Here is a 57,671-nt window from a genome sequence, read left to right on the forward strand (position 1 = left end):
TTTGCTCAACTTTTGCAGGAAGCAGTATAATCGGATACCCTCACCACTGGCATGATGCAGTTGGGGTAGCTTTTCCACAGCAATATACAGATGCGACAGATGGGCAAGATAGAGATGCGACATTTTTAGGTCGCGTGCCCTGTTCAGATCGAACGAGGAAAGGAAGACTGGGCGGCTCTTCACACGTATCCGTTTAGAGAGTTGCCATGTCTTGTTTGATTACGATGTCGCAGAAAGAACTCAATAGATTGGAAGTCATTCAGAAGATTCGAGATCGTCGTCTGACGGTTATCCAGGCGACTGCATTGCTGGATCTCAGCCGCAGCCAGATCCATCGTCTTTTACAGGCTTACGACAAGCTTGGGCATTCGGGTCTGATTTCGGGACGACGCGGACGCCCGAGCAATCGTCGTTACAGCGAGGATTTCCGGAATGCGGTGCTGGATCTGGTACGGGCTTATTATCGGGATTTTGGACCGACACTGGCCTGTGAGAAGCTTGCCGAACGCCACCGGCTTTCGGTCAGCAAGGAGACGCTGCGGCAATGGATGACGGTGGCGGGTTTGTGGACGTCACGGCGCGAACGCAAGCGACAACTGCATCAGCCGCGCGGTCGGCGTGATTGCTTTGGTGAGCTGGTACAGATCGATGGTTCGCATCATTGGTGGTTTGAGGAGCGGGGTCCCAAATGCGCCCTCCTCGTTTATATTGACGATGCCACGGGCAAGCTCCTGCATTTGCGCTTCGCTGGATCAGAGAACACGTTTGATTATTTTCATGCGACGAAGGCCTACCTGCAGCAATGGGGCAAGCCGCTGGCCTTTTACAGTGACAAACATGGTGTGTTTCGCACGACCCATGGTTCGCAGAAAGATCGCACGAGCGGTCTGACCCAGTTTGGCCGGGCGCTTTATGAACTCAACATCGACATTATCTGTGCCAATACCCCGCAGGCCAAAGGCCGTGTCGAGCGGGCAAACAGAACTTTGCAGGATCGTTTGGTCAAGGAATTGCGACTGCGCGGCATTGATACGATCGAAGCAGCCAATGCTTATGCGCCGGAATATATTGCAGACTTCAATGCCCGTTTTGGCAAGGATCCGCGCAATCCCAAAGATATGCACCGACCGCTGGCCGCACATGAGAACATCGATGGTGCGATGTGCCGGAAGGAAGTGCGGACACTGTCGCAAACACTGACGCTGCGTTACGACAAGGTGCTGTTCATCCTGGAGCCGACGGAGCTTGCAAAGCGGCTGGCTCGACAAAAGGTGATTGTCTGCGACTATCCCGATGGTCGTCTGGAGATCATGCATGGTACGGACACCCTGCCCTATACAACGTTCGACAAGCTTCGTTCTGTTCACCGGTCGCCTGTTGTCGAGAACAAGCGACTGGATGACATGCTTTCGATTGTGGCCGAGATGCAGGCGGGCCGGGAATTGCAACGCAGCAAGAGCGGTCCCCGTCGCACAGGTCAGACGAACCATCTGTTTGGCGTGCCTGATGGCAGTGTCGGGAACGGGTATCAGAAGCGTGAACGCAAATCGCGCACCGCTTACATGAACGATCCTGACGTTATCGCGCGTCGGGAAAAAGCGTTGGCTCGGTTGGCTGCGACGGAGTGAAATGGCCAGATCAATGACATTTGGCACTCTCAGAGCTAAAGCCGAAGGGCACCCATCGACTCGCCCCCCTTCCTCGCTTGCAACCCTGACCAGCCTCTCGGAATGGGTGCTGAACGTCAGCGCCTGTCGCATCCCTAACTTGCTGAAGATGGCGCATCCCTAACTTGCCAAAACAATGTTGATGCCAAGGGAAGCTTGATCGCTCATGAAAAGAAGCGCCTTTTCAGGCGCCTCCTTCTGTCTGTCTCAGAATGTCCGCTGGAGCGCGATCAGGCCTTGCCACGCGTCTGACCCGTTAAGGACAGACTTTTTGTCACGCCAGCGCACGTAAGAGATTTCGGGCGTGACCGTGAAGCCAGGAACCAGTTCGTAAGCGACGTTTGCCGTCGTGTAGAACGTGTCTGTGGCATCGTAAGAAAGCTGGGCATTGATGATGGCCTTGTCGGATATTTTGTAAGCGCCGCCACCCCAGGCAGCCCAGTCGCCGCCCCATTGACCGTAGAAACTATTGATTGCGCGAACCTGGCCTGCAACTTGTCCGTTGTCGCCTTTGACGTCCATATAGCTGTCTTTGTTGGACTTAAAGCCACCCATGGCCCACACGGACAGCTTGTCATTGATGTTGAGATTGCCACGCAGCTTGCCCGCCCATTTTTCGTTCCGGGCATCGTATGCAGCAACTGTAATGACCGCGCCCCAGTCTTGGGCATATTTCAGACCACCAACGATGTGCGGGGTATAGTCACTGATAGTGCCATCAAAGCCATATTGCTTATCTGTATCGAGATTGTTGCCCTGTTCCAGCGACAGGATCGCCGAAATGCCGTTGCTGCCGGAGTAGGTATAGCTGATCAAGCCTGTACGATAGCCGCCTGCAAGGATCACATCATCGTTAAAGACGTCGCCGAGATACCCCACGAAGGATATGAACGTCGAAAAATCGAGGCCGACACGCAGTCCCGCCAGATCGACATATGCAACGCGCAACGAGCCGGTGGAGCCGGAATCTTTGCCATTGCCCCACTGAAAACGGGTTTCCGCATAGGTTTTTAGTGTGCCGAGCTCCGTTTCGGATGCCGTGCTGGCACGCAATGTGAAACGGGCAGAATTGTCCCAGCTATCGCGCTTGCTGTTGCGCTGGAGATGAGGTGTGCCGTCCTTGTCAGTGAAGCCGCGGCCATAAACATCGTCCCCGCCCTGCATAAGATAGCGGACATAGCCGTGTATACGCAGGCATGTTTCAGTTCCGGGAATATAGAAATATCCCGTGCCGTATGCGTCACAAACCCGGACGTATTGTGTCGATTCCGGTTCCGGCGCGATAACTGCGTCTGCGCCATAGGCTGCAGATGCACTGCATGCCGTCGCAATGCAGCCTGCCAGCGATAAAGTAAACTTCATGTCCCCTCACAAATATAAAAATATGACCGGAAATACTTTCCCGGTCTAAAACGTCGCCAAGGTAAAACAAAAAAATATTTTCTATAATCGCAAATTCTAATAAGCGAATTATAGTGCGTGCTTATATGTGTGCTATTAAAGTAATTATCACAATAAGTAGGGAGTTATTACTTAAAGTAGTAAGATTAAAACAAGAAATATACAGTCGATGCATCTGGCGACTCCGTTTCGGGGTCGCGCCATCAATGGGAGGGCTTTATGCATCGCAGTTTCTTTCTTGCAGGCGCTTGCTGTTTTTCGTTGGCTACCGTCGCGTCAGCCGAAACCGTGTTGAACCGTGATAGCGGCAGCGATCCATCAACACTGGATCAGCACCGTACAACGACGGTCAATGAAAGCGCTTTGCTGCGTGATCTCTATGAGGGGCTTATTACCGAAGATGCAAAGGGCGAGCTGATACCGGGTGTAGCGCAGTCGTGGGATATTTCTCCCGACGGACTGACTTATATGTTCCATTTGCGCGCAGGTGCAAAATGGTCGAACGGCGATCCGGTTACCGCAGGTGATTTCGAATATTCGCTGCACCGTATCATCGACCCGAAGACTGGTGCGGGTTATGCCAATGTTCTCTATGCGATCAAGAACGCCAGGGAAATCAATACCGGCAAGCTCCCACTGGATCAGCTGGGCGTCGAGGCGCTTGACGACCGCACGCTGAAAATCACGCTTACGTCCCCTACCCCTTATTTCCTTTCACTGCTGACCCATCAGACGACCTTGCCGCTAAACAGGAAAGCCGTCGAGAAATATGGCGACAAGTTCACTCTGGCGGGAAACATGGTGTCGAACGGTGCCTATACATTGGCCAGCTTCACACCAAATGCGCAGATCGTCATGAAGAAAAACCCGAACTACTGGGATGCATCCAATGTAAAGATCGACGTGGTGAACTGGATTCCATTCGAGCAACCGGCGTCGTGCATGCGCCGGTTTGAGGCCGGGGAGATCGACATTTGCGGTACGGTCCCCGCCGAGCAGATGGACTACATCAAGTCCAATCTGGGGCATAATCTGCGTGTCGCCCCCTATTTCGGCACCTTTTATGTCAGTGTCAGAGGCGAACCGGATAGTAAGTTGCGCGATCCTCGTGTGCGTGAAGCCATATCGATGGCGATTGATCGAAAGTTTCTGGCCAATGAAATCCGGCGTGGCATGATGATGCCGGGTTATTCGATGGTGCCTCCCGGTACTGAAAACTATGTCGTGGACGCGCCCCGGCTGGATTACATGAATATCGATATTCTGGATCGTGAGGACAAGGCCAGGGAATTGCTGAAGGAGGCCGGTGTCGCACCGGGAAGCCTGTCGGTCAAGCTGCGCTATGCCACTTCGGTCAACAACAAGAACACGATGATTGCTATCGCAGACATGCTCAAGAATATTGGCATCAATGCTTCACAGGACGAAGTCGAAGGCGCGACTTATTTCAATTATCTGCATGAAAAAGGCATGTATGATTTTGCCTATCAGGCATGGATCGGCGATTACAACGACGCTTATTCCTTCCTGAGTATGTTCACGACCGACAATTATTTCAATAATTCAGATTGGTCGAACAAGGATTATGACGCGCTGATTACAAAATCGGAAACGATGACCGACACTGGAGCGCGGGCTGAAACCCTTGCTCAGGCTGAGCGCATTCTGCTGAAAGAGGTTCCGGTCATCCCACTGCTCTACCCTTCATCACAAGCGCTCGTGGCAGATAAGGTTGAAGGCTACAGCGACAATCTGATGAACATACACGCAACCCGCTGGCTGTCTCTTCAAAGCAAATGAAATAAAGGCTGGTTGTATGGCCATCGCGCGGACGGGTTGCGCGGTGGCCTGATTCCAATGTTTCAATCAAAACAGGAAATGCTCTAGCATAGCACTTTCAACTGAATCAGTTTCCGACGAGATCAAAACGGTGGGGTATGAAACCAGCAATCGAGCAGCTCTTTCCCGGCTTTGAGATGCGGGAAGTGGAAACGAATGATGTTCGTTTTGCGGTCATGACTGGTGGTAAAGGCCTGCCGGTTCTGTTGCTGCACGGTTATCCGGAAACCATGGCTGCATGGCATCGCATTGCCCCTGAACTCGCCCGCTCCCGCACAGTCGTCGTGCCTGATCTGCCGGGCTATGGACGAAGCCGCATCACGTCCAATCCGGTTGGTGCCGGATCAAAACGCCGGATGGCCGCTAGTCTGGTCGCGTTGATGCAGGCGCTCGGGCATGAGCGGTTTGTTGTGATCGGGCATGATCGCGGTGGGCGTGTCGCCTATCGCATGGCATTGGATCACCCGGACAATGTGGTTGGACTGGTATCCGTGACGGTCGTACCGACTCCGGAAATGTGGGAAGGCGCCAGCAAGGCTTTCGGCATGGGGGCGTGGCACTGGTTCATGCTGGCACAGCCCGAACCGCTGCCTGAAATGCTTCTTTCCGGCAATCCTCGTTTCATGATCGATACGACCTTGCAGAAGATGGCGCATGGTCTCGACAAGCTGCATCCGCTTGCACTTGCGGATTATCGGGAAGCCTTTGACAGTGCGGAAGTCCGGCACTGGATATGCGAGGATTACCGCGCAGGCGCAGGTGTGGATGAAGCTGACGATCTTGCGGATCGGGCGGCAGGACGGCGCATTCATGCGCCGGTTCTGGTTTTCTGGGAACAAGGCCGACGCTATGGCGGCGGGCGCGAACCGCTCGATATATGGGCAGACTGGGCCATCGATGTTGACGGCGAAGGACTGGCTGGCGGGCATCTTCTGCCTGAGATGGCCTCAGGTCCAATACTGGCTCGGTTAGACCCGTTTCTGCGGAGAATCGATGCCGGTGCATTGGCGGCAGAACAAGTACGTGACCGTTAATCTTATTGAAAATCCCGCTATGTGACTTTATGCGAAAGCAATCTTCCATATTTTTCCGTGGCAGAGACGTAATGAAATTTTGTTTGCCGGGCCTAGCAGGAAATCTGTTGCGCCAGGCTGACACCCGCATCGGAGGAGAACCGGAATGGATTTCACCCTGACACGCCGTCAGACATTGATGGGACTTGGTGCGTTGGGCATCAGCACGGCTTTCGGCTCCCCTGCCCGCGCCGCGACGCGAAATCTGGCCGTTCTCCATCTGGCGAGCCATGCGCCGAGCTATATCGCGCACGAGCGTGGCTATTTCAAAGATGCTGGTCTCGATATCGAGTTGAAGTTCTTCGAAGCCGCCCAGCCCATGGCTGTCGCCATCGCATCCGGCGATGCAGATTTTGGTGTGACGGCAATGAGTGGCGGGCTTATCAGCCTGGCCGACAAGGGCGCGATCAAGGTCATCGGCGGTGCGCTTGCAGAAGAAAAAGGCATTACCGGCAACGTCATTCTGGCCTCCAACAAGGCCTATGAAGGCGGGCTAACGGAACCGTCCAAGCTGGCGGGACACAGCTTCGGCATCACCACGGCTGGATCGTCATTCCATTTCATGGCGCACAAGATCGCCAAGGCCAACAATATTCCTCTTTCTGAAATCCAGCTGCGCCCATTGCAGAAGCTCGGCGCTGTTGTCGGTGCCCTGTCGACCGGGCAGATCGATTCCTGGGCCATCCAGCCCAATATCGCCAAGAAGCTCATCCGTGAGGGCGCTGCAAAGCAGATCGGTCTCGTCTCCGATTATGCGCCGGATTATCAGGTCACGACAGCATTCACGTCTACTAAGAATGCGTCCGACGAGCGCGCCATGACCGAAGCCTTCGTCAAAGCCTATTCCAAGGCAATCGACGATTATAATGCGGCCTTTGTCGACAACACTGCAGACGATGCAGCGCGCGACGACATTGCAAAGATCGTGCACAAATATGTCAAAAGCGACAGCCCGTTCGAGACGGCAAAACAGAACCTTATCGATGGTGCTATGCGCATCAACAAGGGGCTGGCCTTGTCGCTCAACAGCTGCGTGGAGCAGCTCGACTGGTTCCGCTCCGAAGGCATGGTCAAGGAAGCTGTCACACAGGAAAAGCTGTTCGACACATCCTATGTCAAGACAATTTGAAACTGGCTAAGGCTGGTTGAAACTGAACATTCCGTGCCCGACAGGTTTTGTCGGGCGCAAAGCCCGACGACAGGTATTCCAAACCGGGATGCGCGTCAAAACAACGAGATAGAGCGCGGATTTGATCCAATCATATCGAAACGCGCTCTAACGTCGAAGGGCGGACTTTCTGACTGGAGTTGAAATGGATCTGCAACTGAAAAACATCAGCCATTCTTATGGTCCGGTCGAAGTTCTCAAAGATATATCGCTTACCATCCCGCAGGGGCAGATCGTCTGCCTGATCGGCCCTTCGGGCTGCGGAAAGTCCACGCTCCTGCGTTTTCTGGGCGGTCTTGAGCGGCCATCCTCGGGCGAAGTGCTGCAGATAGGCTCGCCGCCGAAGGATTCACTCAATCCCCTCACTTATGTTTTCCAGCACTTTGCGCTGCTGCCATGGCGCAGCGTGGAAGGAAATATCAAGCTGGTGCTGGAGGATCATGGTCTTGGCCGGGCGGAAATGGACAGGATCGTAACCAATGTTCTGGAGCGCACCCGGCTGTCGGATTTCCGACAGGCATTGCCGAAGCAGCTTTCGGGTGGCATGCGCCAGCGCGTGGCGATTGCACGCGCCTTGTCGGTACGCCCTGCCGTCATGCTGATGGATGAGCCCTTGTCGGCGCTCGATAGCCAGACACGGGAACTGCTGATGGATGATCTGATTGCGCTGTGGACGCGCCAGCCATTCACCTCGGTCTATGTCACGCACAATCTCAACGAGGCGGTGCGGCTCGGCCATCGAGTGGTGGTGCTGTCGCGACGACCGGGACGGATCAGGGAGATTGTCGATATCGATATTCCGCTTTCCGAGCGTCACCTTGGCGACCCCGTTCTGGAAGAAAAGCAGAAGCAGCTCTGGGAGCTGATGCGGGCGGAAGCGCAGGCAGCAGATCAGGAGTTGATCAATGGTTGAGATCGCAGAAATGAAGCAGTCCAGCCAGGATGTTCGCCCGGTTCCTTTCCGGGGGGGCGGTTTCGCACCTCAGCCGGTGCGCCACATGGCCCTGATCCTGTTTATAGCGCTGCTGGCGCTGGCGGAAATCGGAACCCGCAGCGGCTTCATATCCAATCTGACATTGCCGCGCCCATCCGCCGTGCTGGAAACCTTCGTCCAGCTCTGGCAGACCGGCCTTCTGTGGCAGCATCTGCTGCCATCGCTGCGGCGGCTTGTTGTCGGCGCCAGTCTCGGTATCGCGGTCGGTGTGAGTCTCGGGGTAATGATCGGCTTGTTCAGCTATGTCCGCGCCGGTCTGGTGCCGCTCGTTGCTGCTCTCTTCCCGATCCCCAAGATCGCACTCCTGCCACTCTTCGTGATCTGGTTTGGCATCGATGAAATGTCGAAATATATGCTCATTGCCTTCGGCACCTTTACGCCCACCGTCGTCGCCACTTACGGCGCGGTCGATAATGTGGATCGTTCGCTTGTGCGCATGGGCCAGAGCTTCGGTCTTGGATGGTGGTCTATCGTGCGCAAGATCATCCTGCCCGGCGCATTTCCTGCGATCCTGTCCGGGCTGCGAGTGTCGATCTCCATCGCCATCATTCTGCTGGTCGCAGCCGAAATGCTCGGCGCCCAGTTCGGCGTCGGTTCCTATATCCTTGAAGCCGGATCGCTCTACGATCTTGAGAAGCTGTTTGCCGGAGTCACAATCCTGTCGGTGATGGGACTGATCGTCAATTTCATCATCGGGCAGATCGAGAAGCGTTTCTTGACCTGGCGTGGCTGATCGCAATAATATTTCGTATAGACATATTATTGTCGACAGAATGAAATGTGTTGTCCGCTTTTCGTTGCATGTTCTTACCGGGACGTTATACGAAGGGACTCTATCGCAAATTTTTGCGTCTCATTTTAGATGCCAAGATCCCGCGTCTTGTCTGTTCCCCCATTCATGAGGCGCTACCCGAAAAGGAGCGGAAATATGAGCCGTTATGGCAAAGCACATCGTAAGTTCACCGGATGTGACGAGCGATGAGCGCCGAACCAAGCCGTATTCAGCCGGAAGAAACACGCAAGACTGCAATCGCGCTCAAGGATGTGCAGATTTCGTTCAAGCTGGCCGATGGCGGCCGCTTCGATGCTGTCGCCGAAAGCAATCTTGAAGTTGCTGAAAACGAGTTCGTGGCGATTGTCGGTCCGACCGGCTGCGGAAAATCCACATTGCTCAATGCCGTTGCCGGGCTTCTCGTACCGGCCAGCGGTACGGTCGAAATCAGCGGCCAGCGGCTGCAGGGTCTCAATCGCAAGGCAGGTTATCTTTTTCAGCAGGATGCCCTCATGCCCTGGAAGACTGTCTTGGACAATGTCTCCATCGGGCTGGAAATTGCAGGCACCTCGAAGGCTCAGGCGCGCGAACAGGCCCGTGAGTGGCTCGGCCGCGTCGGTCTTGCAAGTTTCGGCGACCGCTATCCGCATATGCTGTCGGGTGGACAGCGCAAGCGCGTCGGCCTTGCGCAGGTGCTGATCCGCAATCCGAAATATCTGCTGATGGATGAACCCTTCGGTCCCCTCGACGCACAGACGCGGGTTATCATGGGCGACCTTCTGCTGGACCTGTGGTCGCAGGACAAGAAGGCGGTCATGTTCGTGACCCACGATCTGGAAGAGGCTATCGCGCTGGCGGATCGCGTCGTCATCATGTCCGCCGGGCCGCGTGCCCGCATCATGGCCGAATATAAAATCCCCCTCGCCCGCCCACGCGAGATTTCCGAAATTCGTCTCGACGACAAGTTTCACGAAATTCATCGCGAAATATGGAGCGCGCTCAAGGAAGAGGTTCTCAAGGGCTATCAGCAGACGAGTGGGGAAAAGAAATGAAAAAGCCTATGCTGTTTTTGGCGCAGCTCAGCGTGGCTGTCGCCGTTATTCTGGTCTGGCACCTCTTCACCGCCACCCATCTGCTAGGCAATCCGGCCAAGGCGAAGTTCTTCTTTGCGACGCCGGGCGATGTGGCGCAACGCATCTACAAGTGGTTTGCGGAAGGCACGATCTGGTATCATCTCGGCATCACGCTGCTTGAAGCCATGCTGGCCTTTGCCATTGGCGCAATTGGCGGCGTGCTGATCGGGTTCTGGTTTGCCCGCAAGCCTTTGCTCGCGGCGATCTTCGACCCTTATGTGAAGGCAGCCAATTCGTTGCCGCGCGTCGTGCTGGCGCCGATCTTCGCGCTGTGGCTTGGCCTCGGCATCTGGTCGAAGGTGGCGCTCGGCGTCTCGCTGGTCTTTTTCATCGTCTTCTTCAACGTCTATCAGGGCGTGAAGGAAGTGAATCAGACAGTGCTCGCCAATGCGCGTATGCTTGGCATGAACGAGCGCCAGCTTCTGCGCAATGTCTATCTGCCATCGGCGCTGTCTTGGATGTTTTCAAGCCTGCATACGGCTGTCGGCTTTGCCGTCGTCGGCGCGGTTGTCGGCGAATATCTCGGCTCGTCGGCAGGTCTCGGCTATCTGATCCATCAGGCGGAAGGCGTGTTCGACGTCACCGGTGTCTTTGCCGGTATGCTGGTGCTGACAGCATTCGTACTGCTCATCGATTGGGGCGTGTCCATCGTCGAGGAGCGCCTGCTTGTCTGGCGCCCGAAAGCTGCCGGACACAACGGTTAAGAGGATTCAAGGAGGAAACCATGAGGACAACACGTAGAGATATATTGCTGGGCGCCGCCGCCTTCGGGCTGGCGGGTATTGCCTCGCGCCTGCCTGCCTACGCGCAGGATGCATCTGCGACGCCGGAAAAGCCGGAGCTGATGTTCGGTGTTGGTGGCAAGCCGCTCTTCTATTACCTTCCCCTCACCATTGCCGAGCGCAAGGGCTTCTTCGAGGAAGAAGGCATCAAGGCGACTATCAATGATTTCGGTGGCGGCGCAAAGTCCTTGCAGGCGCTGATCGGCGGTTCGGTCGATGTGGTAACCGGCGCATACGAACACACCATTCGCATGCAGAACAAGGGACAGGACATCAAGGCCGTCTGCGAGCTTGGCCGCTTTCCGGGCATCTGCATCGGCGTGCGCAAGGACCTCGCAGGCGAAATCAAGACGATTGCTGATCTCAAGGGCCAGAATGTCGGTGTCACGGCGCCGGGCTCTTCAACCTCGCTGCTGCTGCAATATGCGCTCATCAAGAACGGTCTGGCAGCAGATGCCGCTTCGATCATCGGTGTCGGCGGTGGCGCAAGCGCGGTCGCAGCCGTCAAGAAGGGCGAAATTGCAGCCCTCGTCCATCTTGACCCGGTCATCACGCGCCTGGAAGTGGATGGCGACATCACCTTGATTCTGGATACGCGCACCGAAGAAGGCACGCGCCAGCTTTTCGGTGGCACCAATCCGGCCGCGACCGTTTATGTGCAGCAGAGCTTCATCGATGCAAATCCGGTAACGACGCAGCGGGTCGTCAACGCTTTCGTCAAGTCGCTGAACTGGATTCACAAGGCTTCTGCCGATGACGTGGCTGATGCTGTGCCGGAAGAGTATCTGCTGGGCGACCGCGAGCTTTACAAGACCGGCTTCGAGAAGTCCCGCGCCATGTATTCCGAAAAGGGCCTGATTGCGGAAGACGGCTTCAAGAGCCTGTTCGAAATGCTCAAGGCGCTCGATCCGGAACTGGCAAGTGCGGATATCTCATTTGCGCAAACTTTCGATCCACGTTTTGTGGAAGCCGCAAAGGCATAATCCGCTTTGGGCAGGGGTATTCCCTGCCCTTTGCACCCTTCGTCGCCGGAAGTTCAAAAGCGGCTCTTGGCAAAGCGCTCCTGCAGCCATTGGGCGGCTGGCCCCTGCCGTCGCCGCTTGTTCCAGATAAGCTCAAGCGCGACCGGATGCGCACCTTCGTCGAACTGCAGTTTCGGAATGACGAGTTCCGGCGCCAGCGGTGAATCCTGCAAGATATGTTCGGGAATGAATGCCCAGCCGATCCCCCGCGTGAGGATCTGAAGGATAACCCAGTGGCTTTCCACCCACCAGACTTCGGCACCCACCCGCAGACGACGGCTTTCAGCCGTATCGCTGTGCTTTCGGGCCATGATCTGGCGAAACGATCTCAAATCTTCCCAGCTGACCGCCGTATGAGCCAGTGGATGCTCTCGCCCGCAGACGAGAACCAGAGGCACCCATCCGATGGTGTGGAAGCCAAGTTCATCCGGCATCTGCTCGGCGCGCCACATCACGCCGAGGTCCGCCTTTCCTTCCAGCACAAGCCCGCTTATTGCCGTTGACGGCGGAAAAGTCAGCTCCAGTTCGACATGCGGGTATTCCTGCGCGAAGGCTGCAAACAGCGTCGCGATAGCCGGTTCGGGATAAAGCTCGTCGATTGCGACCACGAGACGGCTTTCAACATGATCGCCGAAATTTCTGGCGACGGAAATCAGATGTTCACGCCGGGCAAGCAGCAACCGCGCTTCCGGCAACAGCCGCGCACCCGCCTCCGTGAGCACCGGATTGCGGGATGCACGGCTGAACAGCTTGACGTCGAGATCGTCTTCCAGCGAGGAAACCAGCACACTGACGGCGGACTGCGCCTTGCGCAAATATCGCGCGGCAGCGGAGAACGAGCCGTGATCCGCTGAGGCCACAAAGGCTTCTAGCTGTTCGAGTTCGATACTCATTTATCGCAAATCCAGATAGTATCTAACTTTTCTTATCGCCAGAATAAGATAGAAGCACGCGCATTAACAACAGGGATTAAAGGAAATGCGCAGTTTTATGGACCGTGTCCGCCACGCAACGATGTTCGAAATCATCGGTCTGGCGATCTTCATACCCGGTTCCGCCTTCATTCTGGACAAGCCTGCAGCAGAGATGGGCGTGATCGGGGTTGTTTCGGCAACCACTGCAACCGTGTGGAATTTTCTGTTCAATCTGGGCTTTGACAAGGCGATGCTGCGTTTCACGGGTAGCGTCAACAAGAGCATGGCTGTCCGTGTTCTTCACGCAATCCTTTTTGAAGCCGGATTGATCGTGCTGCTGATCCCGTTCATCGCCTGGTATCTGGGAATTTCGCTGATTGCCGCCCTTGTGATGGATATAGCGATTGTCGTTTTCTATCTGGTCTATGCGTTTGTGTTCAACATTGCATATGACAGACTGTTCCCGCTACCGCTCGGGCAGACCGCAGAAGCGGTTTGACATCGCTTCAAGAGTGACGCGGCCGCGCCTTAGAGGCTGAATCCAAAAGCGGCATGTGTGTGCGAAAATGGTGATTTTCGAGCACCGGAGCACAATGTACTTTTGGGTACATGAGCACCGGAACGGAGACAAATTGCCATTTGCAGCCACACAGGGCGAGTTTTGGAGTGGGCTTTCAACAGGGGGCGCGGCGTTTGCGCAGGTTTGCCTGCCGTTGCTCCCAGGCGATGAGCAGCAGGCTTGCCAGCACGATGAGGAATGCACCGGCAAACACATTTGCTGCCGGAACCTCCGCCCAGATGAGATAACCGTAGATAAAGGCCCAGATGAGCCCGCTATATTCCACTGGCGCCAGCGCCGAGGCGGGTGCATGGCGAAATCCTTCATAGAGAAGGAACTGGCCGAGTGTCGATACAAGTCCCAGACAGATCATCAGAAGCCAGCCGGAGAGATCGGGGTCCTGCCATGTCCACGGAAAGGACAGCGCGCAGGCCAGACCGAAAAGCAGGCCGGTGGCATACATCTGCGTCATCGTGGTTTCGCTGCGGCTGACGAGCCGGACCAGGATCGTGCTCCACGCCCAGCAGAAACCTGCCACGATGCACATGGCGGCGGGAATGAGATTGGGCGAATGGGTGGGATTAGCAGCAACCGTTACACCGACAAAACCTACGGCGCAGGCGATCCACCTCCCCGGTCCGATTTTCTCCTTGAGCACGAGGATCGACAGGAACATGACCATGATCGGTGCGGAGAAATAAAGTGTGGTCAGTTCTGCCAGCTCGAGATGGCGGGCCGCATTGTAGAACAGCAGCCACGCGCCAAGCATAAGTGCGGCACGAAGGACGATGGTGTTGCGATATGGGCTTCGGAAAATGGACGGATGGCGGCGATAGCGTATCAGTACGCCGGTAATGACTACGATCACCAGACTGCGCATGAACAATATCTGCGGCACCTGATAGGTCGCGACGAGCCATTTTACCATCGCGTCCTGAAGGGCGAAACAGGCGTAACCGCCGCAAGCAAGCGCGATGCCTGCGAGCGGTCTTGAGTTAACTGACCCGGTGACCATGGATTCCTCGATCCGGCCCTAGAATCCCTACTGCGGAAAGGGCCACGAACGCTGAATTTGCAGGACTGGAGCGTGTAAGCAAGGGGCTGATATATGACGGCCGCAGACAGATGTGCCAATGTAGCCGGATTGCAACAAATTGGGAGGCTAAAACACCAGAGATCGATGCGCCGCAGTTCCTGCCGTCACGCCATCAGCGACCGACCAGGCGACGCTGTGTGCGCCACGGGTAATATCGCCCGCCGCAAAAATGCCTGGTACCGTTGTCGTCTTCAACCCGTCTGTCTGTATCGTTCTGCCGAGTGGCAGTTCATCCATTGCGCAGCCGAACGTGTCGGCAATCTGGCTATTCAGCCAATTGCGTGGCCCGATGTAAAGCGCATTGAGTGGGACCAGTCGCCCGTCTTCAAGTTCGATCTCTGAAATGTCGATCCCCTCGCCGTGCAACGCACGGACCGGGCTGCGTTCTATCTTCACGCCGCGCCGTTCCAGTTCTGCGAATGCCTCCGCATCCGGCTCCAGTCCCTTGTCAATGAAGAAGGTTGTCGATCCCCATTCGGAGATCAGCATGGCCTGATGCACCGACATCGGCGACATATTGAGAACGCCAAGCTGACGGTCGCTGAATTCATAGCCGTGGCAATAAGGACAATGAATGACGGAATTGCCCCATCGCTCCGCGAGGCCGGGAATATCCGGCAGTTCATCCGATATACCGAAAGCAAGGATCAGTCTGCGCCCTTCAACGATTTCGCCGCTATCAAGTTCGATCGCGAAGTTGTCGATTTCGCCACTACCGGAAACGGCCTTCCCTTGTGTGAACGTGACAGTCGGATAGGCTTCGACCTGCGCTTTTGCCGTTTCCAGCATGGACAGCGGGTTGCTGCCGTCCTGCGCAAAGAAACCATGCGAATGTTCGGCGAAACGGTTGCGCGGTTTTCCAGCGTCGATCACGCGGACAGATCGTCTGCCGCGCGCCAGATAGGTTGCGGCAGACAAGCCAGCGAAGCTGCCGCCGATAATGATTGCATCATGATGCATGACTGCTCTCCAGATCGAATGTTACGCCGCGCTCCAGCGCGCGCTGATGAAAATCCGCGCTCAGCATGGCGAGCGTGACCTCGCCAAAACGCTCCAGAAGAAGGTTTTCGGCGTCGGTGAATGCCTTGCTGAGCGAGGCATTGACTGCCTGCTCCACCAGACAGCCCGGCATTTCGGTGCGGTTTCCCATGGCCAGAAGCGCTGGTTCTCCGATGGCCTCGTAAATGTCGCGCAAGGTAACCTTATTGAGGTCGCAGGCGATCTCCCACCCGCCGCCATGTCCCTTTTCCGAGCGAACATAGCCCTGCTCTCGCAGGCCGCCCATGACACGTCTCACGACGACTGGATTGGTGGTCATGGCCTTGGCGAGAACCTCCGATGTGACCGGCCCTTTATGTTCCGCCATGTGGAGAAGGACGTGCAGAACGCCCGATAATTTGCTGTCTCTTTTCATGTAACTATAAATGTTACGAGAATCAGTAAATGTCAACACAACCAGTGAAAAGCACTGGGTCAGATAAATGTGATCGTTACGGAGTGGTTTGGATTATCTATATATTTCAGGCTTGTAACGGCTGCCAAGACGGTAACGATTTCCGGCATAGATCAGCTTGTTGACGGTCGCAACCGTTTCACCCGTCCATGTCCGGCGGTCCAGAAGCAGGCAGGCAATACCATCATCGAGACGCAGCAGACGCGCAATTTCCGCGTCTGGTGTTATCGCCGAAATGACCTGCTCAACCTCGGTCATCGGAGTGCTTTTCTGAAGATAATCGTAAGTCGTGATAGCCCGGAAGTCCTGCAATTCGTAATGCTGCACGAGACTCGTATTGACGAACCGCTCCTCAAGCTGCACCGGCACCTCGTTTTCGAGGTGCACGATCAGCGAATGGGCGATGGGGATACTCTTATGCAGTTCGAACGCATTGAGCAGTTCGGGCGTCGGTTCGATAATGTCGAGGGTGACGACTTCGGCGCGGTGCTGCCCGCCACGCGCCTTGATTTCATTGGCGATGTTGACGACTTCGATCAGCGTCGTTTCCGGCTTCGGGGGCGCGACGAAAGTGCCGACGCCCTGAATACGCTTCAATATGCCCTGATCGGTCAGTTCGCGCAGGGCCCGGTTGACGGTCATCCGGGAAATGCCGAGTGCATCCACCAGTTCATGTTCCGAAGGCAGGCGATGATTGCCGGGCCAGCGACCGGAGCGGATGTTGTCCAGCACCTGCGCCTTGACCTTCTCATAGAGCGGCCCGGCGGTTTCGGGCAGTTCCATGTCGGCGGCATGATGGGATTCCGATTTGTCGCCAGCACCCATGAGTCACATCCCTGTCCGTATGATCGTTTTCAAGCCGTCCGCTTCACCGGCAATCAGCCGGGCATAGGCGTCCGGAACCTCATCGAGCGATATTTCCCGGTCGACAAGCTGCAACAGCGACGCCTCAAGATCGGGCAGGATTTTTGCAATTTCACGCAGTTCGTCCTGATAGGCATGGCAGCCGATCAGGCTGATCTCCCGCTCGACCAGACTATTCGGATCAAGCTCGATCCTGCCGTGGGATATGCCGACAAGTGCGAGTGAACCGCCGCCGGAAAGCACGTCGAGCATTGCCTTGAGGACGCCGATATTACCGGTGGCATCAATGGCATAGCGGATTGGCTGGCCATCGAGTGCGGCTTCAATTGCCGCCTTGTCGAGCGGAACCTTGGTTGCGCCGGTGACAGTTGAAACAAGATTGGCGCGCTGCTCGTTGCGGTCGCAGACCAGCACCGGACCGTCATGCAGGCGGGAAAGAAGAAGCGCTGCAAGCCCGCCGATTGGCCCGCAACCCACAACGAGGACCGCCTCGCCCGACGGTACGCGCTGCTTGCGGATGGCGTGCAACGCCACCGAAAGCGGTTCGCCCATGGCGGCGACCACCGGGTTGATGGCCGGATCGTAATGAACGAGGAGCCGTGCAGGAAGTGCTGTCTCCTCGGCAAAACCGCCATCGCAGACTTCACCGATGAACCCCAGCGTTTCGCAGACATTGTGCCTGCCGCTTTTGCAGGACTGGCATTCGCCGCACCAGTAGCGGGAGTCCGCGATCACCGTCTCGCCGGGTTTGAAGCTGGTCACGCCAGCACCAGTTTCGGTCACTACACCTGCAAATTCGTGGCCTGCGACCGAAGGCGAACGACTGATCCACTGCCCGGTCATGAAATTATGCAGATCGGAGCCGCAGATACCGGCAGCCGACACTTTCAGCCGGACCCAGCCCGGCTCAGGCCGCGACGGCGGGTCGATTGTCTCGACCCGCAAATCCTTCGCCGCATAAAGCCGGACAGCCTTCATCGTCAGCCTCCCCGGCTCTTTCTAGAGGTAATCCTTGCGGATTTCTGACACGGCGTTCTCGTGTGAGGAGAACCCTTCGTAACGCGCCAGTGTGCGGGCATGTTTTGCAAATTCCGGATAGGCGGAAGCCGTCACATAGCCGATGGACGAACGCTTGACGAAATCCGTTACCGAAAGCGGACCATAGGTCCGCGCCCAGCGGCTTGTCGGCAGCACGGCGTTCGGGCCGAGGCCGAAATTGCCGATGACGACCGGCGTGTGCGGTCCCATCAGGATTTCGGCAGCTTCTGTGATATGGCCGAGATGCGCGAACGGATCGGTCGAAAGAAGCTCCAGATGTTCCGGCGCATAGTCGTTGATGAACTTGTAGCTCTCTTCTACGGAAGACGTCAGGACGATGCCACCATATTTGCCGGTAAGCACGGTCTTGGAGAAGCCGACACGCTGTTCGGTCATGCGCGCCCAATGGTCCGGCAATGCGGCAAGCGCCTCTTCCGCGACGCGGCGGCTATGCGTGACCAGCCATGCGGAGGAATCCGGGCCGTGTTCGGCTTCGATCAAAAGATCGAGCGCCGCAAGGCCACCTTTCACCGTATCATCGGCAAAAATGACAGCTTCAGAAGGTCCAGCTGGCAGGCCAGGATCAATGACGCCGCCAAGCAGGCGCTTGGCTGCAACCACCCATGGGCTGCCGGGGCCGACGATCTTGAGCGCCGGTTTCACCGTTTCCGTGCCATAGGCGACAGCAGCGACTGCCTGCGCACCGCCGACCTTGTAGACGGTTTCTACACCTGCCAGCCGTGCTGCAACGAGTGTTGCGGCATCGACCGAACCATCCGGCGTGGGCGGAGTGACGATGGCAAGATCAGGCACGCCTGCAACGACAGCCGGAACGGCGGTCATCATGGTGACGGACGGAAAGGCTCCCTTGCCACGCGGAATATAGAGCGCGACGGAGCGGATCGGGGTGAAGCGGTCACCCGCAAAGGCGCCCGGACGCATTTCCTTCAGCCACATGGCCTCCGGCTTCTGTTCCTCGTGGAAATGGCGGATATTGTCGATGCCGAACTGGATCGCCTCGATCACGTCCTTTTCCACCTTGTCGAAAGCGGCATCAAACTCGGCTTCCGTTGCCTTGATGTTCGCCGGATCGACTTCTGCCTTGTCGAGATCGCGCGCAAAGCGGACAAGCGCCGCGTCGCCTTCGGTGCGAACGGCTTCGATGATCGGCTTAACCTTCTCGATAAAGCCCGACAGGTCGGTTTCCGAGCGCTTGAGAAGTTCGGCGCGCGCTGCGTCGTCCAGTTTAGCCAGTTCGTGAAAAGAAACATCGGACATGATCGGCTCCTTGTTGGCTGCGGTGGTGGCGCAACCCGTCATTTCGATTTGAGGAAGATGTCGAGCCCGACCAGCCGGTCGAGCAGGAAGATAGCAGCAGCGGCACAGGCGATGAAGACGACGGAGATGGCCGCAAGGTCCGGTGTGATGATGGACCGGATCGAATTGTAGATCTGCACCGGCAGCGTCACGATGCGTGCATCGACCAGAAGCAGGCTTACCAGAAATTCGTTCAGCGCCAGAATGAACATCAAGAGCGAGCCGCTGATGACGCCCGGCACGACGACCGGTAAGGTGACGAAGAAGAAGGTCGAGATCGGCCCTGCTCCGCAATTGGCGGCGGCGAGTTCCAGATCGGCATCGAGATTGGCCGCACTTGCCGTTACGGCCCAGATCATGAATGGGAGATTGATGACGCAGGCTGCAATCCCGACCGGCCAGAGCTGGCCCAGAATTCCTGCCTGACCGAAAACCAGCATAAGACCGATTCCGGAACCGATCAGCGGAATGGTGAAGGGCAACAGCAGATAAATCTGGATTGTCTTTTCAAACCGCACGGCATATTTCGCCAGCGCTATGCCAGCGAGCGTTCCGACCGGAATGGCGACAATGGTGCAGATGAAGGAGACGTAGAGCGAGCGCAGAAATGCATCCCAGAGGTCGCTCGTTCCGGCGATCTTCTGATACCATTTCAATGAGAACCCTTCCGGCGGGAAGGTAATCATGTTGCCGGATGTGAAGGATGCGCCAAGCACCACGATGGTCGGTGCGGAAAGCAGCACCAGAACGGCGATCACGAATGTCCATATGACGATGGATTTCGACAGTGGCGAGGTCATTTGCGCGCCCTCCCCATGGCCAGTGTGCCAGCCCCGAACAGCGTGAACACGATCCCGACAAGGATGGAACCGACGCCGACCAGAAGCAGCGCAAGCGTTGCGCCCAGTCCCTGATCGGATGTGCGGAAGAACTGGTCATAGATCGCATTGGCGATGAAATCCTGCGACCCGCCGCCCAGAATAGCCGGTACGGCAAAATCAGTGAGCGACAGCGTCATTACCACCAGTCCCGCGCCGATCAGGCCCGGACGGGCCATAGGCAGGACGACGTGGGCGAAGGTCCGCAGCCAGTTCGCACCGAGCGAACTCGCCGCCGCTTCCATTTCCTCCGGTATGGCCGTCAGGGCTGGCGCCAGCATCAGCACGGCGAATGGCAACATATATTGAATGAGGCCGAACAGAACTGCCGGATAATTATAGAGCAGCCGCATTGGCGCGATACCGACAAAGCCAAGCGCTTCATTGACCATGCCCTGATTGCCGAGAATGATGAGCCAGCCATAGGCGCGCACGACCTGACCGATGAAGAAGGGCAGGAACAGCGCGATCAGCAGGAATTTGCGCAATGCAGCCGATGGCGTGCGCACCATGAGATAGGCATAGGGAAATGCCAGAAGAAGCGTGAATGCGGTCACGACGAGCGAGCCGAACAGGCTGCGCCATGCCACGGTTGCAAAGAGGCTTTCCGTCAGTGCGCGCTTGTAATTGGCGAGCGTGTAATAGTCCGACATCAGGAATGTCGAGGTGTCGAGCGTGCGCAGGCTGGTATCCGCGATCTGGATCAAGCCCAGCACCAGCAGTCCGACCAGAGCAATCGCCGGAAGCAGCATCAGATAAGGCACGGCGCGATTGAACCGCGCGGGCCACAAAAAGGCTGCGATTGCTTCCAGCGCGTCCATGATGCGCCATGTCATGGGATAGGCAGTGCGTGCCGCTCGCATGTTTCAATTCCTGAATGTTTGTCCGAAATGTTTGCCCGAAGATGTCGGGCATCAGGATCGCCCTTTCGGGCGACCCGTCTTGCTTTCATGGAGCTGGATCAGCCCTGCATGATGGCCTTGAACTTCGAGAACCACTCGCTCTCGTTTTCCACCTGCACCTTTGCCGAAATACGGATGAGGTGTTTGAAATCCTCGTCCTTGGTCGGATAGGCCGGATCGTTCACCAGATCGGCGGGCGGGGTCAGGCCCGGCACGACACCCGGCAGACCAAGGCCGTCGAGCCAGACCTGCTGCGCATCCTTGGTAAGGGCGAAATTGATATATTCCTTGGCCCAGTAAAGCTCGTTTTCCGGCAGGCCCTTTGGAATCCAAAGGCCGTCGGTGTCGAACTTCGCGCCCTCTTCCGGAACGGTCCAGTCGATCTTGACGCCGTTCTTCTGGGCTTCGCGCGCATTGGTGGAAATGGTGCAGGCCAGATCGATTTCGCCCTTCTGGAACCAGGTGGTGAAATCCGGGTCTTCGCCGAGAAGCGGCTGTTGCTGCTTCACCTTGGTGATGAAATCCCATGCGGGCTGCATGTTGCCCGGAATGTCTTCCAGCTTGCCACCACCGGCAACCTGCGCAGGGAAGTGGAAGCCGATGCCATCATTATAGAGCGCAATGCGTCCCTTGAACTTCGGATCGAGCAGAGCGTGCCACGACTTCGGCGGGCCATCCGGGAAGGCTTCCGGACGATAGGCCAGCACATAGACATAGCCATATGTGTTGACGATCGGATAGCCGTCGAGACCAACCGGCTTGGCAAGATCGGTGGTGTTCTTGAGGTTCGACAGGTCCGACAGGTCTTCCGTCACGCCGCGCAATGCCGATTTGGTCGCATTGGTGGTCGTATCCCAGTTGACGTGGATCGGTGGAACACGCTTCTGCGCGACCGCAGCCCAGAGCTTCGGCTGGATTTCGTTGTCTTCCGTCAGGTCGTGACGGATGGAAATGCCGGTCTTGGCGGTAAATGGATCGGACACGCCCGCTTTAAGCGCCTCCACCCAGCTACCACCCCAGGCGCGCACGATCAGTTCCTTCGGCTTAGCTGGCTCTTCAGCAAATGCGCGCGACAGGCCGAGCGATGTCGTGCCGGCTGCAGCGGCAAAAGCGCCTGCGCTCTGCAGGAAGCGGCGGCGGTCGAGTATCAGAAAAGGTTTCTTCAGATTGCTCATTTTGTTTCTCCTCTGGAGTTTCCCCGTAACGTTTCAATTCATGCGGCAAAGACGATGAGATCGCGGGCGTTCCAGCCAAGATGCACGGTTTCACCTTCCGCAAACTGGCTATGGCCGATGGGATCGTGGTCGAAGACGCGCATCAACACATCTCCCAAGGCAGGAACCTGCAATTCATAGACGATGCGTTCGCCTTCAAAAATCGCGTCGGTAACGATGCCTTCAAGCACGGTATCGAGTTCTGCATGTGCCGCGGCGCTGCCGCCGATACGGATCTGTTCGGCGCGGATTGCACACGAGACATTTGCGCCGGAGCCAATCGGTTCGCGCCCCTCGCCTGCCATGCCTACCAGAGCTATTCCGGCATCGACCCGCACGAAATTGCCGTCGAGCGAAGACGCCTTGCCGGAAATGAAATTGGTGACGCCGATGAAGTTCGCCACAAAGGCGTTGGACGGATTGCGATAGGTCTCGGATGGCTGCGCCATCTGCTGAATTTCGCCGCCATCCATGACGATGATTTCGTCAGATACGACGAGCGCTTCGCGCTGGTCATGGGTGACATTGATGGTCGTAACGCCAAGTTCGCGCTGGATACGGCGAAATTCGAGCTGCATTTCCTCGCGCAGCTTGCGGTCAAGCGCTGCCAGAGGTTCGTCGAGCAGAAGCAGGTCCGGTTCGAAAACGAGGGCGCGCGCGATGGCGACACGCTGCTGCTGGCCACCGGAAAGCTCGTGCACGCGCCGTCCGCCGAGGCCGTTCAGACGCACGAGGTCGAGATAACGCTCTACGCGCTCGGGGATCGAACGCGCATCGAAGCGGCGCATTTTCAGCGGAAAGGCGACATTTTCAGCGGCCGTCATATGCGGGAAAAGCGCAAGCTTCTGGAAAACCATGCCGATGGAGCGCTTGTGCGGCGGTACGGCGCTGACAGCTTCATCGTTGATGAATATTTCACCGATGCTCGGTTTTTGGAAACCGGCGATGAGGCGGAGAAGTGTCGTCTTGCCGGAGCCGGACGGCCCGAGAATGGTCAGAAAACGGCCCTTGGCGAGATCGAAAGATGCCGCACGCACGGCATGGAAGCCGTTATAGATCATGCTGACATTGTTGACCGATACGGCAGCCGGTCCGTTGGAGACTTTACGGCCAGTTCCGGTTTCGGTTGTATTCATCGTTGTTTCCCATTTCAGTCAAAGCACCGGAAGGTACTTTATGAAGTTATTTCAATCCTGTTTCACAATCCGCTGATATTCCACTGGAGAGTATCAAATGGATGCAAGGTAGCCTCCGTCGATCGGGATCACCTGCCCCGTGACATAGGACGATGCGGCGCTTGCCAGAAACACCACGGCGCCCGCAACATCTTCCATTGCGCCGAAACGGCCCTGCGGAATCTTGCCCAGCATCGCCTTCTGCCAGTCGTCATTCTCGTAAAACACATCGGTCATGGCAGTGCGGAAATAGCCCGGCGCAATGCCGTTGACGCGGATGCCGGAAGGCGCCCATTCTGTCGCCAGAGCATGGGTCATGCCCATCAGGCCGGATTTGGAAGAACCGTAGGGAGCGGCGGTTGGTACACCGACATAGGAGGTCAGCGAGCACAGATTGATGATCGCTCCCCCCTTTCCGCTCTCCGTCATCTGGCGGGCAGCAGCCTGCGCACAGAAGAACGCGCCTTTGAGATTGGTCGCCACGATGCGGTCCCAGAGCGCCTCGTCCACATCGAGCGAGGGGCGGATTTCTTCATAGCCCGCATTGTTGACGAGAATATCGAGGCCGCCAAGAGCTTCTGCCGCTTGCGCGACGGCAGCACCACAGGCGGCAACATCGCGCACATCGAGCGAGAGGGTGGCCGAGGCGCGGCCATGGGCGGCGATACGGGATGCCGTTTCGGAGAGGTCGTCGGACTTGCGCGCTGTAATGGCGACATCAGCACCAGCCGAGGCTAGCGCTTCGGCAATGGCCTGTCCCAGTCCCCGGCTTGCACCGGTAACCAGCGCTTTACGCCCGCTTAGGTCGAAAAGCGATAAAACCTGCATCATGTTCCCCTGCGGACCTTTGGCAAAACAATATTGTTGCCCGAACTTCTAACTGTTCCGGGTCGAATGTTTAGCAATTTTTTGTGGTCTCCCCAGCATAGGAACATCTTTTTCATAGCTTGTCTATACATATATATACAAAATTGGATTTTAGTCTTAGAACTTCTCTCCCAAAGGCGCGCGACAAGTGACGCGCTGCACCAGAGGAGAACGTGAATGGCGCAGGAAAATGCCCGGTTTGGCGGTCTGATTCGACCCGAAATCCGTGGTCTCAGCCCCTATAATGCCGGTCTCACCATTGCCGAGGTGGAGGCGCGCTATCATCCTCCGGCAATCGCAAAACTCGGCTCTAACGAGAACCCGCTTGGACCGTCACCCAAGGTGCAGGCGCTCTTTTCCGGTGCCCATGATCTGCTGCGGCTCTACCCCGACCCGTCTGGACGCGAACTGGCGCAGGAAGTTGCGATCGAGTTCGATTGGCCGCAGGACCGCATCATTCTCGGCAACGGATCGGAAGACCTGATCGGCGTAATCTGCCGCACCGTTTTGCGGCCGCGCGACCGGGTGGTCACACTTTACCCGTCCTTTCCGCTGCACGAGGATTATGCGACGACCATGGGGGCAAGTGTCGAACGGGTTGAAGTGACGCCGTCGCTTGAAGTCGACGTTGATGCGCTGGTGGCGGCAGTTGCGACCGCTCCACGTCTCGTGATGTTCGCAAATCCGCTCAATCCGGTCGGGAGTTGGCTGACACCGGAGGCTTTGCAGCGCGTTGTCAATGCGGTCTCGCCGGAGACGCTGCTGGTCGTGGACGAAGCTTATGCCGAATATGCAGCCGGTGACGATTATCCGTCTGCCGCCACACTTCTGCGCGACAGCGGCCTTCACTGGGTGGCGCTGCGTACCTTCTCCAAGGCTTATGGGTTGGCCGGTGCGCGGCTCGGGTTCGGGCTTGTCAGCGACCCGGACTTGCGCGGGTTTCTGGACCGCGCCCGCACGCCTTTCAACGCCAATGGCATTGCACAGGCTGCGGGGCTGGTTGCGCGCCGGGATAAAGACCATCTCGCAAAGGGTATCGCGCTTGCGCTTAGCGAGCGGGACCGGATGGCCGGTTTCCTGAGCGAGCGACAAATCCGTTTTGCGCCCTCCAAGGGGAATTTTCTGTTCATCGACGTGAAATCGGATTCTGTTGCGTTTGCCGAAAAACTGCTGGAAGACGGCGTCATCGTGAAGCCTTGGAAGCAGCAGGGCTACACGACTTTCATCCGCGTCAGTGTCGGTGCGCCGGAAGAAAATGATCTTTTCATGCGCTCTTTCGAGAAAGCCACAGGACTGGCTTGAGTTTGAAAGCAGGTTTCGGGAGGCTGTCTCCTGATCTCATGCTAGAAAGGTCTCATGAGAGACCTTTTCGACCAGATTGAACCGCATGAAATCCTGGCGCCGGGCGCTGTGCTTCTGCGTGGCTTTGCGCTTCCAAGTGAGGATGCTGTTCTGAAAGCCGTGGCCGATGTTTCTGCCGTGGCCCCCTTTCGTCATATGACCACGCCGGGCGGATATCGCATGTCGGTTGCGATGACGAATTGTGGAGAATTCGGCTGGGTCACGGACCGGACCGGCTATCGCTACAGTACCGACGATCCGGAAACCGGCCTTCTCTGGCCGACGATGCCGGATGCCTTCCGCGCGCTTGCCCAAACTGCTGCCCGTGAAGCTGGTTATCCTGATTTTGCGCCGGATGCCTGTCTCATCAATCGTTATGAACCGGGTGCGAAACTTTCATTGCATCAGGACAAGGACGAACAGGATTTCAACAATCCGATTGTTTCGGTGTCGCTCGGTCTGCCTGCGACTTTCCAGTTCGGCGGGTTGAAGCGAACCGACCCGATTGCGAAATATATCCTGCATCACGGTGACGTGGTTGTGTGGGGCGGACCTTCACGTCTCTTCTATCATGGCATACTCGCCCTGAAGCGCGGCGAGCATGAAAAACTGGGTCCGTTTCGCCACAATCTGACATTCAGAAAATCGCGCTGACAGTCGCCAAACGCGGTTTTCGGAACGGACAAGCGACAGAAATCGCCTTTTAATTGTGGCGAAGGACCGTTCATTGTGTGGTGGTTTTGTGGCAAGTGGAGTTTTAGTTAAACGCCCCGCCGTCGCTTTTACTCTCCGGACGCTCCTTCGCAACTTTATCGCGGTAGCCACTGGCTCGGTAGGCGGCAATCGGTTCGATGGCCCCGCCGGTGCGGCGACGTGCTTCCGCGAGGATCGGTTCGACATCGGTTCTATAGGCGCGTTTCAGGGTATCGGATGCCATCAGCGCATCGTTTTCCTGCTGATAGGTTTCCAGTGCCTCACGATCCACCAGAAGCGCCTGCGCATAGGCACGGCGGATTTCATTGGCGGATGAGATCAGGCTTTCCAGCGGATCGGTCACATTGTGCGACTGGTCGATCATATGGGCCGGATGAAAATCCTTCACACCGCGATAATCGGCATCCACCAACTCATTGAAAACAAGGAATAATCGATACGGATCGATAGAACCGGCGTCGAGATCGTCATCGCCATACTTGCTGTCGTTGAAATGGAAACCGCCGAGTTTCCCGAACTGAATCAGCCGCGCAACGATCATTTCGATATTGGTGTTGGGCGCATGGTGGCCAAGATCGACCAGACATTGCGCCTTTGGCCCTAGCGTCGAGGCGATGAGGTAATTGGTGCCCCAATCCTGCACCACCGTCGAATAGAAGGCCGGTTCATACATTTTATGCTCAGAGAACAGGCGCCAGTCGTCGGGTAGTGCGTGATAGATTTCACCCATGGAAGCCAGATAGCGCTCAAAGACGCGAGTGAAATTCTGCTGGCCCGGAAAGTTGGAGCCATCGCTCAACCAGACGGTCAAGGCTTTGGAACCTATGGCTTTTCCGATTTCGATACATTCGATATTGTGCTCTACGGCTTGCGCCCGCACTGCCGGATCGACATGGGTAAGCGACCCGAATTTGTAGGAAAGCTTCTGGTCTGCGCCGTCGGCAAATGTATTGGAGTTCATGGCGTCGAAGCCGAGACCAAGCGCTTCGGCATGGGCTTTGAGCTTCTTCGGATCGGCCTTGTCCCATGGAATATGCAGGGAAACATTCGGTGTGGCACGGCAAAGCTCGTTGATGACGGCGCAATCGTCCAGCTTGTCGAAAATGCCGCGCGGCTCGCCGCCGCCCGGAAAACGCCCGAAGCGGGTGCCGCCTGTGCCTGTGCCCCAGGATGGCACGGCCACGTAATAGGCCGCTACCTTGTCTGTAATCGTGTCGATCTCGATGCCACGGCGCAAAAGCTGTTCGCCGAGCGCCTGATAATCGCTCTTCAATGATTTCTCAAAACCGGAATTATGCTCGGCGATGAAATCGGCCGCAATGCGTTGCTCGGACATGGTTCCTCCCAGAATGTCCAGATTATATGGTCAGCGCGGAAAGCTCTGCTGGTTTCCGGCGTCGACATTGATGATGTTGCCGGTCGATTTTGCCGAAGTATCGCTTGCAAGAAAGTAGATGGCTTCAGCAATGTCTTCGGGGAAGACATTCAGCTTCAGCATGGAGCGCTTGCGATAATGTTCCTCAAGCTCGGAAACATCAATCTTCGAGGATGCAGCGCGCTGTTCGCGCCATTCACCGTCCCATATCTTGGAGCCGCGCAGAACCGCATCCGGGTTGACCACATTGACGCGGATACCTGCATCCGCGCCTTCCAGTGCCAGACAACGCGCCAGATGGATTTCCGCAGCCTTTGCAGCGCAATAGGCCGAAGCATTGGGCGAGGCTGCAAGCCCGTTCTTCGAGGCGACAAACACCACATTGCCGCCGATTTTCTGGCGGCGGAACAGGCGGAATGCCTCCCGCGAAACGAGGAAATAGCCGGTCGCCAGAATGTCGATATTGCGATTCCACATGGAGAGTTCGGTGGTTTCCACCGGCGCGGATGATGCAATGCCGGCATTGGACACCAGAATGTCGATGCCGCCCAGCTCGACACTGGCTTCAACAAAGGCATTGGCTACGCCCTTTTCGTCGGTGACGTTTAGTTCGACGCTGCGCACCTGATCGGCACCAAAGCGCTTTACGAGATTTTCGTGAGCGGTTTTGAGCGATCCTGCATCAATATCCGCCAGAACCACGCAAGCACCCTCGCCTGCCAGCCGTTCCGCTGTGGCAAAGCCGATGCCGCCAGCGCCGCCGGTAATGAATGCAATGCGCCCCGCGAGGCTTTTCGGCTTCGGCATACGCTGCAGCTTGGCTTCCTCAAGCAGCCAATACTCGATATCGAAGGCTTCCTGTTCAGGCAGGCCCTGATATTCAGATACGCCGGATGCACCGCGCATCACATTGATCGCATTGACATAGAACTCTCCGGCAATGCGCGTCGTCGCCTTGTCGCGCGCGAAGGACAGCATGCCAACGCCGGGGATCAGGAAAATCACCGGATTGGGATCGCGCATTTTGGGCGAATTGTCGTGCTTGCACGTCTCGTAATAGCGCTTGTAATCGGCGCGATAGGCTTCAAGCGCATCCTCAAGCCCGGCAACGATGACGTCCACATCCGGCTTGGCCGGATCGAAATCGACGACAAGCGGGCGGATTTTGGTGCGCAGGAAATGATCCGGGCAGGACGTGCCAAGCGCTGCCAGCGGGCGCAGATCGTTTGAATTTACAAATTCCAGCACGGCATCCTGATCGTCGAAGTGACCAAGCTTGCGCTCGTCCTTACCGATAAGTCCGCGAATTTCCGGCATCAGCCGTGCTGCAATGGCGCGGCGCTCGGAAACTGGGAGGCTCTGTGCGACCGCACCGCCGAAAGCGGGCTTGCCTGCCGTCTTCTGATCCAGCCATTCAATGGCCTTGTTGATGATGGCAAGCGTGGTTTCATAACAGGCTTTAGCATCATCGGCCCAAGTGAAAAGTCCATGACTTTCAAGGATAACGCCCTTAGCGTTGGGATTTGACTTCACGAAGGCTTCAAGGTCGAGGCCAAGCTGGAAACCGGGACGACGCCATGGCAGCCAGCCGATCTCGCCGCCGAAAATCTCGGCAGTCAGTTCACGAGAATTCTTGGATGCAGCGATTGCTATGATCGCATCGGGATGCATGTGATCCACATGCTTGAAGGCGACAAATCCGTGCAATGGCGTATCGATGGAAGCGGCGCGCGGATTGAGGTTGAAGGTGCAGTGCGGCAGGAAACCGACCATGCGGTCCTCGTCCTCGACGCCCTTATAGATGCCCTTCAGCGCATCGAGCTTATCCTGATATAACGTGGCGAAACCATCAAGTTTGATGGTTCCGACATCGCCGCCCGAACCCTTGACCCAGAGAACCTGAACCTTTTCGCCGGTCAGTGGATCAATTTCCTCGACTTTCGCAGACGTGTTGCCGCCGCCGTAATTGGTGATGCGCTTGTCGGAACCGAGCAGATTGGAGCGATAAAGCAGCTTGCCCGGCTCATCCATCGTTGCTGCTCTGGCATCATCCCACCGGTTTTCGAGAAGCCTGCTCTGGGCCACCATGTCATCCTCCCAATTCTGTTATGGTGAATCGCAAGCCGCCTGTACGTCTGCATGTCCGTCCGCATGCATGTCCAATGTGCCAGCGATCATGTTGCGGCAGATATGACGTATCAAACGAATTGCTGTCAATCATAAACGATCATAATCAATCATTAATGTAACTATTGTGCCCCATTGTGATTGTTTGTGATTGACATGCGCGACATTTATGCCCGATACAAAGACAAGGAGGAGCTATGCACGAAAGAGAGCGCCACCGCATCATCCTGAGTGCTGTTCAGGAAAAGCCGGTGATTACCATTCAGGATCTGGTGGAATTGACGGAGGCGTCGGAAGCGACCCTTCGCCGGGATATTGCTTCGCTCCATATGCAGGGCCGTATCAAGCGCGTGCGTGGTGGCGCAGAGGCTATTCATCCGCCGCAGTTCGGAAATCTCGCAGGCCGTCCTTTCAAGGTTTCGGAGACCGAAAACACGGACCGCAAACGTGCAATCGCTCGCGAAGCCGTGGCGCTTTGCGAGGAAGGCGACAGCATCATCATCAATGGCGGATCCACGACTTTCCAGATGGTGCATTATCTTGCTCCGCGCCGCCTGCAGGTGCTGACCAATTCGTTTGCCATCGCCGAACATCTTCTGCGCCAGTCGAAAAGCACGGTGATCGTGCCCGGCGGTGCGATCTATCGCGACCAGAGCCTTATCCTGTCGCCTTTCGACAATGACGTTATTCGTAATTTCTACGGACGGCGCATGTTCATGGGCTGTCAGGGGATCAGTCCGCTCGGCGTCATGGAATCCGATGCGCTGATCATCCAGAGCGAGCAGAAACTGATGGGCCAGGCGGACGAACTTGTCCTGATGGTTGATTCAACGAAATTCACACGCCGCTCCAGCCTCATCCTTTGCCCTCTCGACCGGGTCAGCACATTGATCACCGATGACGGCATTTCGGACGACGCGCGGCGTATGGTGGAAAATGCGGGCATCCGGCTCATCGTGGCGCAGGTCTCCGCAAATGCCGGCAAGGGCGACCCACGGGAGGATTCCGCCGAGGTGGCCTGAGCCGGAAAAAGCGAAACATATGTCTTTATACTGGGAGGAATGAGACATGAAACTTTTCAAGAAACTGGCACTAGGAACTGCGCTGGCTGTTGCCTTCATGGCCACTCATGCGCAGGCCGCCGACATGAAGATCGGACTTGTCGCGAAGTCGCTCGGTAACGGCTTCTTCGAAGCTGCCAACAAGGGCGCGCAGGAAGCGGCCAAAGAGCTAGGCGGCGTCGAGGTCATCTATACTGGCCCGACCACCACGACGGCAGAGGGCCAGATCGAGGTCATCAATTCCCTGATCGCGCAGGGTGTGGACGCCATCGCCATTTCGGCCAACGATCCGGATGCTGTCGTCCCTGCCCTGAAGAAAGCTGCACAGCGCGGCATCAAGGTGATCTCGTGGGATTCGGGCGTCGCGCCTGAAGGCCGTATCGTCCACCTCAACCCGTCTTCCAACGAACTGATCGGCAAGATGTGCCTCAAGCTTGCAGCCGATCACCTGCCGGACGGCAAGGGCGATTTCGCGATCCTGTCTGCCACCACCACCTCGACCAACCAGAACATCTGGATTGGCGAGATGAAGAAGCAACTCAAGGACTTCCCCGGCCTCAATCTGGTGACCACCGTTTATGGTGACGACCTGGCCGACAAGAGCTACCGTGAAGCACAAGGCTTGCTGACTTCAAATCCAAATGTGAAGGTCATCGTGGCCCCCACCACCGTTGGCGTTCTCGCTGCCTCGCAGGCCGTGAAGGATGCGGGCAAGATCGGCGATGTCTATGTGACCGGGCTTGGCCTTCCGTCCGAAATGGCCGGCGCCATCAAGTCGGGCGCAACCAAGGAATTCGCCATCTGGAACCCGATCGACCTTGGCTATTCGGCCACGCAGATCGCCTATCACCTCGTAAAGGGTGATGCCGATGGCAAGCCGGGCTCGGAAATTGAAGCCGGACGCATGGGCAAGATCAAAATCGGCGAAAACGGCGAAGCCGCAATGAGCGATCCTTTCGTCTATGACGCGTCGAATATCGACGAGTTCTCCAAGGTCTTCTGATCGGAAAGCGCATCCCGAAAAGTGGAAACCGGTTTTCGGGATGCGCGTACAAAAAAGCGGCATTGGATATGCAAGCCCAATGCCGCCTATCGTTTTCCAAACCCGATTTCAGGTATCTGCGATGAATGCAGCCTTTCAATCCAGCGGCCCATCCGGCGGAGAGCGGACGCTTTCCACCACGGATCAGCCCATTCTGGAAATGCGCGGCATAGCCAAGACGTTTCCGGGCGTGCGTGCGCTCGATGACGTGAACATCGCGCTTTATCCCGGCAAGGTGACGGCGCTGATCGGAGAGAATGGCGCTGGCAAATCCACGCTTGTGAAAATCCTGACCGGCATCTATCAGCCCGACGAAGGCGAAATCTTCATCGGCGGCAAGCCGGTACATTTCGCAACCGCACAGGATGCGACCGATCACGGCGTAACGGCCATTCATCAGGAAACTGTGCTTTTCGATGAATTGTCGGTGGGCGAGAACATCTATCTCGGCCATGCGCCGCGCACGAAGTTCGGCTTCGTCAACTGGAAGGCCGTCTATGCCCGCTCGCAGGCACTGCTGTCCTCGCTCGAAACGACGGTCGATGCCCGTATCAAGCTGAAAGAACTTTCCATCGCCCAGCGCCATCTGGTTGCCATTGCCCGCGCCTTGTCCGTGGATTCGCGCATTGTTATCATGGACGAGCCGACCGCCGCCCTGTCGCGCAAGGAAGTGGACGACCTGTTTCGTATTGTGGCGCGGCTGAAGGCACAGGGCAAAGCCATCCTGTTCATCAGCCACAAATTCGATGAAGTATATGAAATCGCCGACAATTACGCGGTTTTCCGCGACGGGAACGCAGTTGGACACGGAGCGCTTGCCGATACACGGCAGAACGATATTGTGCGCATGATGGTCGGGCGGTCTGTCGAACAGGCTTTCCCCAAGCAGGATGTCGCCATCGGCAAGCCGGTGCTCAAGGTCGAAAACTATTCGCATCCAACCGAATTTCGCGACATTTCCTTTGAGCTGCGCAAGGGCGAGATCTTCGGCGTTTACGGCCTTGTCGGCGCCGGGCGCTCGGAATTCGCACAATCGCTGTTCGGCATCACCAAGCCATCGCGTGGCCGCGTGACGCTTGAAGATCGCGAGATCAGTATCCGCCGCCCCGGCGATGCGGTGCCGCATGGCATCGTCTATGTGCCGGAAGAACGCGGACGTCACGGGGCCGTGCTGCAACTGCCGATCTTCCAGAATGTATCGCTGCCGTCGCTTGCCCGCACCTCGCGCAATGGTTTTCTGCGCATGGCGGAAGAGCTGGCGCTGGCGCGAAAATATGCCGAGCGTTTCGACCTGCGCGCAGCAGCGCTTTCGGTCCCTGTCGGAACCCTTTCCGGAGGCAACCAGCAGAAGGTCGTCATCGGCAAGTGGCTCGCGACCAATCCGAAGGTCATCATTCTCGATGAGCCGACCAAAGGCATCGATATCGGTTCCAAGGCGGCGGTTCACGCCTTTATCAGCGAACTGGCGGCGGAAGGGCTCAGCATCATCATGATCTCGTCGGAACTGCCGGAAATCATCGGCATGTCGGACCGTGTGATGGTCATGCGCGAAGGACTGATGGAAGGCATCTTTGAGCGCGCCAGCCTCGACGCGGAAGTGCTGGTGCGCGCCGCCACCGGAAACACGGAGTAGACGATGAAACAGTTGCTCAAGCAGCGCGAACTCCTGCTTCTTGTCATCATCGCTATTCTGGTGGGGCTGTTCGCAAGCCGCGCTCCGGGTTTTGCCAGCGCGCATAATCTGGCAAATATTTTCAACGACACGTCCATCCTCATCATTGTCGCGCTTGGCCAGATGGCCGTGATCCTGACCAAGTCGATTGATCTGTCGGTCGCCGCCAACCTCGCCTTTACCGGCATGGCAGTGGCGATGCTGAATGCGACCTATCCGGGCCTGCCGCTCGTGTTTCTCATTGTGCTGGCAATTGGCATCGGCGCGGTTCTGGGCGCCATCAATGGCATTCTGGTCTGGAAGCTTAACATTCCGGCGATTGTCGTGACACTTGGCACGCTCACCATCTATCGCGGTATGGCCTTTGTGCTCTCCGGCGGCGCATGGGTGAATGCGCATCAGATGACGGCGCCGTTTCTCAACACGCCGCGCACGCCCTTTCTTGGCCTGCCGCTCCTCGGCTGGACAGCAATCCTGATCGTCGCGCTCGTCTATGTGCTGCTGACGCGGACATTCTTCGGTCGCGCCCTTTATGCCTCCGGCGGTAATCCGACCGCAGCCGTCTATACCGGGATCGACGTCGGCCGCACGCGCTTCTTCGCCTTCGTGCTGTCGGGTGCGCTCGCCGGGCTTTGCGGCTATCTCTGGGTGTCGCGCTATGCCGTCGCCTATGTGGATGTTGCAGCCGGTTTCGAACTCGACAGCGTTGCGGCCTGCGTCATTGGCGGTATCTCGACACTTGGCGGGATAGGCTCTGTTGCCGGTGCGGTTCTTGGCGCCCTGTTCCTCGGCGTCATCAAGAACGCCCTCCCCGTCATTGACATATCGCCCTTCTGGCAGATGGCGATTTCCGGCTCCGTTATCATCTTGGCCGTGATCTTCAATGCACGACAGGAAAAGCGGCGCGGACGCATCATCCTGCGCGACAAGGCTGCAAAAACTTACGAGGAGGTTGCGGCATGAATAATGAACAGCGCCGTCATATCCCCGACCGGCTCGGAACGCCATTCTCCCGCATCTTCGCAAGCTGGGAAATGCTTTTGCTTGGCGTGGCGATTGCGATCTTCATCGCGAATTCCTTTGCCTCGCCCTACTTCCTCAATGCCTGGAACCTGTCGGACGCCACGTTCAATTTCACCGAAAAGGCATTGATCGCCTTTGCGATGACGCTTCTCATTATTTCCGGCGAAATCGATCTTTCAGTCGCCGCAATCATTGCGCTCGCCTCGACGGCGATGGGGGCAGCGGCGCAGGCAGGTGTCGGCACACCCGGCCTCGTGATGATCGGCATCGGCACCGGTCTTGTCTGTGGCGCGATCAATGGCGGACTGGTGGCCGGGCTGAAACTGCCATCCATCGTCGTGACCATCGGCACGATGAGCCTTTTCCGCGGTATTTCCTATATTGTCCTGGGCGATCAGGCCTTTGGCGGCTACCCGGCAAGCTTTGCCTATTTCGGACAGGGCTATGTGTTCTGGGTGATCTCTTTCGAATTCGCACTGTTCGTTCTGTTTGCCGTGCTGTTTGGCATACTGCTGCATGCCACCAGCTTCGGTCGCCGCGTCTATGCCATCGGCAATAATGAATTCGCAGCCCGCTTCTCCGGCATTCCGGTCGAGAAAACCAAATTCGTGCTCTTCTTATTGACCGGCGTGATGAGCGGTATCGCCGCCGTCTGCCTGACCTCGCGCCTTGGCTCGACACGCCCATCCATTGCACAAGGCTGGGAACTGGAAATCGTCACCATGGTCGTGCTGGGCGGCGTGTCGATCCTCGGCGGTTCGGGCACAATTGTCGGCGTGGTGATTGCCGCTTTCGTGATGGGTCTCGTGACCTTTGGGCTTGGGCTTCTCAATGTACCGGGCATCGTCATGTCGATCTTCATCGGCCTCCTGCTGATCGTCACCATTTCACTGCCGATCCTCATCCGGCAGTTCAAAACGAGGCGTGCAGCATGACTGGCGAACGCTATGCATTTCGCATGAAGCTCAATCCTGGCATGGAAGCGGAATACCGCCGCCGGCATGACGAGATATGGCCGGAACTGGTGGACCTTCTGCACGAGGCAGGCGTGTCGGATTACGCGATCTATCTCGATGAAGAGACCAATATCCTGTTCGGCGTACTGATACGTAAGCCCAATCACGGCATGGCCGCCCTGCCTGATCATCCGGTGATGAAAAAGTGGTGGGCGCATATGGCGGATATCATGGCAACGAATGCCGATAATTCGCCGGTTTCCGTGGACCTCAAGCCAGTGTTTCACATGCCATGAAGCGCATTGCCATTCTGGATATAGGCAAAACAAACGCTAAAGTCGTTGTGCTTGATGCGGCAAGCGGCGAAGAAATCGTCGCAAACCGCATCTCCAATACGGTGCTGTGCGATGGCCCCTATCCACATTATGACATCGAGGCTCTGTGGCGCTTTTTCCTGAAAAGCCTTGCCGCTTTTGTCAAAGAGCCGGGCTTCGACGCCATTTCCATCACCACGCATGGCGCGGCGGCGGTTCTCGTCGCAGATGATGGCACGCTGGCCATGCCTGTTCTCGACTATGAACTCGACTATCCGGCTGAAATCCGCGCGGCCTATGCGGCCATAAAGCCGGACTTCAAAGATACATTCTCGCCACCGCTGTCGCTCGGCCTTAATCTCGGTGCGCAGCTTCATTATCTGAAGACGGTATTTCCCGCCGATTTTGCGCGGGCGCATTTCATATTCACCTATCCACAATATTGGGCTTGGCGCTTGACCGGTGTCGCCGCTACGGAAGTGACATCGCTCGGCTGTCATACGGATCTGTGGTTGCCGAAGGAAACCGCCTTCTCACCACTTGTCGACCGGCTGGACATTCGCGCAAAATTCCCGCCGCTTCGGTCTGCCTTCGATACGCTTGACGAGGTTCTGCCCGAGATTGCAACAGAGGTCGGTTTTTGCAAAGCCGTGCCGGTTCATTGCGGCATTCACGATTCCAATGCATCGCTACTCGCGCATCTGATGGAGCGGGAGGGCCCGTTCTCGGTCGTCTCGACCGGGACGTGGGTAGTCAGTTTCGCCGTTGGCGGTAATTTAGATGGGCTTGACCCGGAACGCGACACGCTTGCCAATGTCGATGCCTATGGCCGTGCTGTTCCATCCGCCCGTTACATGGGCGGGCGCGAATTCGATATCATGACGGAAGGACTGACCGTCCCCCCGGTCATCGACCAGCCCGATATTGCAGCAAAGGTTCTGGCGCAGCACATCATGGCGCTGCCGTCAGCCGTGCCCGGTTGCGGTCCCTATCCGAGGTCCAATCTTCGCTGGATCAATGCTGACATGGCCAGCGAGGCAGAGCGCTATGTAGCCGCCTGCATCTATGCGGCGCTGATGACGGAAACCTGTCTCCACCTGCTGGGTGCCGATGGACCGGTTATCGTCGAAGGGCCGTTTGCCGGAAACCCGGTCTATCTTGAAGCGCTGGCGAATTTTACGGGACGAGACGTCGAAGCTGTATCAGGATCGACCGGCACGTCGCTTGGTGCCGGATTGCTCGCAGGTGCAACGGTTCCGGAGAAACACGGCAGGATTTTCAGACCGGGCGATGAAGTCTACGCTGCTTACCGAAAGCAATGGATTAGGAATACGGCATAAATTACTGAAACAATATATAATATGCCCGGAAATAAAATGATCTCCGGGCTGCTTTTCCTAACATGTCTTTATCCCAAAAACGGTTCCCACTTTTGGGAGACATGTTCTAGTTCAACGCTTTCTGCCGTGTCTCCACATCGATGAAAAAGGCGATAATACCGGCCAGCGCCAGAAGTCCCGCAAACAGTGCCACGGCGACATAGAAGCTCTGGCTGATGACGAGTGCCAGCGCGGACGGCGCAAGCAAGCCGCCAAGGCGAGCCATCGCGCCCGCCGCTCCCATTCCGCTTGCGCGCAATCCCGTCGGATAAAGCTCCGGTGTGAAGGCATAGAGCGCGCCCCATGTGCCAAGCAGGGCAAAGCTCATGATGAGAATGGATGCACCGACAACCGCTGAACTGTTGGCCACTGTAAAGAGAGCACAGGCCGCAGCGCTGATGAACAGAAAGGTGATCAGCGTCTTCTTGCGTCCCCACGCTTCCACGCCATAGGCGGCGAGTGCGTAGCCCGGCAATTGAGCCAGTGCAACCACGACAAGGAAGCCGTAGCCGCGGACGAAGCCAAAACCATCACCGGCAAGCTTGGCCGGTATCCAGGTGAAAATACCGTAATAGGACACCGAAACGAGAAACCAGATTGCCAGCGTCGTCAGCGTGCGCTGGCGCAGATTTGGCGACAGAAGCTTTTCGCCTGTCACCATAAGGGGCGCTTCTAGCCGGGCCTTCGGCGGCAACTCCGGTTTGCCATTACGGCGAAGCACGCGGTTCATGACCGATTTGGCTTCTTCCGGACGTCCCGATTTCAGAAGATGCATTGGGGATTCCGGCACCCAGAGGCGCAGCCAGATGCCGATGAGCGCCGGTGCAGCAGTGACGATGAAGATATAGCGCCATCCATCTTCTACGCCTGCAAGGCTGGTGGCCCATGCCGCAAGGGCAATGATAACGGTGCCGACCGCCCAGAAACCTTCGAGCATGACGAGCCAACGGCCGCGATTTTTGGCGGGAAGGAATTCGGCCATCATCGCATAGTCGACCGGCAATGTTCCGCCGACTGCCACGCCCGTCATGAAGCGCAGGAAGAGCAAAATACCGAAACTCGGCGCAAATGCCGAAAGCAGTCCGAAAACGGCATCGCAGGCGACAGTGATCAGAAGCACGCGACGGCGACCGTATTTATCCGCCAGTCTTCCGAACACAGCTGCACCGATCAGCATGCCGAGAAAGAACAGCGTGCCGGTCTGCAATGCCTGTGGGACGGTCAGGCCAAAAGTCTTTGCAATGGCAGCACCAGTAAAGCCGACCGCCAGCACCTGCATGGCGTCGGCGGCCCAGACAAGGCCAAACACACCCAGAAGACCGCGCTGAAATGCGCCCGTACCCGCCTGATCGAGCGTCTGTTCGATGGTAACTTTCATGCCGCGACGTGTCCCCTGCTACCGGCTGAAGATATGCTGCCTTTTACAGCGCCGACGATGGGCTGCTGTCAATCGCCCTTTTCAGATATTGCCCGATCTTTTGCCTGCAAATATTCCCAGAAGCTCTCGGCATGGGCCGGAAGTGCCGCATCGTGACGATAGATACGGACCTCGACCGTGAAATCCCAATAGGGATCAGTTGAGGCTGGCACTAGCTCGCCGCGTTGCAGTTCGTCATAGATGAGGCTTTCGGGCAGCCAGGCCATCCCCCAGCCTGCAAGCGCCATGGCCTTCAGACCGATCGACATGGTGTTTTCGTGAACCACCTGACGCTTGAACGCGGTACCGGATGCAAATTTCTGCGACAGGGCAGCGCCAAAGAAGGAAAAGTCACCATAGCTCAGATATGGCAATGGCGCTCCGCTGGCAACGGCATGATCGAGGATCGGGCCTGTCGGAGACGGGCGCGAGACCGGCATCAGCCGTTCCGTGCCGAGTACGATGTACGGAAACTGTGTGCGGTCGATCAGGATCGGCACGGAATTGTGCGCATAGGTCAGGAAGAAATGAACCTCTCCTTCCGTCAGCGTCGCGATATTGTCCTCGAAACCACCCCGATCCGGACTGAGCAGAGAGCGTATGCTGCCAACATCGTCATCGATCTGCTTCAGCCAGTGCGGAAAGAATGTGACTGTCAGCGTGTGCAAGGCTGAAAATGTGAGGACGGGGTTTTGGACCTCGCGGCTCGGCTGCAGTGCCTTGCGTGTGTTGTAGAACTGGCGAACGGTATCCTGCGCGACCGGCAGAAAAGTTCGTCCCTCACGAGTAAGCTCTGCAGGAAAAGTCGCGCGATTGACGAGAGTAACGCCAAGCCAGAGTTCAAGCTGCTTGATGCGACGGGAAAACGCGGATTGCGTCACATGCCGGGTATCCGCCGCGCGCGAGAAACTGGACGTTGCCGCCAGCGCGATGAAGTCTTCCAGCCATTTCAGTTCCATTGGGTCGGGGCCTTTCCAGCAAAGGGCAATAAGGCAGTATGGCAATAGGGCAGTATGTTTGGTTCGGCTCGAACGAGACCTTTTTCCTGCTGCCTTACCCCTTATGCAATTTCTGCATAGTGATTGCAAAACATAGCATTGGCAGCTCCCAAGCTTTTTCCATACCGTCCGGCAAAACTGTTAAACGCGCATCTGTTCCGAAAACCGCTTCACGTTTTTCGGGGTGCGCACAATCAATCACATAGATGTCCGAGGACGTGTTTTGGCCAGGGTAATTTATTTGAACGGCGCTTTCGTTGCTGAGAACGAGGCGAAAGTGTCGGTGTTCGATCGCGGCTTTCTGTTTGGTGACGGTATTTACGAAGTCAGTGCTGTCATCGATGGCCGCCTTGTTGACAACGAACTTCACCTCGCCCGTCTGGAGCGCTCCGTCAGGGAACTCGGAATTCCGTTGCCTGCTTCGCTGGACGCCATTCGCGCCGCACAGATCGAGCTGATGAAGCGCAATGAACTGCATGAAGGCGTCGTCTATATGCAGGTGACGCGCGGCGAAGCCGAACGCGATTTCGTCTATACCGACGACATCAAGCCGAATTTCGTCATGTTCACGCAGGCCAAGAACCTCGCCAGTTCGCCGTCGGTCCAGAATGGCGTAAGGGTGGATGTTGCACCGGATACGCGCTGGGCGCGCCGCGACATCAAGACCGTCATGCTTCTGGCGCAGGTGCTGGCAAAGAAACAGGCCAAGAGCAAGGGCTACCATGAAGTCTGGCTGGTTGAAGACGGCTTCGTTACCGAAGGCGGTTCATCGACGGCATTCATCATCACCAATGACAATGTGCTGGTAACGCGGCCGAATTCGCACGCTATCCTCCCTGGCTGCACGCGTCGCGCCGTGATCAAGATCGCGGAAGAACAGCACCTTCGCATTGAAGAGCGCCTGTTCACGGTCGATGAGGCGAAGGCCGCCAAGGAAGCATTTCTCACGAGCGCATCAAGCTTCGTGACGCCAATCATCGGCATTCAGGATCATACGATTTCCGACGGCAAGCCGGGGCCGATCACCCGCCGTTTGCAGGAGATCTACATGGATATGGCTCGCACGGGATCTGAGCCGGTACTTCAGCCGTAACTAACGAACGGGTTTTGCCTGCAAGGTTGCGAACAAGACCTGTTTTCTGCAAAACGATAGAATCCTAGAGGAAGGCCCGCTGCTGTGGGCTTTCCTCATGCGCATTATCGAGGCCAGCACACGGAAATAACCATGACAGGCAAGGCACGCGACTACGGCATCATCTGCGGCATCATGCAGCCGGGCGAAAACAACGCCATCACCGATGTGCCGGGCGTGCGCGTGGGGCACCACACCTTGCGCAACGGCGATATCAATACCGGCGTGACAGCAATCATCCCGCATGACGGCAACATATATCGCCGCAAGGTGCTGGCCGCTTGCGATGTCATCAATGGTTTTGGCAAAAGCACTGGTCTCGTGCAGGTTGAGGAACTGGGCACGCTGGAAACGCCGATCCTGCTCACCAATACATTTGGCGTCGGAACCTGCGCCAATGCATTGATCCGAGAGGCGATTGCAGGCAATCCCGATATCGGGCGCACCACGGCGACCGTCAATCCGGTCGTTCTGGAATGCAATGACGGTCCGCTCAACGACATTCAGGCCATGGCCGTCACGGAAGCGGATGCGCAGGAAGCCTTGCAGATTGCGGGAACGGACGTTGGTGAAGGCAATGTCGGTGCAGGAACCGGCATGAGCTGTTTCGGTTTCAAGGGTGGCATCGGCACATCCTCGCGCCGGTTCGAACTTGACGGCAAGGTGCATCACCTCGGTGTTCTGGCGCTGACCAATTTTGGCCGCGCCGGTGATCTGGTTCTTCCGGACGGGCGCAGGCCTTCGCCGAAGGCCGAAGCACAGCCGGAAAAAGGTTCAGTCATTCTGGTGCTGGCGACAGATGTTCCGATGGAACACCGCCAGTTGAAGCGCGTGACCCGCCGCTGTGGCGCGGGACTGGCACGCCTCGGTGCATTCTGGGGCCACGGAAGCGGTGATATCGCCATCGGCTTTTCAACGGCTGTGACATTCGACCATGATGAAACGCGTGATATGGTTGAAATCGCGGTGCTCAACGAAAACCGTATCGATACGCTGTTTCGCGCGGCAGTTGAATGCACGGAAGAAGCCGTCCTCAACTCCATGTGCATGGCTGAACCTATGCGCGGACGCGCCGCAAACCGTCGCTCGCTGGCCGACTGGCTGGAAAGCAACAAAGATTAGGCCCGACAACCTCTGACGGGGTCTACATCAAATCCTGATATTTTCTGTGTATTGCCACATTTGGCTTCGATCATTCCCTAATGGTCGAAGTCGAAGGATGGCAATATGCTGCAAAACCGCGACTCGGCGCGACCCATGGCACGCTCCCACGAGTTTGGGCTGCTTAGGCACAACCGTTGCCGGTATAAGGGCGCTTCGTTTTCGGGGCAGTCATATGCCGAATCGATGACAGCGCTGAAATTTCAGGACCAATTTTTTGACGACATCGTTTGTTCGCCTGACTGTACTGGGAAGTATCCTGCCATTGCTGGCGGCATGCGTCACCGTTGGTCCTGACTATCAGAAGCCAAATGTGCTGACGCCTGCTGGTTGGAACAGCAAGGCTGACAAGCGTGCCCCTCAATTGGGTGATTGGTGGAAAAACCTGAAAGACCCGGTTCTGGATCAGCTGATAGCGGACGGAATTGCCGGTAGCCCGGATGTTGCTACTGCAAAGGCGAAGGTGCGGCAGACCCGCGCCAATTACACCTCGGCCGGTGGCGCGCTTTATCCGCAGTTGGATGGAAGCGGAAGCTTCACGCGATCTGACAGTGGAACTACTCTTGCCTCCAATCAGTCGAGCATGGGTTTTAAAACCCAATGGGAACTCGATCTTTTCGGCGGCAACAGGCGCGGTGTGGAAGCAGCCTACTACAATGTCGAATCCGCAAATGAGCAATTGCGGGCAGCGCTCGTTACGCTGATCGGCGACATCGCAACCAACTATGCAAACTTGCGCGGTGCGCAGGCCAATATTGCCATTGCGCAGCGCAATGCGGCGTCCCAGCGGCAGACCGTAGCACTGACACGCAGCCAGCTGGAAGCCGGACAAATCTCGCAGGTCGATCTTTTGAGCGCCGAGACACAGGCAGCTTCGACTGAAGCCCAGATACCGGGTCTGCGGATCAGCTACGCCCAATATCTCAATCAGTTATCTGTGTTGACGGGCCGGTCTTCTTCGGCACTGGCGAGCGTTCTGGACAAATCACGTCCGATACCCGCGATCCCACGCAAAATTTCAGCCGGCCTGCCTGCCGATTTGCTGCTCAGCCGCCCGGATGTCCGCGCAGCGGAACGCGATTATGCAAGTTCAACTGCCAGCATCGGCCAGAAGCAGGCCCTGCTCTATCCAAGCATTTCGCTCACCGGTAACATCAACACCGGCGGCGCCAATTTCGGTGACCTTGGAAAACTGTCGACAATCAGCTGGGCTTTCGGTCCAAGTTTGAGCGTACCGATCTTCCATGGCGGCCAGCTGAGTGCGGATGTCGACGCGGCGAAAGCGGCACGCGACCAGTCGTTTATCGCCTATCGGAAGTCCATCCTGACGGCGCTCAGCGAAGTCGAGAATGCCAGCGTATCGCTCAACCAGAACCGTTTGCGCACCGCGCAGCTACAGAAAATCGTTGGCAACAGCCGCAAGATCAACGAGCTGACGCTGGAACAATATAGAGCTGGCACGAAGAGCTTCGTTGATGTGCTGACGGCGCAGCGCGACCTTCTGAGCGCAGAAACCAACCTTAGTCAGGCCCGGACCGATCTGGTCCTGAATTATGTCGCCCTGCAGAAAGCACTGGGTGGTGGCTGGAACGGCATCATTGATGTTGCGAAACCTGAAGTCGTTGACGGCTATACAGGTCCGCGTATCGTCAAGACCCCGCCGCTTCCTCCGCTGACAACCGATAAGAGACCACTATGAAACCCAAGTCGAAACGCCGTTTTCGCTGGCGCCTGTGGCTGGCCATCCTCATCGCATTGCTGATCGTGGGCTATTTTGTCGTCCGCTCCCTCACGAAAGAAGAACCTCTGCCCGCCACGACTGAAATCAAGCGCGGTGAGATCGAAAGTTCGGTTCTTGCAACGGGTACTTTGCGGCCTAAAAACCTGGTTGCCATCGGTGCGCAGGCGACAGGCCGCATTCTCTCGCTCAAAGTCAAACCGGGCCAGCAGATAAAGGCCGGCGAAGTCGTTGCCCTGATTGACTCGACCAATCAGCAGAACGAGCTGAACAAGGCCCAGGCATCGCTTCGCCAGAACGAAGCCACCCGTGCACAGAACCTTGCCGATCTGGAGCTGGCCAGGCAGGATCTGGCGCGAAACCAGATGATGATCGGCAAGAATGCCGTTGCACGTGCGGATTACGACAAGGCGGTCAGCACCGTAAAGTCGAAGGAAGCACAGGTCGCCAACAGCGAAGCGGCGATTGCGGCGGCGAAAGTCGACGTCCAGATCGCCGAAACCAATCTCGCTTATACTCGCATCACAGCGCCCATTGACGGCACGATCCTTGCGACGGTGGTTCAGGAAGGCCAGACCGTTAACGCGCAGCAAAGCGCGCCGACGATCGCTATTCTCGGACAGCTCGACACGATGACCGTCGAGGCGGACATTTCGGAAGCGGATGTTACTCAGGTTCGCGAAGGAATGCCGCTTTATTTCACCATATCGGGACAAAACCTGAAGCGTTATGACGCGACGCTGGAAAAGATTGAACCGGCTCCGGATTCTATCGTCAGTGACAAAAGCTTCACGACAACGGCTGTGAGCGCATCGAGCTCGGCGACTGCCTCGGCCATTTACTACAAGGGTATTTTCAGCGTTCCCAATCCGGATGGGCTGCTCAGAACCTACATGACGACCGAAGTTCATATTCTGCTTGCGAAGGCAAAAGACGCCTTGATTGCGCCTGTGACCGCTCTCAAGGACACGAGTGAACCGGGCAAGGCCACGGTTCGCGTGGTGACAAGCGCCAACAAGATCGAAGAACGCACGGTCGAAACTGGCATTACCGACAAGGTCAACACCGAAATCCGTTCGGGTCTGAACGAGGGGGATAAGGTCGTGACCGATAATCAGGTTACTGCTCCTGCCCCGGACAGTTTCTGACATGAGCGATACGCCGCTTCTCTCGCTCAAGGGCGTTTCCCGACAATATCCGTCGGGTGACGACTTCACGACGGTTCTGAACCATGTGAACCTGACCATCGAGCGCGGAGAGATGGTGGCGATCATTGGCGCGTCGGGTTCGGGCAAATCCACGCTGATGAATATTCTCGGCTGTCTGGATCGTCCGTCGGAAGGCGAATATCTGATTTCCGGTCGCGCTACGTCGGAGCTTGAAGCTGATGAGCTGGCACAATTGCGGCGTGAGCATTTCGGTTTCATTTTTCAGCGCTATCATCTGCTTGGTGAACTGGACGCCGTAGGCAATGTCGAGATCCCGGCCATCTACGCAGGTCAGAAAAAGGCGGAACGGCGCGAAAAGGCTGAAATGATCCTTCAGCGGCTTGGTATGGGTGAACGCACCCATCACCGGCCCAGCCAGCTTTCCGGGGGCCAGCAGCAGCGCGTTTCCATCGCTCGCGCCCTTATCAACGATGCTGATGTTATTCTGGCGGACGAGCCCACGGGTGCGCTCGACAGCCATAGTGGCGAGGAAGTCCTTGGTATCCTTCAGGAACTGAACCGCGAAGGACGCACCATCGTCATCGTCACGCATGACCGGCAGGTTGCAGCGCGGGCGCAGCGCATCATAGAAATTCGCGATGGCGAAATCATCTCCGACACACGTAACGGTGAGACCGAGCGGCGAGTGATGTCTGTGCCGGTTGAGCAGCAGCAGGCCAAGCCAAGACTGCTCGCCGGGCTTCGCGACCGCTTCAACGAGGCATTCGCGATGGCGCTCCGGTCGATGAATGCGCATCGGCTGCGCACGTTTCTGACGATGCTCGGCATCATTATCGGCACGGCATCTGTCGTCTGCGTCGTGGCCCTGGGACAAGGGTCACAGCGGCAGATTCTAGAGCGGATCAGCGATCTTGGCACCAATACGCTTTACATCAGTCCCGGCAGGGGATTTGGCGACCTGAAAGCCGCGCAGATCACGACGCTCAATCTGGACGATGCCAAGGAGATCGCGAAACTGCCCTATGTGGTGGCTGCGACGCCATCCGGTTCGACAAGCTCAACGATCCGTGTCGGCGACAAGGAAGTCAGCGTTTCGGTGAACGGTGTGGGTGCGGAATATTTCGTCACACGCAACAGTAAGTTGCTCGAAGGCCGGTTTTTCGATCAGCGCAATGTCGATGATCTGGAACAGGTGGCCGTGGTTGATGAAACAGCCAAGACGACACTCTTTCCCCATGAAGTAGGCTCTGTCATCGGCAAGATCATCCTTTTGAACAAAGTGCCAGTGCGCATCGTCGGTGTCGTCAAGGCCGAGGAACGCGGACCGGGTGGCGCGCAAACGCTTGAAGTCTACCTGCCCTACACGACTGTGCAGACACGCATGACCGGCTCACGTTCATTGCAGATGATCCTCGTTCGCGTCGCCGACACAATGGACCCGTCGGAAGCCGAAAAACTGATTACGGCTTTCCTGACCAAACGGCATGGCGAGAAGGACTTCTCAGTCTTCAATACCGACAGCCTGCAAAAGACCATTCAGGCCACCACAGCGACGCTTGCCCTTCTCGTGTCCAGCATTGCAGGCATATCGCTTTTTGTCGGCGGCATCGGTGTCATGAACATCATGCTTGTCGCCGTATCGGAAAGAATCAACGAGATCGGTGTCCGCATGGCCATTGGCGCACGCCAGAGCGATATCTTGCAGCAGTTCCTGATCGAGGCGATTCTCGTCTGTCTGATTGGCGGCGTGCTTGGTGTTCTCATCGCTGCCGGATTCGGCCTGCTGTTTGCGCAGTTCAGTTCGATGTTCCAGCTCATCTATTCTCCCGCCTCCATCGTGGTTGCGCTTGTCTGCTCGAGCCTGATCGGCATCGGATTCGGCTTTATTCCGGCTCGCAACGCCTCCAAACTCGATCCGGTCGTCGCCCTCGCACGGGACTGATCGGTGAGTCTCTGACTTGACGGCTCTCTGCCGCCGGATGCCGTTCACGGCTGCAGAATTAACAGGCAGCGGAAACTACCCTTGATTGTTGCATTGCGCATAAATCAATATAAGAAATATCTTTATTAGATTGATATTGTTGATTTTATATATGCAACCGAAGGTAATATAGCCTTTGGGAGGCTATGCATGAGGATATATGTCCCGCAAGAAATTTCTGTCTTTTGGGTCGTTTCGGAAGGGGGTTGTTAACCTTCATTTTTTATTACTTGGGCTCATTCAGGCGACAGTATCTATGGTTCAGGTATCATGCGTAATTTGAGAGAAAATTTCCCCCAGTCTACAGGAAATCGTGCAGAGAACGCTCAGGACCCGAAGCAGCCTAGCGGTCAGGCGGGCAGTCAAAATCCCGCCAGTGACGATGCCTGGAAAATCCATTTTTCGCTCGGTGCGAATGTTCGTTTTACCCGCACGCCAGAAGTTGAGCTTTTGCGTCGTCGCGGCGAGGAACTCCCGAGCATCAATGAGCGCACTCAAACTGAATCTGCGCCAGAGATCAGTGTCGAGAAGGTTGCCGAAGCCCAGCCTATGGCTGTCGCAAAATTGCAGAAGACCGTATCGCAGAGCATGGTTCGCTCGCCAATAGCACCGGTGCCGCCTGCAATGCCTTTGGTTCCTGTGACAGTTGTTGCAGCTCCTGCAGAGCCCGCTCTGGAAGTAGCCCCAGTTGCGGTTGAACCGGTCGCGGCTGACATTGTAAATCCGGCCCAGCCATCGGCCTTCACCTATCTTTCAGACTTCGCTTTCTGGGAAGGTTGCGACATCGATACGGCACTTGTGCCTGCGGAGCCTCTGGTTTCTGCTGTTCCAGCAGAACCGCGCAAGCCTTTGCCGACCGTTGAATCCATTCTGGCACAGTTCCGTATTCGCGAATGGAACAAGCAACCGGAGCCAGCTGCAGTCGCCCCGATTCAGCCAGTCGTAGAGACACCGGCTGCCCTTGCGCCAGTTGAAACAGTTGCACCGAAACCTGTTGCCACTGTTCGGATCGAAACGCCCGCGCCGCAGCCGATTGTGGCTACGCCTGAGATCGCACCCGAAGTTGTTGGCGAAGCCACCGAGGACGAAGTCGTGCTCACCGTTGCGGAAGCGGAAGAACATGTCGTCGAGGAAGTAGTGGTTCCAGAGCCGGTCGTCGAAAAGCCCGCCCCGGTCAAGGCAGCGCCTTCGATTGCATTGTACCAGCCGCAGCCCCTCCCCCGTGCCGAAGCGCCTGTCATTCACGGCAGCTATGAATTTCCGCCGCGAGACCTCTTGCAGATGCCGCCCGAACAGGACGGAAATGTCATCACGCAGGAAATGCTGGAACGCAGCGCGGGATTGCTTGAAAGCGTGCTGGAGGATTTCGGCGTGCGCGGCGAGATCATTCATGTTCGCCCTGGTCCGGTCGTTACGCTCTACGAGTTTGAACCGGCGCCTGGCGTCAAGTCCTCGCGCGTCATCGGCCTTGCCGATGATATCGCCCGCTCCATGTCGGCGCTTTCCGCCCGCGTGGCTGTGGTTCCCGGCCGCAATGTCATCGGCATCGAACTGCCGAATGCCAATCGCGAAACCGTTTACCTGCGTGAAATGATCGATAGCCGTACCTTTGAGGCATCGAACTACCGTCTGCCGCTTTGCCTCGGCAAGGGTATTGGTGGCGAGCCGATCATCGCTGAACTGGCCAAGATGCCTCACCTTCTGGTGGCAGGCACCACCGGCTCAGGTAAGTCGGTCGCCATCAACACGATGATCCTGTCGCTGCTCTACCGTTTCAAGCCGGAAGAATGCCGCCTGATCATGGTCGATCCGAAGATGCTGGAACTGTCCATCTATGACGGTATTCCACATCTGCTGACCCCGGTTGTTACCGATCCGAAAAAGGCCGTCGTCGCTTTGAAATGGGCCGTGCGCGAGATGGAAGAACGCTATCGCAAGATGGCCCGCCTTGGCGTGCGTAACATCGAAGGCTTTAATGCCCGCGCCGCCTCGGCCAAGGGCAAGGGCGAAACCGTGATGTGCACGGTGCAATCCGGCTTCGACAAGGAAACGGGTGAAGCGACCTATATTCAGGAAGAGCTCGACCTGACGCCCATGCCGTACATCGTGGTCATCATCGACGAGATGGCCGACCTGATGATGGTTGCTGGCAAGGATATTGAAGGTGCTGTCCAGCGTCTTGCCCAGATGGCCCGCGCCGCCGGTATCCACCTCATCATGGCAACGCAACGCCCTTCGGTCGATGTCATTACCGGCACGATCAAGGCAAACTTCCCGACCCGCATCTCGTTCCAGGTCACCTCGAAGATCGACAGCCGCACGATCCTCGGTGAAATGGGTGCCGAGCAGCTTCTCGGTCAGGGCGACATGCTTCATATGGCAGGCGGCGGACGCATCGTCCGTGTCCATGGCCCGTTCGTTTCCGATGAAGAAGTCGAAAAAGTGGTCAACCACCTGAAGGAACAGGGACGTCCGGATTATCTGGCGACCGTCACGGAAGACGAGGAAGACGAAGACGCAACGCAGGAAGCAGCAGTTTTCGATGCAACCTCGATGGGTTCGGAAGATGGTGACGACGTATATGAACAGGCCATCAAGGTCGTGATGCGCGACAAGAAGTGCTCCACATCCTATATCCAGCGCCGCCTCGGTATCGGTTATAACCGTGCTGCCTCGCTCGTGGAGCGTATGGAGAAGGACGGTCTGGTCGGCCCTGCCAATCATGTCGGCAAGCGCGAGATCCTGACGGGCAACCGCGACTGATCACTGCTAAATCCAAGTTAAAAAAAGCCGGATCGCACATGCGATTCGGCTTTTTGCTGTGCCTTGCCAATGGGTTGGAAACTGTTGCGCCAATGCGCTTGTCAAGATGTAAAATTTGGTTAATACTTAGTTCATTCGTACATTCTTGATAATCGGTCGAGATAGCCTCGAAAGCGGTCTCGCGCCCAGAAGATAGGGAGAATGATCGATGAAGAGCATTATTATCGGTCCTGCGGCTACCGAAAAGGATCGTACAGTTACGCAGCAGATTTTGCTGCGCATTCACGAGCAGATGCCAAAGCCCTCCGAAGACAAAACACAGGTTTGCAACGTATTGCGCCTGTCGAAGGGTGGCTATTCGCACCGCAGACGCAGAATTCATAAACTAGCCTGAGTTTAATTAATCGTATCACGTTTTTCTTCAGCGTCGCTCGCATCCCAGCGCAGCAGGCGCTGCATTTTTTATTTTCCGATATTTGCTGGTCGGCAGTGTCGATCACGGTCTTGTTCCAGCCCTACCCTTTTTAAAAGGTGACGTCTGGGGTAAGGGATAGCAATTGTCTCTCTTCATCCAGACATCAAGGAAATGCTATGCCCTCGCCCGCTCAAACCGACGGACAGCCGGAAAATAAGAAGTCTGGCATCTTTCTGGGGTTATTGACGATTCTGGTGGGCTTCTTCTTCATTCTCTTCATGGGGCTGGGAATCTGGCAGGTGGAGCGTCTGCAATGGAAGCTCGATCTCATCGCAAGGGTCGATGCGCGCGTTCACGCCGAACCAGTTGCAGCGCCGGGTCCGGACGATTGGGCCAACGTCAACCAGAAAGACGATGAATACCGTCACGTCACGCTGACCGGCACCTATCTGAACGACAAGGAGGTGCTGGTCCATGCGCTGACCGAGCGCGGCGCGGGCTATTGGGTCCTGACGCCGATGCGTTCATCCGATGGCGCACTGACTTTCATCAATCGCGGCTTTGTTCCAAGCGACAAGCGCGATCCGTCATCGCGGCAGGAAACGCAGATTGCTGGTGAAACGACCGTAACAGGCCTGTTGCGTATGCCGGAACCTGACGGGTTCTTCCTGCGTCCGAACGATCCGGCGCGCAATGACTGGAATTCACGCGACGTTGCGGCCTTTGCGCGGAAGGAAAATCTGGGATCTGCTGCGCCCTATTTCATCGATGCGGATGCAACAGCTGGCGCGGGAGCGCTTCCCATTGGTGGACTGACGGTCGTGAAATTCCGTAACAGCCATCTTTCCTATGCAATCACATGGTTTGCGCTTGCTGCCATGGTTGCCGGTGCCGCCATTTTCCTCTGGCGGCACGAGCGTAAGTTGAAGAGCTAGATGTGCAACGCGTGGCCGAGCGCTTTCATGCTGGCTTCGGCAAAGCCTTCGCTCAATGTCGGATGTGCGTGGATCGTACCGGCGATGTCTTCCAGTCTTGCCCCCATCTCCACCGCCTGCGCGAAGGATGATGAAAGCTCGGATATGCCGACGCCAACAGCCTGAATACCGAGGATGAGGTGATTATCCGCACGTGCAACGACACGGATCAAGCCGTCTTCACGCTCGATCGTCATTGCCCGGCCATTGGCCTGAAACGGGAAAATGCCCACCTGAATCTCATGACCGGTCTTGCGCACCTCATCCGGCGATAGCCCGACCGTAACGATTTCCGGATCGGTGAAGCAGACGGCGGGGATACAGCGTTTGTCCCAAAGCTGATTGCCGCCTGCGATGATTTCCGCCACCATCTCGCCCTGTGCCATGGCACGATGCGCAAGCATTGGCTCGCCGGTCACGTCACCAATGGCATAGACACCGCGCATGGAAGTGCGGCAGCGCTCGTCGATACGGATGAAACGTCCATCCATATCGAGACGAATTTCACTGAGACCCCAACCGTCGGTCTGCGGCTTGCGGCCCACAGTGACGAGGATCTTGTCGGCCTCGATGGTCTTCGTAGCGCCGTCGGCAGTCAGGACTTCAAGCCCTGCCTCATCCTTCGATAGTCCCTTGGCTGAAGTGCTGGTCAGGACTTCGACGCCGAGCGCCTTCAAACGCGCCATGACCGGACGCGTCAGCTCGGCATCATATTGCGGCAGGATGCGGTCAGTGGCTTCCACCACAGTGACTTTCGCGCCAAGCTTGGCAAAGGCCGTGCCGATTTCCAGCCCGATATAGCCGCCACCGACGATAGCCAGCTTTTCCGGCACCTTTTCCAGCGACAGCGCTTCAGTGGACGAAATGACTTTTCCGCCAAATGGCAGCGCCTGAATTTCAACCGGAACGGAGCCGGTTGCGATAACGATGTTTTCGGCATGGATCGTCTGGCGGCCGGTATCGGTTTCGACCAGAACGGTTTTCCCGTCGAGAAAGCGTGCCTGTCCATGGAACATGCGCACGCGTGACCGTTTCAGGAGACCAGCCACACCGCCATTAAGGCGGCTCACAATGCCGTCTTTCCATTCAAGCGTTCTGGCAAAGTCGATAGCCGGATTCTGCGCCGTAATGCCGAGCGCGCCCTTCGATGCAAAGACGGAAAGGCGGTGGAATTCATCAGCTGCGTGGATCAGTGCCTTGGACGGGATGCAGCCCACATTGAGGCACGTGCCGCCCAGTCGTGTCTTTTCCACCAGCACCGTATCAATGCCAAGCTGGCCTGCCCGGATGCCGCATACATAGCCGCCGGGGCCGCCGCCGATGATCAGGAGTTTGCAGGAAATCTCGCTCATTCGATCAGCCTTCTACAAAAATCATCGCTGGCGTTTCCAGAAGGCTTTTCAGCTTCTGTACAAAAACCGCAGCGTCCCAGCCGTCGATTACGCGGTGATCGAAACTGCACGACAGGTTCATCATCTTGCGCGGCACGAACTGCACTCCGTCCCACATAGGACGCACGGCCATCTTGTTGATGCCGACGATTGCGACTTCCGGGCGGTTGATGATCGGTGTCGTGGCGATTGCACCGAGCGGTCCAAGCGATGTGATGGTGATGGTGGAACCTGTCAGTTCTTCCCGCTTCGCCGTACCGTTGCGCGCCGCGTCAGTAACGCGCGACAACTCAGAAGCTGCAGCGAACACGCTCATGCTTTCCGCATGCCGTACCACCGGCACAATCAGACCGTTGGGCGTCTGCGTGGCGATGCCGATATGCACACCACCAAACTGGCGGATGATGTCGGCCTCGTCATCGAAATGCGCATTGAGACCGGGCTGTTCTTTCACTGCCTTGACGATAGTGCGAATAATGAAAGGCAGAAGCGTCAGACGCGGGCGATCTTCTTTCTTCTCATTGTTGAGGCCGCTACGCAGCTCTTCCAACTGTGTAACATCGACCTCTTCGACGATGGTAATATGCGGAATATGGCGCTTCGCCTCGGCCATGCGTTCGGCAATCTTGCGGCGAAGGCCGATGACCTTGATCTCGTTGACCGAGGTGTCGGTTGCATAACCGGACAGAGCCGGTGACGCGCCTGTTTCCTGCTGGAAAAAGAGGTCCAGATCTTCATGCGTGATGCGTCCCGCCGGACCCGTACCGCGAACACGACGCAGATCGACGCCAGCATCGCGAGCGCGCAGTCTGACGGACGGTGTTGCCAGCGGCCTTTCGCCCTCGCTGCGTATCGGACCCGCACCAGAGAATGCGCGGCTTGTGGCTTCACGCTTGGGGGCAGCCGCTTTTGGAGGAACCGGCGTCTGCAACAGAACCGGTGTTTCGGGAGTTGGTGCCGGTTGCGGCTTGGCCGTTTCAACAGCAGTCGGAGCCGGTTCTTCTGCGTTCCCTTCGGATTTCTCTTCCGTCGCACCGCCCTCGATCTCCAGACGGACGAGTTCAGACCCGACAGCGATCTTCTCGCCGACTTCACCATTGACGGCGATGACCTTGCCGCCGCGTGACGATGGAATTTCCACTGTTGCCTTGTCGGTCATGACGGCTGCGAGAAGATCGTCCTCGCGCACGACATCGCCAACCTTCACATGCCATTCGACCAATTCGGCCTCGGCAACGCCTTCACCAACATCGGGGAGTTTAATTGTAAAATGTGCCATGTTTCCCTCCCCCTCAAGCTTCCATGATGGATGTTAGCGCGCGGCCCACCCGGTCGGGTCCGGGGAAATAGGCCCATTCCTGCGCATGCGGATAAGGCGTATCCCAACCGGTAACGCGGAGGATCGGCGCTTCCAGATGATAGAAGCAATCACGCTGCACGAGTGCGGCAAGCTCTGCGCCGTAACCGCAGGTCAGCGTCGCCTCATGCACGATTACGCAACGCCCGGTCTTCTTCACAGACGCCATGATGGTGTCCGTATCGAGCGGAAGCAGCGTGCGAAGATCGATCACGTCAGCATCGACGCCGGTTTCCTCGGCGGCGGCAAGCGCCACATGGACCATGGTGCCATAGGCAAGCACCGTCACGTCGCTGCCCTCGCGGCGAATGGCAGCCTTGCCTAGCGGCACGGTATAATAGCCTTCCGGCACATCACCGAGATCATGTTTCTTCCAGGATGTCACCGGACGGTCGTGATGCCCGTCGAAAGGACCGTTATAAAGACGCTTCGGTTCGAACATGATAACGGGATCAGGGTCTTCGATGGCCGCCAGCAGCAGTCCCTTGGCATCGGCAGGCGTCGACGGCATGACCGTCTTCAGGCCCGACACATGGGTGAAAAGCGCTTCCGGACTCTGGCTGTGCGTCTGGCCGCCATAGATGCCGCCGCCGGATGGCATGCGGATTACGATAGGACAGGTGAACTCGCCCGCCGAGCGATAACGCAGGCGTGCCGCTTCCGAAACGATCTGGTCATAGGCCGGATAGACATAGTCCGCGAACTGCACTTCGATGCAGGGGCGAAGACCGTAAGCGGCCATGCCGATGGCGGTGCCGACAATGCCGAGTTCGCTGATCGGCGCATCAAAGCAGCGTTCCTTGCCATATTTCTTCTGGAGGCCAGCCGTACAGCGGAAAACACCGCCGAAATAACCGACATCCTCGCCGAACACGACCACCTTCTTGTCGCGTTCCATGGCGATATCGTGGGCGTTCTGGATCGCCTCGATCATAGTCATTTTGGTCATTGATCAGAACCCTGCTTCCTGACGCTGGCGGATAAGATGCGGCGGCGTTTCGGCATAGACATCCTCAAACATGTCGCGCATCGACGGCTTGCGACCGTCATGCAATGTACCAATGGCTTCCGCTTCGCGCTGTGCAGCCACCACCAGATCCATCACTTCTGCTTCGGCCTGCTTGTGACGTTCATCCGACCAGACGCCGCGCTTGATAAGATGGTTCTTGAGCCGCAGGATCGGATCGCCGAGCGGCCATGCGTCGCTTTCGGCCTTCGGACGATAGGCGGATGGATCGTCAGAGGTTGAGTGTCCGCCAGCGCGATAGGTCACATATTCGATGATGGTCGGCCCGAGATTGCGCCGGGCGCGTTCCACAGCCCATTTGGCTACCGCATGAACGGCCAGATAGTCATTGCCATCGACACGTAGGGCAGGAATGCCGAAGCCGTGGCCGCGCGCTGCGAAAGTGCCGGAGCCGCCGCGCGCAATGCCCTGAAAGGTGGAAATGGCCCATTGGTTGTTGACGATATTCATCACCACCGGGGCTTTGTAGGTCGAAGCAAAAACCAATGCGGCGTGGAAATCGCTTTCTGCGGTCGAGCCATCGCCGATCCATGCAGCAGCGATCTTCGTATCGTGGCTGATGGCCGAAGCCATGGCCCAGCCGACGGCCTGCGTATATTGCGTCGCGAGATTGCCGGAAATGGTGAAGAAGCCATGGTCCTGTGACGAGTACATCACCGGAAGCTGACGGCCTTTCAGCGGGTCCTGCTCGTTGGAGAAAATCTGGTTCATCATCGTGACGAGCGGATAATCGTCGGCAATGAGCAGACCGGCCTGACGATAGGTCGGGAAATTCATGTCGCCTTTGCGCAATGCCTTGCGGAAAGCACAGCTGACCGCCTCTTCGCCGAGATGCTGCATATAGAACGAGGTCTTGCCTTGACGCTGAGCCATCATCATGCGGGCATCATAAGCGCGCAGGGTCATCATGTGGCGAAGCCCGTCTTTCAACTCATCATCGGTCAAGGTGCCCGCCCAGGGGCCGACCGCCTCGCCTTCGCGGTTCAGAACACGGATGATGCTGAAAGCCAGATCACGCATCGCTTCCGGCTTTTCGTCGATTTCCGGCCTGCGAACGCTTCCCGCACGCGGGATTTTGACATGGGAGAAATCCGGTGCGTCACCGGGCCGCCACTCCGGCTCGGGAACATGCAGGGATAGTACGACATCATCGCTCATGCGGGTAACCCTCGAAACTGGCCTCGCAACTGGCCTAGGGAACTTACAAAATGTCGAACGGGAGAATATCGGATTGGTTCCGTGCGTTTCGGAAACCCTATCGTCGGCACTGTTGGTCACATCTGCCGACCTTGTTCCTCCCATGCGACATGGCGCCGATTTCCTCCTTCGGCACCATCCGTTTTCAGGGTGGAACGGGTTCAAAAATAAAGCAAGATTATTTTTCGGCCGCTTCGGCACTCTTTTGTGAAACGGGTTCGCTCGTGCTTTGGCAGCAGCTAAGGTGCACCAGACGAAACAAGCTTATTCCCGTGATTTCGATGGGATTTTAAGTGGAATGTTTACCTATCTAGTACCGCAATAATATTGCTTTTGATTGACGAAAACGTCAGTACTTATTGGTACTCTTTCAGCCCTTTCGAGCGCGGTTTTGGTTTCTCACAAACTCAGCATGAGGCGTTTTGTCCAAGTATCCCAGCGAGAATTACGTCCATCAAACGACGCCGATTCTCCAAAAAGAAAAGCCGCACCCGAGGGCGCGGCTTGGTAAGAAGCTGCGAAATATTCGGTTCAGCGGATCGCTTTGCCGTTCGCATCAAACCGATGCGTCTTGCTATCATCAGGCGTAATGAAGATCATGTCGCCTTCGTTGTAGTGATGTTCGCCGAAGAGCCGCACCGTAATCAGGCCCGCAGCTTCGGTTTCGACGTAAAGGATCGTATCGGCACCGAGATGTTCGGCGTGGATGACCTTGCCTTGCCATTTGCCGCTGTCGCGGCTGACGGAAATGTGCTCGGGACGGATACCGACCGTCTTCGCTCCTGCGTCGCCAACACGGGTGCCGTCCACGAAATTCATCTGCGGCGAGCCGATGAAGCCCGCGACAAACAGATTGTCAGGCTTGTTATAGAGTTCCATCGGCGAACCGACCTGCTCGATGCGGCCGGCATTGAGGACAACGATACGGTCAGCAAGCGTCATGGCCTCAACCTGATCATGCGTGACATAGATCATCGTCGCCTTGAGCTCGCGGTGCAACTTGGCGATTTCAAGCCGCGTCTGCACGCGAAGCGCCGCATCGAGGTTCGACAGCGGTTCATCGAACAGGAACAGTTCAGGTTCGCGCACCAGTGCACGCCCGATGGCGACGCGCTGGCGCTGGCCACCTGACATTTCAGCCGGACGGCGACCCAGATAAGGGTCAAGCGACAGCATTGCCGAAGCTTTCGAAACGCGTGTTTCGATTTCAGCCTTGGCCGTGCCTGCCTGCTTGAGGCCAAGCCCCATATTGTCCTTGACCGTCAGGTGAGGATAAAGCGCATAGGACTGGAACACCATCGCGATGCCGCGCTTGGAAGGCGGCGTGACTGTGACATCATCGCCATTGATGAGCACCTGGCCGGAAGAAACATCTTCCAGACCGGCTATGGAGCGCAGCAGCGTTGACTTGCCGCAACCGGAAGGTCCGACGAAGATGATGAATTCGCCGTCCTGCACTTCAAGATTGATATCCTGCAGAACTTCCTGTGCGCCGTAGCGCTTGTGTACCGATTTGAGTAGCAGCGATCCCACGTAACAAATTCCCTTAGAGCATTTCCAGCAAAAGTGCGAAGCGGTTTTGCGTAGGATAATGCGTGAAAACAAAGAGATAGAGCGGTTCCACGAATCCGTTTTAACTGGAACCGCTCTAATTTCTACCGGCTTACAGTTTGACAGGCTGGCCCGAGCGCACGCTTTCATCTGCCGCAAGGCAGATGCGCAGCGATTGCAGCGCGTCATCCATATGTCGGTTGAGATCGATATCTTCGCGAATGGCCTTCAGCATGTAAGCCTGCTCGCGTTCACACAATTCCTGATG

Annotated in this window: 49 protein-coding genes and 3 pseudogenes (1 of these 52 running past the window's edge); 28 read left to right on the plus strand and 24 right to left on the minus strand. The window is 56.9% G+C overall.

Annotated features, from left to right (window positions below):
* The first annotated feature begins 206 nt into the window (after positions 1-206).
* Positions 207-1,628 carry an ISNCY family transposase gene (locus FG152_RS13610; protein ID WP_109365971.1) on the plus strand — a complete coding sequence of 474 codons (1,422 nt, stop codon included), beginning with the start codon at positions 207-209 and terminating at the stop codon, positions 1,626-1,628.
* 246 nt (positions 1,629-1,874) lie between these two features.
* Here the strand turns inward: FG152_RS13610 and FG152_RS13615 are convergent, their stop codons facing one another.
* Positions 1,875-3,029, minus strand: coding sequence for a porin (locus tag FG152_RS13615; protein ID WP_010658795.1), 1,155 nt, complete (start codon positions 3,027-3,029; stop codon positions 1,875-1,877).
* Between the two features lie 258 nt (positions 3,030-3,287).
* Here FG152_RS13615 and FG152_RS13620 point away from each other — a divergent pair, with 258 nt between their 5' ends.
* The 8 genes from FG152_RS13620 to FG152_RS13655 all read left to right on the plus strand — a co-directional run bounded on the left by FG152_RS13620 (position 3,288) and on the right by FG152_RS13655 (position 11,812).
* Positions 3,288-4,868: a peptide ABC transporter substrate-binding protein gene (locus tag FG152_RS13620; protein ID WP_010658794.1), complete on the plus strand. Its 1,581-nt coding sequence runs from the start codon at positions 3,288-3,290 to the stop codon at positions 4,866-4,868.
* 137 nt (positions 4,869-5,005) lie between these two features.
* Positions 5,006-5,941, plus strand: coding sequence for an alpha/beta fold hydrolase (locus tag FG152_RS13625; RefSeq protein WP_010658793.1), 936 nt, complete (start codon positions 5,006-5,008; stop codon positions 5,939-5,941).
* Positions 5,942-6,086: 145 nt separating this feature from the next.
* Entirely contained in the window at positions 6,087-7,109 is a 1,023-nt protein-coding gene (locus FG152_RS13630; protein WP_498986876.1) for an ABC transporter substrate-binding protein, read from the plus strand.
* 184 nt (positions 7,110-7,293) lie between these two features.
* Positions 7,294-8,061: an ABC transporter ATP-binding protein gene (locus FG152_RS13635; RefSeq protein WP_010658791.1), complete on the plus strand. Its 768-nt coding sequence runs from the start codon at positions 7,294-7,296 to the stop codon at positions 8,059-8,061.
* The gene (locus FG152_RS13640) at positions 8,054-8,875 is read left to right on the plus strand and encodes an ABC transporter permease (RefSeq protein WP_012092987.1); all 822 of its coding nucleotides are present in this window, start codon (positions 8,054-8,056) and stop codon (positions 8,873-8,875) included. The genes FG152_RS13635 and FG152_RS13640 overlap by 8 nt, the downstream gene beginning before the upstream one ends.
* 245 nt (positions 8,876-9,120) lie before the next feature.
* Positions 9,121-9,966, plus strand: a complete 846-nt coding sequence (locus FG152_RS13645; RefSeq protein WP_010658789.1) for an ABC transporter ATP-binding protein — start codon at positions 9,121-9,123, stop codon at positions 9,964-9,966.
* Positions 9,963-10,751 carry an ABC transporter permease gene (locus tag FG152_RS13650; RefSeq protein ID WP_029927414.1) on the plus strand — a complete coding sequence of 263 codons (789 nt, stop codon included), beginning with the start codon at positions 9,963-9,965 and terminating at the stop codon, positions 10,749-10,751. Before FG152_RS13645 ends, FG152_RS13650 begins: the two co-directional genes overlap by 4 nt.
* Before the next feature lie 20 nt (positions 10,752-10,771).
* Positions 10,772-11,812 carry an ABC transporter substrate-binding protein gene (locus tag FG152_RS13655; RefSeq protein WP_010658787.1) on the plus strand — a complete coding sequence of 347 codons (1,041 nt, stop codon included), beginning with the start codon at positions 10,772-10,774 and terminating at the stop codon, positions 11,810-11,812.
* Between the two features lie 53 nt (positions 11,813-11,865).
* Here the strand turns inward: FG152_RS13655 and FG152_RS13660 are convergent, their stop codons facing one another.
* Entirely contained in the window at positions 11,866-12,744 is an 879-nt protein-coding gene (locus tag FG152_RS13660) for a LysR family transcriptional regulator (RefSeq protein WP_010658786.1), read from the minus strand.
* Between the two features lie 85 nt (positions 12,745-12,829).
* Here FG152_RS13660 and FG152_RS13665 point away from each other — a divergent pair, with 85 nt between their 5' ends.
* Positions 12,830-13,264, plus strand: a complete 435-nt coding sequence (locus tag FG152_RS13665) for a PACE efflux transporter (RefSeq protein ID WP_012092982.1) — start codon at positions 12,830-12,832, stop codon at positions 13,262-13,264.
* A 9-nt stretch (positions 13,265-13,273) separates the two neighbouring features.
* Here the strand turns inward: FG152_RS13665 and FG152_RS13670 are convergent.
* From FG152_RS13670 to FG152_RS13725, 12 genes and pseudogenes are all read right to left on the minus strand, one after another.
* Positions 13,274-13,404: pseudogene (locus FG152_RS13670) on the minus strand (flagellar basal body P-ring protein FlgI); the annotation flags it as partial.
* A gap of 35 nt (positions 13,405-13,439) precedes the next feature.
* On the minus strand, positions 13,440-14,339 hold the full coding sequence (locus tag FG152_RS13675) for a DMT family transporter (RefSeq protein ID WP_010658784.1): 900 nt from the start codon (positions 14,337-14,339) through the stop codon (positions 13,440-13,442).
* 147 nt (positions 14,340-14,486) lie between these two features.
* Positions 14,487-15,380 carry an NAD(P)/FAD-dependent oxidoreductase gene (locus FG152_RS13680; protein WP_010658783.1) on the minus strand — a complete coding sequence of 298 codons (894 nt, stop codon included), beginning with the start codon at positions 15,378-15,380 and terminating at the stop codon, positions 14,487-14,489.
* A complete protein-coding gene (locus tag FG152_RS13685; protein ID WP_012092979.1) occupies positions 15,370-15,834 on the minus strand; it encodes an Rrf2 family transcriptional regulator in 465 nt (154 codons plus the stop codon). The genes FG152_RS13680 and FG152_RS13685 overlap by 11 nt, the downstream gene beginning before the upstream one ends.
* Before the next feature lie 93 nt (positions 15,835-15,927).
* Positions 15,928-16,698 (minus strand): histidine utilization transcriptional repressor HutC, encoded by a 771-nt coding sequence (gene hutC / locus FG152_RS13690; RefSeq protein WP_010658781.1) that lies wholly within the window; start codon positions 16,696-16,698, stop codon positions 15,928-15,930.
* A 3-nt stretch (positions 16,699-16,701) separates the two neighbouring features.
* Positions 16,702-17,715, minus strand: a complete 1,014-nt coding sequence (locus tag FG152_RS13695; protein WP_010658780.1) for a zinc-dependent alcohol dehydrogenase — start codon at positions 17,713-17,715, stop codon at positions 16,702-16,704.
* A 21-nt stretch (positions 17,716-17,736) separates the two neighbouring features.
* Positions 17,737-19,053: a histidinol dehydrogenase gene (hisD, locus tag FG152_RS13700; RefSeq protein ID WP_010658779.1), complete on the minus strand. Its 1,317-nt coding sequence runs from the start codon at positions 19,051-19,053 to the stop codon at positions 17,737-17,739.
* Positions 19,054-19,091: 38 nt separating this feature from the next.
* Positions 19,092-19,892, minus strand: coding sequence for an ABC transporter permease (locus tag FG152_RS13705; RefSeq protein WP_010658778.1), 801 nt, complete (start codon positions 19,890-19,892; stop codon positions 19,092-19,094).
* Positions 19,889-20,833, minus strand: a complete 945-nt coding sequence (locus tag FG152_RS13710; RefSeq protein ID WP_010658777.1) for an ABC transporter permease — start codon at positions 20,831-20,833, stop codon at positions 19,889-19,891. The genes FG152_RS13705 and FG152_RS13710 overlap by 4 nt, the downstream gene beginning before the upstream one ends.
* A 98-nt stretch (positions 20,834-20,931) precedes the next feature.
* Positions 20,932-22,047 carry an ABC transporter substrate-binding protein gene (locus FG152_RS13715; protein WP_010658776.1) on the minus strand — a complete coding sequence of 372 codons (1,116 nt, stop codon included), beginning with the start codon at positions 22,045-22,047 and terminating at the stop codon, positions 20,932-20,934.
* 38 nt (positions 22,048-22,085) lie between these two features.
* Entirely contained in the window at positions 22,086-23,222 is a 1,137-nt protein-coding gene (locus tag FG152_RS13720) for an ABC transporter ATP-binding protein (RefSeq protein ID WP_010658775.1), read from the minus strand.
* A 93-nt stretch (positions 23,223-23,315) separates the two neighbouring features.
* Positions 23,316-24,089, minus strand: a complete 774-nt coding sequence (locus FG152_RS13725; RefSeq protein ID WP_010658774.1) for an SDR family NAD(P)-dependent oxidoreductase — start codon at positions 24,087-24,089, stop codon at positions 23,316-23,318.
* A gap of 216 nt (positions 24,090-24,305) precedes the next feature.
* Between FG152_RS13725 and FG152_RS13730 the strand changes: the two genes are divergently transcribed.
* Positions 24,306-25,430: a histidinol-phosphate transaminase gene (locus FG152_RS13730; RefSeq protein WP_010658773.1), complete on the plus strand. Its 1,125-nt coding sequence runs from the start codon at positions 24,306-24,308 to the stop codon at positions 25,428-25,430.
* Positions 25,431-25,484: 54 nt separating this feature from the next.
* On the plus strand, positions 25,485-26,123 hold the full coding sequence (gene alkB, locus FG152_RS13735; protein ID WP_010658772.1) for a DNA oxidative demethylase AlkB: 639 nt from the start codon (positions 25,485-25,487) through the stop codon (positions 26,121-26,123).
* Positions 26,124-26,226: 103 nt separating this feature from the next.
* Here alkB and rhaI read toward each other — a convergent pair whose 3' ends face one another.
* Positions 26,227-27,519 (minus strand): L-rhamnose catabolism isomerase, encoded by a 1,293-nt coding sequence (gene rhaI, locus FG152_RS13740; protein WP_498986885.1) that lies wholly within the window; start codon positions 27,517-27,519, stop codon positions 26,227-26,229.
* 30 nt (positions 27,520-27,549) lie between these two features.
* Complete coding sequence (locus FG152_RS13745) at positions 27,550-29,646, minus strand: bifunctional rhamnulose-1-phosphate aldolase/short-chain dehydrogenase (RefSeq protein ID WP_010658770.1); 2,097 nt, start codon at positions 29,644-29,646, stop codon at positions 27,550-27,552.
* A 236-nt stretch (positions 29,647-29,882) separates the two neighbouring features.
* Here FG152_RS13745 and FG152_RS13750 point away from each other — a divergent pair, with 236 nt between their 5' ends.
* The 7 genes from FG152_RS13750 (at position 29,883) to FG152_RS13780 (ending at position 37,093) form a co-directional block, all read left to right on the plus strand.
* Positions 29,883-30,707, plus strand: a complete 825-nt coding sequence (locus FG152_RS13750) for a DeoR/GlpR family DNA-binding transcription regulator (RefSeq protein ID WP_010658769.1) — start codon at positions 29,883-29,885, stop codon at positions 30,705-30,707.
* A gap of 46 nt (positions 30,708-30,753) precedes the next feature.
* Complete coding sequence (gene rhaS / locus FG152_RS13755) at positions 30,754-31,749, plus strand: rhamnose ABC transporter substrate-binding protein (RefSeq protein WP_010658768.1); 996 nt, start codon at positions 30,754-30,756, stop codon at positions 31,747-31,749.
* A 121-nt stretch (positions 31,750-31,870) separates the two neighbouring features.
* Positions 31,871-33,421, plus strand: a complete 1,551-nt coding sequence (locus FG152_RS13760; RefSeq protein ID WP_010658767.1) for a sugar ABC transporter ATP-binding protein — start codon at positions 31,871-31,873, stop codon at positions 33,419-33,421.
* Between the two features lie 3 nt (positions 33,422-33,424).
* Positions 33,425-34,423 carry an ABC transporter permease gene (locus tag FG152_RS13765; RefSeq protein WP_010658766.1) on the plus strand — a complete coding sequence of 333 codons (999 nt, stop codon included), beginning with the start codon at positions 33,425-33,427 and terminating at the stop codon, positions 34,421-34,423.
* A complete protein-coding gene (locus tag FG152_RS13770; protein ID WP_010658765.1) occupies positions 34,420-35,418 on the plus strand; it encodes an ABC transporter permease in 999 nt (332 codons plus the stop codon). The genes FG152_RS13765 and FG152_RS13770 overlap by 4 nt, the downstream gene beginning before the upstream one ends.
* A complete protein-coding gene (gene rhaM, locus FG152_RS13775; RefSeq protein WP_010658764.1) occupies positions 35,415-35,735 on the plus strand; it encodes an L-rhamnose mutarotase in 321 nt (106 codons plus the stop codon). The genes FG152_RS13770 and rhaM overlap by 4 nt, the downstream gene beginning before the upstream one ends.
* Positions 35,732-37,093: an FGGY-family carbohydrate kinase gene (locus FG152_RS13780; protein WP_010658763.1), complete on the plus strand. Its 1,362-nt coding sequence runs from the start codon at positions 35,732-35,734 to the stop codon at positions 37,091-37,093. Before rhaM ends, FG152_RS13780 begins: the two co-directional genes overlap by 4 nt.
* A 106-nt stretch (positions 37,094-37,199) precedes the next feature.
* Here FG152_RS13780 and FG152_RS13785 read toward each other — a convergent pair whose 3' ends face one another.
* Together FG152_RS13785 and FG152_RS13790 are read right to left on the minus strand one after the other, a co-directional pair.
* Positions 37,200-38,510, minus strand: a complete 1,311-nt coding sequence (locus FG152_RS13785) for an MFS transporter (protein ID WP_010658762.1) — start codon at positions 38,508-38,510, stop codon at positions 37,200-37,202.
* Between the two features lie 68 nt (positions 38,511-38,578).
* Entirely contained in the window at positions 38,579-39,508 is a 930-nt protein-coding gene (locus FG152_RS13790) for a LysR family transcriptional regulator (protein ID WP_010658761.1), read from the minus strand.
* Between the two features lie 262 nt (positions 39,509-39,770).
* On the opposite strand from FG152_RS13790, the gene FG152_RS13795 reads away from it, so the two are divergent.
* From FG152_RS13795 to FG152_RS13835, 9 genes and pseudogenes are all read left to right on the plus strand, one after another.
* Entirely contained in the window at positions 39,771-40,640 is an 870-nt protein-coding gene (locus FG152_RS13795; protein ID WP_029375951.1) for a D-amino-acid transaminase, read from the plus strand.
* A 132-nt stretch (positions 40,641-40,772) separates the two neighbouring features.
* Complete coding sequence (locus FG152_RS13800; protein ID WP_151576592.1) at positions 40,773-41,801, plus strand: DmpA family aminopeptidase; 1,029 nt, start codon at positions 40,773-40,775, stop codon at positions 41,799-41,801.
* Positions 41,802-42,057: 256 nt separating this feature from the next.
* A complete protein-coding gene (locus FG152_RS13805; RefSeq protein WP_122241941.1) occupies positions 42,058-43,539 on the plus strand; it encodes an efflux transporter outer membrane subunit in 1,482 nt (493 codons plus the stop codon).
* Positions 43,536-44,726, plus strand: a complete 1,191-nt coding sequence (locus tag FG152_RS13810) for an efflux RND transporter periplasmic adaptor subunit (protein WP_010658757.1) — start codon at positions 43,536-43,538, stop codon at positions 44,724-44,726. The genes FG152_RS13805 and FG152_RS13810 overlap by 4 nt, the downstream gene beginning before the upstream one ends.
* A gap of 1 nt (position 44,727) precedes the next feature.
* On the plus strand, positions 44,728-46,689 hold the full coding sequence (locus FG152_RS13815) for a MacB family efflux pump subunit (protein WP_010658756.1): 1,962 nt from the start codon (positions 44,728-44,730) through the stop codon (positions 46,687-46,689).
* A gap of 309 nt (positions 46,690-46,998) precedes the next feature.
* Positions 46,999-47,359, plus strand: a pseudogene (locus FG152_RS13820) (DNA translocase FtsK); the annotation flags it as partial.
* Positions 47,360-47,466: 107 nt separating this feature from the next.
* Positions 47,467-49,491 (plus strand): annotated as a pseudogene (locus FG152_RS13825) (DNA translocase FtsK); the annotation flags it as partial.
* Positions 49,492-49,699: 208 nt separating this feature from the next.
* The gene (locus tag FG152_RS13830) at positions 49,700-49,885 is read left to right on the plus strand and encodes a hypothetical protein (RefSeq protein WP_010658754.1); all 186 of its coding nucleotides are present in this window, start codon (positions 49,700-49,702) and stop codon (positions 49,883-49,885) included.
* Positions 49,886-50,082: 197 nt separating this feature from the next.
* On the plus strand, positions 50,083-50,841 hold the full coding sequence (locus FG152_RS13835) for an SURF1 family protein (protein WP_010658753.1): 759 nt from the start codon (positions 50,083-50,085) through the stop codon (positions 50,839-50,841).
* Here FG152_RS13835 and lpdA read toward each other — a convergent pair.
* From lpdA to FG152_RS13865, 6 genes are all read right to left on the minus strand, one after another.
* Positions 50,838-52,232, minus strand: coding sequence for a dihydrolipoyl dehydrogenase (gene lpdA / locus FG152_RS13840; RefSeq protein ID WP_010658752.1), 1,395 nt, complete (start codon positions 52,230-52,232; stop codon positions 50,838-50,840). The genes FG152_RS13835 and lpdA overlap by 4 nt on opposite strands.
* Before the next feature lie 4 nt (positions 52,233-52,236).
* On the minus strand, positions 52,237-53,550 hold the full coding sequence (locus FG152_RS13845; protein WP_010658751.1) for a dihydrolipoamide acetyltransferase family protein: 1,314 nt from the start codon (positions 53,548-53,550) through the stop codon (positions 52,237-52,239).
* Between the two features lie 13 nt (positions 53,551-53,563).
* Complete coding sequence (locus FG152_RS13850) at positions 53,564-54,577, minus strand: alpha-ketoacid dehydrogenase subunit beta (protein ID WP_498986896.1); 1,014 nt, start codon at positions 54,575-54,577, stop codon at positions 53,564-53,566.
* A 3-nt stretch (positions 54,578-54,580) separates the two neighbouring features.
* Entirely contained in the window at positions 54,581-55,813 is a 1,233-nt protein-coding gene (locus tag FG152_RS13855) for a 3-methyl-2-oxobutanoate dehydrogenase (2-methylpropanoyl-transferring) subunit alpha (RefSeq protein ID WP_010658749.1), read from the minus strand.
* Positions 55,814-56,383: 570 nt separating this feature from the next.
* A complete protein-coding gene (locus tag FG152_RS13860) occupies positions 56,384-57,385 on the minus strand; it encodes an ABC transporter ATP-binding protein (protein WP_010658748.1) in 1,002 nt (333 codons plus the stop codon).
* Between the two features lie 130 nt (positions 57,386-57,515).
* Positions 57,516-57,671: the final stretch of a Gfo/Idh/MocA family protein gene (locus tag FG152_RS13865; protein ID WP_012092947.1), read on the minus strand. Its footprint extends 915 nt past the window's final position; the window shows 156 of its 1,071 coding nt (coding positions 916-1,071); its start codon lies beyond the right edge, outside the window; its stop codon occupies positions 57,516-57,518.

Source organism: Ochrobactrum sp. XJ1 (assembly GCF_024701725.1).
In the GTDB taxonomy this organism is placed as follows: domain Bacteria; phylum Pseudomonadota; class Alphaproteobacteria; order Rhizobiales; family Rhizobiaceae; genus Brucella; species Brucella anthropi.

Bases quoted from the DNA above. Each gene is read 5' to 3' on its own strand.
- FG152_RS13720 (WP_010658775.1), bottom strand. From the start codon at position 23,222: ATGAATACAACCGAAACCGGAACTGGCCGTAAAGTCTCCAACGGACCG.
- FG152_RS13830 (WP_010658754.1), top strand. From the start codon at position 49,700: ATGAAGAGCATTATTATCGGTCCTGCGGCTACCGAAAAGGATCGTACA.
- FG152_RS13660 (WP_010658786.1), bottom strand. From the start codon at position 12,744: ATGAGTATCGAACTCGAACAGCTAGAAGCCTTTGTGGCCTCAGCGGAT.
- FG152_RS13695 (WP_010658780.1), bottom strand. From the start codon at position 17,715: ATGAAGGCTGTCCGGCTTTATGCGGCGAAGGATTTGCGGGTCGAGACA.
- FG152_RS13790 (WP_010658761.1), bottom strand. From the start codon at position 39,508: ATGGAACTGAAATGGCTGGAAGACTTCATCGCGCTGGCGGCAACGTCC.
- FG152_RS13715 (WP_010658776.1), bottom strand. From the start codon at position 22,047: ATGAGCAATCTGAAGAAACCTTTTCTGATACTCGACCGCCGCCGCTTC.
- FG152_RS13610 (WP_109365971.1), top strand. From the start codon at position 207: ATGTCTTGTTTGATTACGATGTCGCAGAAAGAACTCAATAGATTGGAA.
- FG152_RS13625 (WP_010658793.1), top strand. From the start codon at position 5,006: ATGAAACCAGCAATCGAGCAGCTCTTTCCCGGCTTTGAGATGCGGGAA.
- FG152_RS13640 (WP_012092987.1), top strand. From the start codon at position 8,054: ATGGTTGAGATCGCAGAAATGAAGCAGTCCAGCCAGGATGTTCGCCCG.
- FG152_RS13615 (WP_010658795.1), bottom strand. From the start codon at position 3,029: ATGAAGTTTACTTTATCGCTGGCAGGCTGCATTGCGACGGCATGCAGT.
- FG152_RS13635 (WP_010658791.1), top strand. From the start codon at position 7,294: ATGGATCTGCAACTGAAAAACATCAGCCATTCTTATGGTCCGGTCGAA.
- FG152_RS13655 (WP_010658787.1), top strand. From the start codon at position 10,772: ATGAGGACAACACGTAGAGATATATTGCTGGGCGCCGCCGCCTTCGGG.
- FG152_RS13685 (WP_012092979.1), bottom strand. From the start codon at position 15,834: ATGAAAAGAGACAGCAAATTATCGGGCGTTCTGCACGTCCTTCTCCAC.
- FG152_RS13835 (WP_010658753.1), top strand. From the start codon at position 50,083: ATGCCCTCGCCCGCTCAAACCGACGGACAGCCGGAAAATAAGAAGTCT.
- hisD (WP_010658779.1), bottom strand. From the start codon at position 19,053: ATGTCCGATGTTTCTTTTCACGAACTGGCTAAACTGGACGACGCAGCG.
- FG152_RS13705 (WP_010658778.1), bottom strand. From the start codon at position 19,892: ATGACCTCGCCACTGTCGAAATCCATCGTCATATGGACATTCGTGATC.
- FG152_RS13800 (WP_151576592.1), top strand. From the start codon at position 40,773: ATGACAGGCAAGGCACGCGACTACGGCATCATCTGCGGCATCATGCAG.
- FG152_RS13770 (WP_010658765.1), top strand. From the start codon at position 34,420: ATGAATAATGAACAGCGCCGTCATATCCCCGACCGGCTCGGAACGCCA.
- FG152_RS13845 (WP_010658751.1), bottom strand. From the start codon at position 53,550: ATGGCACATTTTACAATTAAACTCCCCGATGTTGGTGAAGGCGTTGCC.
- FG152_RS13710 (WP_010658777.1), bottom strand. From the start codon at position 20,833: ATGCGAGCGGCACGCACTGCCTATCCCATGACATGGCGCATCATGGAC.
- FG152_RS13645 (WP_010658789.1), top strand. From the start codon at position 9,121: ATGAGCGCCGAACCAAGCCGTATTCAGCCGGAAGAAACACGCAAGACT.
- FG152_RS13855 (WP_010658749.1), bottom strand. From the start codon at position 55,813: ATGAGCGATGATGTCGTACTATCCCTGCATGTTCCCGAGCCGGAGTGG.
- rhaM (WP_010658764.1), top strand. From the start codon at position 35,415: ATGACTGGCGAACGCTATGCATTTCGCATGAAGCTCAATCCTGGCATG.
- FG152_RS13630 (WP_498986876.1), top strand. From the start codon at position 6,087: ATGGATTTCACCCTGACACGCCGTCAGACATTGATGGGACTTGGTGCG.
- FG152_RS13760 (WP_010658767.1), top strand. From the start codon at position 31,871: ATGAATGCAGCCTTTCAATCCAGCGGCCCATCCGGCGGAGAGCGGACG.
- FG152_RS13785 (WP_010658762.1), bottom strand. From the start codon at position 38,510: ATGAAAGTTACCATCGAACAGACGCTCGATCAGGCGGGTACGGGCGCA.
- FG152_RS13745 (WP_010658770.1), bottom strand. From the start codon at position 29,646: ATGGTGGCCCAGAGCAGGCTTCTCGAAAACCGGTGGGATGATGCCAGA.
- FG152_RS13620 (WP_010658794.1), top strand. From the start codon at position 3,288: ATGCATCGCAGTTTCTTTCTTGCAGGCGCTTGCTGTTTTTCGTTGGCT.
- alkB (WP_010658772.1), top strand. From the start codon at position 25,485: ATGAGAGACCTTTTCGACCAGATTGAACCGCATGAAATCCTGGCGCCG.
- FG152_RS13730 (WP_010658773.1), top strand. From the start codon at position 24,306: ATGGCGCAGGAAAATGCCCGGTTTGGCGGTCTGATTCGACCCGAAATC.
- FG152_RS13780 (WP_010658763.1), top strand. From the start codon at position 35,732: ATGAAGCGCATTGCCATTCTGGATATAGGCAAAACAAACGCTAAAGTC.
- rhaS (WP_010658768.1), top strand. From the start codon at position 30,754: ATGAAACTTTTCAAGAAACTGGCACTAGGAACTGCGCTGGCTGTTGCC.
- FG152_RS13815 (WP_010658756.1), top strand. From the start codon at position 44,728: ATGAGCGATACGCCGCTTCTCTCGCTCAAGGGCGTTTCCCGACAATAT.
- FG152_RS13765 (WP_010658766.1), top strand. From the start codon at position 33,425: ATGAAACAGTTGCTCAAGCAGCGCGAACTCCTGCTTCTTGTCATCATC.
- lpdA (WP_010658752.1), bottom strand. From the start codon at position 52,232: ATGAGCGAGATTTCCTGCAAACTCCTGATCATCGGCGGCGGCCCCGGC.
- FG152_RS13725 (WP_010658774.1), bottom strand. From the start codon at position 24,089: ATGCAGGTTTTATCGCTTTTCGACCTAAGCGGGCGTAAAGCGCTGGTT.
- FG152_RS13665 (WP_012092982.1), top strand. From the start codon at position 12,830: ATGCGCAGTTTTATGGACCGTGTCCGCCACGCAACGATGTTCGAAATC.
- FG152_RS13810 (WP_010658757.1), top strand. From the start codon at position 43,536: ATGAAACCCAAGTCGAAACGCCGTTTTCGCTGGCGCCTGTGGCTGGCC.
- FG152_RS13750 (WP_010658769.1), top strand. From the start codon at position 29,883: ATGCACGAAAGAGAGCGCCACCGCATCATCCTGAGTGCTGTTCAGGAA.
- FG152_RS13850 (WP_498986896.1), bottom strand. From the start codon at position 54,577: ATGACCAAAATGACTATGATCGAGGCGATCCAGAACGCCCACGATATC.
- FG152_RS13680 (WP_010658783.1), bottom strand. From the start codon at position 15,380: ATGCATCATGATGCAATCATTATCGGCGGCAGCTTCGCTGGCTTGTCT.
- FG152_RS13650 (WP_029927414.1), top strand. From the start codon at position 9,963: ATGAAAAAGCCTATGCTGTTTTTGGCGCAGCTCAGCGTGGCTGTCGCC.
- hutC (WP_010658781.1), bottom strand. From the start codon at position 16,698: ATGGGTGCTGGCGACAAATCGGAATCCCATCATGCCGCCGACATGGAA.
- rhaI (WP_498986885.1), bottom strand. From the start codon at position 27,519: ATGTCCGAGCAACGCATTGCGGCCGATTTCATCGCCGAGCATAATTCC.
- FG152_RS13675 (WP_010658784.1), bottom strand. From the start codon at position 14,339: ATGGTCACCGGGTCAGTTAACTCAAGACCGCTCGCAGGCATCGCGCTT.